Source organism: Aliivibrio sp. A6 (assembly GCF_028765505.1).
GTDB lineage: Bacteria > Pseudomonadota > Gammaproteobacteria > Enterobacterales > Vibrionaceae > Aliivibrio > Aliivibrio finisterrensis_A.
This window is the reverse complement of record NZ_JARACR010000022.1, coordinates 1-57,671: the sequence shown is the minus strand read 5'-3', so window position 1 is coordinate 57,671 and position 57,671 is coordinate 1. Positions and strand designations below refer to the sequence as shown.

Sequence of the window (57,671 nt, the reverse complement as noted above, 5' to 3'; positions counted from 1 at the left end):
TCCAAGGTTGGAAGTATCTCCGGTTGCTATTTTTCGTAGAATACGGCGCATAATTTTACCTGAACGAGTTTTAGGTAATGAATCTGTCCAATGGAGGAAATCTGGCGTGGCTATTGGACCAATTTCTTTTCTTACCCAATCTTTCACTTCTTTATGCAGTTCAGCACTTGGAATTTCACCTGAATTTAGGGTGATGTAGGCATAAATCGCTTGTCCTTTAATGTCATGCGGTACGCCAACAATGGCCGCTTCAGCTATTTTATCAAACGCCACTAATGCGGATTCTACTTCGGCGGTTCCCATTCGATGACCTGAAACATTTAATACGTCATCAACACGTCCTGTGATCCAGTAATAACCATCGTCATCACGTCGTGCGCCATCACTGGTAAAATACATGCCTTTAAAGGTAGAAAAGTAAGTTTGTTCAAAGCGGTCATGATCACCATAGATGGTACGCATCTGTCCCGGCCATGAATCAGTAATAACCAGGTTACCATCGGTCGCACCATCAAGGATGTTTCCCATATTGTCGACTAAAGCAGGTTGCACACCAAAAAATGGGCGAGTTGCTGAACCTGGTTTTAATGCGGTTGCTCCTGGTAGTGGTGAGATTAAAATACCACCGGTTTCTGTTTGCCACCACGTATCAACGATAGGGCAACGAGCATCACCAATCGTGTTGTAATACCACTCCCATGCCTCAGGGTTGATTGGCTCACCAACCGATCCCATGACACGTAATGAGGTTCGCGACGTTCCTTCGACTGCATCATTGCCCTGTGCCATCAATGCTCGAATCGCTGTAGGGGCAGTATAGAGAATATTTACGTTATGCTTATCGACCACTTCACTCATGCGGCTAGTGCTTGGGTAATTAGGTACTCCTTCAAACAAAATCGTTTTTGCACCATTTGCAAGAGGACCATAAATTAAGTAAGTGTGACCGGTGATCCAACCAACATCTGCAGTACACCAGAAAACTTCGCCTTCTTGATAATCAAAAATATATTTAAAGGTCATGGCTGCATAAACAAGGTAGCCACCTGTGGTATGTAATACGCCTTTAGGTTTACCTGTAGATCCAGAAGTATAGAGAATAAATAGAGGATCTTCGGCATTCATGGCTTCTGGCTCACAGTGTGCAGAAGCGACAGCCGTTGCTTCGTGCCACCATACATCACGGTCTTCACTCCACTCAATGTCATTACCTGTACGTTGGAATACAACGACTTTTTCAATGGTGGTTACTTCAGGGTTATTCAATGCATCATCGACATTCTTTTTCAGTGGAACAGTACGACCACCACGAACGCCTTCATCGGCAGTAATAACCACTTTTGCATCGGAATCGACAATTCGTCCAGCCAGTGCTTCTGGTGAAAAACCCCCAAATACTACGGTGTGAACTGCGCCGATACGAGTACAAGCCAGCATAGCAACAGCAGCTTCAGCCACCATTGGCATATAAATACAAACCACATCGCCTTTACGAACGCCTTGGCTTTTTAGTGCATTTGAAAATTTACCAACTTGCTCATGGAGTTCGTTGAAGGTAATTGAGGCGTCATCTTGTGGATCATCACCCTCCCAAATAATCGCGACTTCATTACCGCGAGTAGCTAAGTGACGGTCAATACAGTTTACCGAGACATTTAATTCGCCATCTTCAAACCATTTAATATCGACATGGCCAGTATCAAAAGAGGTGTTTTTCACTTTTGTATAAGGAGTCATCCAATCAAGGATCTGTCCATGCTCACGCCAAAAACCTTCAGGGTTAATAACGGACTGCTGGTACATTTCACGATATTTTTCATCATCTGCGTGGGCATTGTTAGCGATGTCTTGATTGACTGGGTATACGTGAATGTCACTCATGTTGATTCTCCTTGTGAATACAGCAAATATCCAATTTATGACTGGATTTCATTGCAGCACCATCATTGGCTCTGCTTTTTTATTGGTCGGGTTGATATTACTTTCGGTTAGAAATAGGTTTTCAACAATTAGACTTTAGTCAGAGAAAGAAAGGTTTACTGAATTTTCAGAATGACGAGTATTGGTTTTTGAGACGCAGATCAGTAACTGTGTATCAGTGCTTGTTATGGCCTAGCCTTATTGTTGGCAAATCTGGAAAGTCCCCATGAGTTAAGCGCACATAAATTAATGCGGCGGCAATGGCGTCTTCTAATGCATCATGGCGTTTGGCCTGTGGTAGGTCTAAATGTCTAGAAATAGCGTCAATGCTTAGATCGTAATAAGCGTTTGGTAGTAGTCGTTCTAATTTATGATGATAGAGGTGACATACTTCAACTAATGAATTTGATAAAGGATGATTGAAGTGACGTAAACAGGCTCGGTCTAAAATCTTTTTGTCATAGTGAATGTGGTAACCCACAATTGGTCGACAACCAATAAAGTGAATCAGTTGATTAAGCGCCTCTTTTTCTGATAACCCGCTGGTGAGATCGTGATGTCTCAGCTGATGAACCTTAATCGAATCAGAGTTTAAACTTTGTGGTGGTGCTAGTTTTAAGTGAATGGTTTGACTGGTTAATACTCGATTATTTTTGATTTTAATGGCCGCAATAGAAACCAGTTCAGCGTGGTTAGGGTCAAGGCTAGTGGTTTCACAATCAATCGAGACTAATTCATCACCAGAATAGGATGAAAATAGAGAATGATGAGGGTGGTCTTTTAATTTATATCGCCACCATAATCGCTGTAGGGCATTCATCGTTTAATCCCTTATTTGATAATGGTAGCCAAGCCATTCTTTAAATTTTTTCACTACGTGCAAACTATGGCGAAGTAAATCTCTTTCCGTTCTATCGAGCTGTTCAATGTGAATGTAATTAGACACTCTATTTTGGCTGTTTTTTAACTGATGACGAAGTCGCCATTTAAAAAATAATTTTAATGCTTCGGTTAAGTTATCTGCGGTTGAGTGCTCTAAAACTTTGCGTGAGTTTAATTCTTCAATACGTTGAAAAGTATTGGTTTTTTCGATTCCTTGTTCCAAGGAGAGCGCGCGAATACCATGAACAATGGGGAAAATACCCCCTTGTTTAATATCAATCCCTTCTTTTTTATTTTTGACGTTGCCAAACAGAGTTAACGGCACCGTAAATTGCAGTGCTGGGCGAGTAAAAATGCTTAAGGCAAGTTCGTTATCTTTTAACTGATGACTTATGCTCTGCTTTAATGGCGTCAGTAAATCTCGATTACCAGCAACGGCTTGCGCATCAGAAAATATGGCTAAGTTCATCATATTCTCACCATTGTGCTCTGTGCACATTCGTTCAATATAACGCTGCCACTCTTGCTCTGTTTTGACCCAGTGAGGGTTACTGACCATGACATTTCCTTTGCATAAAGGGTAGCCAAGCTGCAATAACGTCTGTGTAAATTGGGTCATTAATTCATTTACTTGGTGCCACTCTAAGCCATTCTTAATGATTAAAGCGTTATCTTGATCGGTTTTTAAGATCTGCTCACCTCGGCCTTCTGAGCCCATAACAATTAAACAGCAGTGATCATGAAGCCCTTTGGGGATGGTTAAACTAAATGCTTTTTCAATGATCTGTTCATTAACCGTAGAAATTAATTCCATGATAAATCGCGTTCGAATGCCGTTATTTAATAAGGTATTAATAAGCTGGGTTTGGCTATTAGCAGCAATGGCAAGCTCTTCAATACTTTGGGCTCTGGCGATGCGAAGTGTTAAGACGTGAGAGTGCGTTGAGAAAAGGCTTAATACCTGAGTCATATCGAGCATACCAACTAATTGCTGATTATCTAATACAGCCACTCTTTTTACGTGGTGGCGAGTCATTAGGGTCATGGCATTAAAAAGGTAGTCGTGTTTTTGTATCGATACGATAGGGTAGGTTGCAATTGGACCTACAGGGTGGTTCGGCTCGTGATTATTCAGAACTAATGCGTGTAATAAGTCGGTGCGGGTTATGATCCCGATCGGCAATGAGTATTTATTTCCTTTATGCCTTGGGTCGTATTGGTTTAGTTCTACAAAAAGGGCATCAATATTATGTTCTTTAAGTAAATGTGTGACCTGTTTTAATGATGTATTCCAATCGACAGAAATGGCGGTTTGAATCGTATCATCATCAATTTTTGTCAGAATAAATTCGGCTAAATTTTGTTGTTGATTTGCTTGAGTGAGAAGCGCTTTACGTTTCGCTAAACTGCCATTGAAATAAGCAGAGAAATCAGCATTTTCGTGATAAATGGAAAGAAACACTTCGGTAGGAATAAGGTGACATAATGTATCTTCAAGGGCGTGATAGCAATGCTTTACTGAGCCTTCGAGTTGGGATCTGACATCAAAAATATCATCATGAGTGTAATGAGCATAGATCTCTCCACTGTCGTTAGATCGCTCTTCAACTACGCCTTTGATAATAATGTATAAGCTTTCTGAGGATTGGCTTTGATGTAAAATAATGTCATTTTCACGAAAGTAAGCAATGTCGACATGACGCGTTAATTGCTCTTTCTGGTTTGCTGTTAGGGTATTAAATGGAGCAATTGAGAAATTGAGTTCACTTGGCATAGCTCCACCCTTTAATTGATGATTTCCCTTATTCTCGCTAGATATGCAATAAGAATGAAGACGACTTTAGTCTAGAGTTTTCATAAAGAGCGTGAAAATTGAAGGTGAAGTCACATTTTAAAAGGTGCAGTTTTTTTCAATTCGTTTTTCCCTTTTTATAAACCCATACAATGCCATAATGAACGTCTCTTTTATTCCCTTTGGACATTGTCATGTTTCGCGTTTCTCCTTTTGCTTGGATCTCTCAATACTTTGGTGGGTTCTTTTTTGCCTATGGTGTTTATTTACCATTTTGGGCGTTGTGGTTTGAAGAACAAGGCGTCTCAGCAGGGGATATTGGTGTATTAATTGGCCTCGGGTTTGCGACGCGTTGTGTGGCGAACTTAGTGATCACGCCACGTTTGCATAAAGTGGAATATTTACTTCCCGCGTTACGAATTCTTACTTTCGCCTCATTAATCGCCCTTGGTTTGTTTTTAATTAATGGAGGGAGTTTCTGGTGGATGGCATTTGTCACCGTGCTCTTTAATTTATCCTGTGGTCCTGCAGTTCCATTGTCTGATGCGATGACAAACTATTACGCGAAGAATAATTTATTAGATTATGGACGTACTCGTTTATGGGGCTCAGTGAGTTTCATCGCGGGCTCTACGGTTGTTGGCTATTTAGTCTCAGGGTTCGGTACTGACATGATCGTGTATACCGCGATTGCTGGGATATTAGCGGCACTGTTTTTAGTGATGCGAAACCCAAACCCAATGCCAGTCTCGGTGTCTGAAGAAGATCAAACTCGTCCACCATTACTTGCACTATTAACCGAAACGCCAGTATTAAAGTTCATTATTTTAGTCTCGCTAATTCAAGGTAGCCACGCAGCATATTACAGTTTTAGTTCTATCTACTGGAAAGAATCAGGCTATCAAGAAAGTACGATTGGTTACTTGTGGAGTCTTGGTGTTGTGGCTGAAGTCATGGTATTTGCGTTTAGTAAGCGACTGTTTGCAGGGTGGAAGGTATCAACACTATTTAAAGTGGCTGCAGTTGGGGTGATGGTTCGTTGGGGGTTAACTGCAGCAACGACAGAACTGTTTGCGTTAGTGTTAGTTCAAGCTTTACACGGGGTGACATTTGCAATGGCTCATTTGGCAGCAATCCAATACATTCAACGCTTCCCTCAAAATAAGATGATCCCTTTGCAAGCATTATACAATGCGATTCCGTTAGGGGCATTTATTGCGCTAATGACGACATTAAGTGGTTGGGGCTATGAAGCGTGGGGAGCCAATATTTTCTGGTTAATGGCAGCAATGGGTTCGTTTGCTTTACTGATTAAATTGGATAAAGTGACCGATAAGTAGGCCTTAATCACATTTGTAGGCTTGAGTAAAAAACAAGCGACAATTATAACGCTAGAATGGTGCTACAGAGTATTTGTACCCTTCTAGCGTTTTTTTATGGCACTAGAGTGGTATCACCAAGGATGAGTGATGACACAAGGATGGATTGTGGTGCCAGTGTCGCTGGCGTATTTAGGATTATTGTTTTTAATTGCTTGGTATGGCGATAGACAAAAAGGGTGGCTAGCGCAATATCGCCCGTGGATTTATAGCCTCTCTATAGCGGTTTACTGCACCTCATGGACCTTTTATGGCACCGTAGGCCAAGCCACTAATAACCCGTGGTCTTTCCTTCCCATTTATCTTGCTCCTATTTTTGTGTTTGTATTTGCATGGCGATTTCTTGCCAGAATTATCTTGATTGCTAAGCGAGAGCATATCACCTCGATAGCTGATTTTATTGCTGCACGATATGGGAAATCTCAAGGATTAGCGGGGGTGATCACGATTATCGCTGTTGTTGGGATACTGCCTTATATTGCATTGCAATTGAGGGGCATCACTATGGGGCTTGATCTTGTTGCGCCTAATTTGGCTCTGGATTTAGGTTATCAAGATGGGCATATTTCTTGGTTTGTTGGCGGTGCCCTTGCTGTATTTACGATTCTTTTTGGTACTCGACATATTGATACGACAGAGCATCATCGTGGTTTGATGATGGCTGTTGCCTTTGAGTCGATAGTGAAATTGGTCGCCTTTCTTGCGGTCGGCGGTTTCATTCTTTATTTGGCTTATTCTGATGCTAATGTTGATTTAATTTCTATTGCCAAAGAAACCTACCAATCCCCCAATCTCATTACGCTTTTATTCCATACGATCTTAACAATGGCGGCGATAATCTGTTTACCGCGCCAGTTTCACACCACGGTTGTAGAGAATGAGCAGGCGCAAGACTTACGAATGGCGCGTTGGGTATTTCCACTCTATCTAATATTAATTGGCCTATTTGTGCTACCTATCTCTTGGGCTGGACAAGCTCTGCTCTCTGGTGGTATTAGTGATAGTTTTGTTATTAGCGTGCCGTTGTCGGTTGGTGCTGAGAATATGGCATTACTGGCTTTTGTTGGTGGAACCTCAGCCGCCAGTGGCATGGTTATCGTATCTACCATTGCACTGGCGATTATGGTATCGAATGATTTAGTTTTACCTTTGCTATTACGTCGAGTAAAAACCACAGGACGATCGTTCGGGCATTTTTCTAAATTATTAGTAACGATTAGACGTGTGCTTATTCTATTACTGTTATTAGCGGCGTGGGGTTTTTACCAAGCACTTGATTCGATTGATTCACTGTCGGTCATTGGCTTATTAGCTTTTGCGGCCATAGCTCAATTTGCACCAGCGTTAATTGGTGGATTGTATTGGCGAAATGCCAACAAAAAAGGCGTGTATGCAGGGTTAATTATCGGCTTTTTAATTTGGGTTGTTACTCTGATGAGCCAAACTCAAATGTTAGCAGGCAGTGCTGAAAATAACGTTTTATTATGGTTAATCACTCCTCCTGAATGGTTGCAGCAGCTAGAGGTGAAAACCTCAGATTGGGGAATGATGCTTAGTTTAGGTCTTAACACCCTATTATTTATTCTTGTTTCATCAATCACTCGGGCATCATTAAGCGAGCGTTTACAAGCGGCTGCATTTGTTGGCGCTCCTTTGCCAGAAAATGAAGATGTCAGTGTTTATCAAACTCGCGTTACGGTGGGGGAATTAGAAATGTTGGCTTCACGGTTTGTTGGTCGCCGACGTGCTCAAAAAGCCTTTCGCCAATTCTCTCAACAGAATGATGAATCCTTATTGCCGCAACAACAGGCAAGCTCTGCACTAATTCGCCATACCGAGCGTGTACTGGCTGGCGTATTTGGCGCTTCTTCTTCTCGTTTGGTTCTTACTTCAGCTTTACAAGGCAGAAATATGCAGTTGGAAGAGGTGGCAACCATCGTTGATGAAGCCTCTGAGTTGTATGATTTTAGCCGTGGTTTATTGCAAGGAGCGATTGAGCACATTAGCCAAGGGATCGCCGTGGTTGATAAGCAGATGAAATTGGTTGCATGGAATCAACGTTACTTGGAGTTATTTACTTTCCCTTCAGGATTAATTCAAGTGGGTAGACCAATAGCTGATGTGATCCGTCACAATGCAGAGCAAGGTTTGTGTGGACCGGGAGATCCTGAAATACACGTTCAGCGACGAGTGGAGCATTTAGAGCGAGGAACTCGTCATGTCTCTTCTCGTATTCGCCCTGATGGTCAGGTTATTGAAGTGCAAGGTAACCCGATGCCCAGTGGTGGATTTGTGATGAGTTTTACAGATATCACTGTATTTAGGCAGGCAGAAAAAGCATTAAAAGAGACCAATGAAACTCTCGAGTCGCGCGTTCACGAACGCACCAAAGAGTTAGAAAAATTAAACCAGCGATTGGTTGGTGCAACCCAAAGCGCCGAATTGGCGTCTCAATCGAAAAGTCGTTTACTTGCCGCTGTTAGCCATGACTTAATGCAGCCTTTAAATGCTGCACGTTTATTTGCCTCTTCATTGAGTGAAGTTGCCCAAGAAGTAGAAACAAAAAAAATATCAGGCCATATTGAAAGAGCGTTAGGCGCCGCTGAAGAGCTGATTGGGGATTTACTCGATATTTCTCGCTTAGAAGCCGGTAAGTTAGAAACACATGTTCAAAGTTTTTCATTAAACAGTCTGTTTTCTAATTTGGAAGCGGAGTTTGGTGCGTTAGCCAAGCAGCAAGGCATTGACTTTACGGTTATTCATTCAAATGTGGTGGTGGAATCCGATCCAAAACTCTTACGCCGAGTCGTGCAAAACTTTTTAACTAATGCGTTTCGATATAATCCTCAAGGTAAAGTGGTACTTGGAGCAAGAAGGGTCAAAGGTCAAATACGTTTGGATGTATGGGACAGTGGAATTGGTATCCCTGAAGAAAAACAACAAGCCATTTTTGATGAGTTTACTCGGGTCGATCAAAGCCGGGCTGACCAAGGCTTAGGTTTAGGTTTAGCCATTGCTCGTGGTATTTCTCATGTGCTTGGACATACAATTTCATTGCGTTCATGGCTTAATCAAGGTTCGGTATTTTCAGTCACACTTGATAGAGGCGTACTGCTTGAGAGTAATGCGCCTACGATAGAGCAAAAGCCTGAATTACCATTGAGTTTAGTTCGAGTGCTATGTGTTGATAATGAACCAGATATTCTTATTGGTATGGAGTCATTGATATCTCGATGGGGCTGTGAAGTAAAAACCGCCACCGATTTAATGAGTAGCCTGCGTTGTCTAGAAGAGGGTTGGGTGCCAGATGTGATCTTCTCTGATTATCGATTGGATAACGACAGAACAGGACTTGAGGTATTACAACAATGCCGTTTACGTTTAGGGAATGCATTTGAAGGGGTGATGATCAGTGCGGATAAAACCGATGATTTATTGGAAAGTATTAAAACGAATGGATTTGGGTTTATTGCAAAACCGGTTAAACCTTTAAAGTTAAGAGCGGTGTTGAATCGTCATGTTAGAAAGTAATCATGGATTAATAAGCGCGATTGTATTGATATAAATAGCTAAAAGTTAAATGAAATAAAAGGGAGTTAGCATTCACTAACTCCCTTTGCTTAGCCAATATCTGACGTTATTTATATACAATTAATGATCGTGTGCTTCACCTGCACCTTTAGGGAAACGAATTGATTCCACAAGGTCCTGCACATCTTTAGGCACTTCTGCTGTCACTTTGTTTACTGCAATTGAAACAATGAAGTTCACACACATACCTAGTGTACCAATCCCTTCAGGGCTGATACCAAACCACCAGTTATCAGGTGTGCTTGCAGCAGGGTTAATGAACTTAAAGTAAACAATATAAGCCGTGGTAAAGGTAACACCAGAAATCATACCGGCAATCGCCCCTTCCTTATTCATCTTCTTATAGAAAATACCCAAGATAATCGCAGGGAAGAAGGACGCTGCTGCTAAGCCGAAGGAGAAGGCAACCACCTGTGCTACAAAGCCCGGTGGGTTTATCCCTAAGTAACCAGCACCAATAATAGCAACCACGGCAGCCAATCTCGCGGCGAGCAGTTCTTGTTTATCGGTCATGTTAGGCTTAAAGCCTTTCTTCAATAAATCATGAGAGATAGACGTCGAGATTACCAGTAGTAGACCTGCAGCCGTTGATAATGCAGCGGCTAAGCCACCCGCAGCTAATAGTGCCACAACCCAGTTTGGTAAACTTGCTAGCTCAGGTGACGCCAGTACGATGATATCTCGGTTGATGTCCATTTCATTACGTTCATCACCAGAGTAAAACATTTTGCCATCGCCATTTTTATCATCCCAACCAACAAGGCCTGTGTCTTCCCAGTTTTTATACCAGCTTGGTGCATCAGCCGCAGTAACCCCTTGGCTATCTGGACCATTAATGGTTTCAATCATATTTACACGAGCAAATGCAGCAACCGCAGGTGCAGTGGTGTATAAGAATGAGATAAACAGTAATGCCCAGCCCGCAGAGATACGTGCATCCTTAACACGAGGTACTGTGAAGAAGCGGATAATTACATGAGGAAGCCCTGCGGTACCCACCATTAGTGCTGCACAGATAAAGAAGACATCAACCATGCTTTTAGAGCCGTCAGTATATGGGGTGAACCCGAGTTCAGTCGTTAATCCATCCAACTTATCTAATAAGTAGACTTCAGATCCAGTAACGGTTGATCCCATACCAATTTGAGGGAATACGTTACCTGTCATCATAATAGAGGTGAAAACCGCAGGAACAAGGAAGGCGAAAATGAGGACACAGAATTGAGCAACCTGCGTATAAGTGATGCCTTTCATGCCACCCAGTACCGCATAGAAAAATACGATCCCCATACCAATAATGATACCGATATTAATATCAACCTCTAGGAATCGTGAGAACACCACGCCAACACCACGCATTTGTCCTGCCACATAAGTGAAAGAAACAAAGATGGCACAGAACACGGCAACCATACGAGCGGTTCGAGAGTAGTAACGTTCACCGATAAAATCTGGCACGGTGAATTTACCAAATTTACGTAGATAAGGAGCAAGACAAAGCGCTAATAGTACATAGCCACCGGTCCAGCCCATAAGATACACAGCACCATCATAACCAACAAAGGAGATGATACCGGCCATTGAAATGAATGACGCCGCAGACATCCAATCTGCCGCGGTTGCCATGCCATTAGCAACAGGGTGAACCCCGCCACCTGCCACATAGAACTCACTGGTTGATCCGGCGCGAGCCCAAATTGCAATTCCGATATAGAGAGCAAAAGTGATACCGACTAATATAAACGTCCAAGTTTGGATACCCATGATAATTCCTCTTAATCTTCTTGTACGTTGTATTTTTTATCTAGCGCATTCATGCGAGCAACATAGATAAAGATCAGTGCGACAAAGGTATAGATAGACCCTTGTTGTGCAAACCAGAACCCCAATTTGAATCCAGCAAATTGAACGGTATTAAGTGCATCAACAAATAATATCCCTGCGCCGTATGAGACTAAGAACCAGATCGCAAGCAGTCCACCCATGATCCCTAGATTTTCCTTCCAATAGGCTTGTGCTTGTTCTTTTGTTTCGAACGCCATAGCCAGCTCCTTTTTTATGTTAATAATATGTAACCAAAAAGAGATTAGCAGTGAGAAGAGAAGAAAGCAGTGCAACTTTAGTCGAGCAGATAAAGAAAAACGCCCAAAATATGAGCGTTTTATGTGAGGTGACTACGGGAATTGATGTGTTAATTTTATGTTAATTAATACCAAGGTCTAAGGTATATTCATAACTAAAAATAGAAGTCTTTAATACCAAGCAGTAAATTGTTAACGGCAACAGCGGCTAAGATTAATCCCATAACGCGGCTAATAATCGCGGCACCAACGTTGCCAATTACCTTATGGATAAACGTTGCACCAAGTAATAAACATAACGTAATGACGAGAACTACAATCATGACTGCTGCTGTAATTGACTGATCTAAAAAAGAATAGCGAGAATTATCGGTTAGCATCACAATGGCCATCATAGCGCCGGGCGAGGCGATTGATGGGATAGCTAAAGGATAAACCGCTAAATCTGCTAGATCTGAATGACTTAGTTCCTCGCTCATCTTCTGTTCTTGATCTGGCTTGCTCTCACCAAAAATCATAGTAAGAGCAAAGATTAATAAGACTAACCCGCCAGCAACCTGAAAGGCAGGCAAAGGAATTTGCATTGCTTCTAAGAGAAGTTGACCAATAACAAGGAAAAATAAAAGTACAGCCGTCGCGATCGCTACCGCTTTAAGAGCTACGACTTTACGTTGTTTAGCGGTTAGGTGTTGAGTTTGTGAAAGATAGACAGGAACGGATCCTATAGGGTCAATGACTGCCCAAAGAACAACAAATTGAGTGATGAGGATACTTATCATGGGTTCTCCCAGAGGTTAGGTTACGCAGAGGGATTAAAATAATGAATGGGCAACCTAACTTATTTTAACGGCTAGAGTGTTATATCAAGGTTAACTTTCCGTTTGTTGCAATAAAATAACCGCTTGAGTGCGATTTTTAACGCCCAATTTTCTAAATATTGCCGTCATGTGCGCTTTTATCGTGGCTTCTGATACGTCTAAATCATAAGCGATTTGTTTATTAAGTAAGCCATCAGATAGCATACCAAGCACTTTGTATTGTTGAGGAGTTAGTGCCGCAATTTTCGTCGCGAGATCATCGCACGCTGCTGAATTTTTTATTGACCCTGCAGGGAAATAGGAATCACCAGCAAGAATTTGATTTAAGGCTGCAATAAGTGATTTCATATCGCTAGATTTAGGAATAAAGCCAAAAGCACCATGACTTTTGACTTGAGAAACAATACTAGGTTCTTCACTGGCTGATACAACAACAATAGGCAGGTCTGGATATTGAGAGCGAAGTTGTATTAATCCAGACATCCCATTGCTACCAGGCATTTTTAAATCCAATAGAAGCAAATCTGGATCGGAGTCTTTTTGTAATACCGTTAATAACCCTTCAAGCGAATCCGCTTCTATTAAATTAGCACCACTGATTGCCATGTGAATGGATTGAAAAAGCGCATTGCGAAATAAGGGGTGATCGTCCGCGATGATAATGGTGTAGTTGTCGTCCATGGCTACAAAATTCCTTATAAGTGATTAAATAAAATTAACATCCCCTTCGGTTTTGAGCAATTTTTAGTCGCTAAAGTCTGCGCTGTCTCTCTAACTCATCTCTTATTTTAAATAAACGGGCATTTTTGATGGGATCTTAATATTTAAAACGAATTAATTTGAAGGGCTAGACAATTAAATGAAACGAAACTAAACTTCTTTCAAATCGAAACTTATTGAGTTTGTTATGTCAAAAAGAAACACGAAACAACGCCGTCATATGATCCTTTCCCTACTAACAGAACAAGGTGAAGTTAGCGTCGAATATCTTTCTGATTTATTTGATATCTCTGAAGTGACCATTAGAAAAGACCTAACAGAATTAGAAAAGAATGGTTTACTGATGCGTAAGTATGGCGGAGCGGTTTTAATGCCATCAAATATTATACAAGAAGACACTTGTGAAGAAGTTTCGAATCGAAAGTTATCTATAGCCACAGCAGCGGTAGAACTGATTAAAGATCATAATCGGATCATTATTGATAGCGGTAGCACAACCGCGGCATTAATTAATCAATTATCGAAACGAAATGGCTTAGTGGTGATGACCAACTCATTACCCGTTGCTAATGCGCTGCAAGAAATTGAAAACGAGCCAACGTTATTAATGACGGGTGGTACATGGGACAGTCATTCTGATTCATTTCAAGGTCAAGTGGCCGAATCGGTTTTAAGATCCTATGATTTTGATCAGCTGTTCATTGGTGCTGATGGGATTGATTTGGAACGCGGAACAACCACATTTAATGAATTAGTGGGTTTAAGCCGCGTGATGTCTGAAGTGGCTCGTGAAGTTATTTTAATGGTGGAATCTGAAAAAATTGGTCGAAAAATCCCTAACGTTGAATTGCCATGGGACAGCATTGATGTGTTGATCACCAATAACGATTTAAGCCAAGAACAGCAACAGAAAATTGAATCACATAATGTACGAGTCATCAGAGCTCAGTGATTTAATTTATATGACACCGTTGATATTTTTTGCTGCCAATCAACGGTTATTTATAACCTAAGAAGCAATAATAGGCTTCTTAAAACCTAGAATTTAAGATTAGAATAATTGGAGTATTGCTATGTGTGGGATCGTAGGTGCTGTTGCACAAAGAGATGTAGCGGAGATTTTAGTTGAAGGATTACGTCGTTTAGAATATCGCGGCTACGATTCTGCAGGGGTTGCGGTTGTTGATGCAGGAGCTGATGCGACTGGAAATAGCTACACACGTTTACGTCGCTTGGGTAAGGTAAAAGAACTGGCTAATGCAGTAGAAGGATCTCATGTCGTTGGCGGTACAGGCATCGCTCATACCCGTTGGGCAACGCATGGTGAGCCTTCTGAAATCAATGCACATCCTCATGTCTCTGGCGATATTACGATTGTTCATAATGGCATTATTGAAAACCATGAAACATTGCGTTCATTATTGCAAGAACGTGGTTATGTTTTTGAATCTCAAACTGATACTGAAGTGATTGCACATTTAGTGGAGTGGGAGTTACGTACTTCAGATTCATTAATTGAAGCAGTACAAAAAACAGCAAAACAATTAGAAGGTGCTTACGGTACTGTGGTTATGGATCGTCGTGATCCAGAGCGTCTTGTGGTTGCTCGTTCTGGTAGTCCAATTGTGATTGGTCGTGGTGTTGGTGAAAATTTCTTGGCTTCTGATCAACTTGCCTTACTCAACGTGACTCGTCGCTTTATGTATCTTGAAGAAGGCGATGTTGCAGAGATTACTCGTCGTGATGTGGTGGTTTTCGATGCCCGCGGTGAACGAGTAGAACGTGAAGTAATAGAATCAAACGCTGAGCACGATGCGGGTGATAAAGGTCAATACCGTCACTTTATGCAAAAGGAAGTGTTTGAACAGCCTAAAGCGCTTATCAACACAATGGAAGGGCGTATTACTCACGATTCAGTGGTAACTGAGAGTATTGGTGTTAACGCGGTTGAGATTTTAAATAAAGTTGAACACGTACAAATTATTGCTTGTGGTACCTCTTACAATGCAGGGATGACGGCTCGTTATTGGTTTGAATCATTGGCGGGTGTGAGTTGTGATGTGGAAATTGCTTCTGAGTTTCGTTACCGTAAATTTGTGACTCGTCCAAATAGTTTATTAATTACCTTATCTCAATCTGGTGAAACGGCTGATACGTTAGCAGCACTTCGTTTAGCTAAAGAACGTGGCTACATGGGCGCAATGACAGTATGTAACGTAGCAGGCTCTTCTCTGGTTCGTGAGTCAGATTTTGCCTTTATGACACGAGCAGGAACTGAAATTGGTGTAGCGTCAACCAAAGCATTTACAACTCAGCTTGCTGCATTGCTTATGTTGGTAACAGCATTAGGTAAACAACAAAATCGTATTTCAAAAGAGAAAGAGAAAGAGATAGTTGAAGCTTTGCATGCATTGCCTGCTCAAATTGAACAAGCGTTATCGTTTGATAAAGAGATTGAAGCGTTAGCACCAGATTTTGCAGACAAACAACACACGCTATTTTTAGGCCGTGGTGAGTTTTACCCAATTGCGGTTGAAGCGTCTTTGAAGCTTAAAGAAATTTCATATATTCATGCTGAAGCGTATGCGGCAGGTGAGTTAAAGCATGGCCCATTAGCGCTTATTGATGCAGAAATGCCAGTAGTGGTGGTTGCACCAACCAATGATTTATTAGAGAAACTAAAATCAAACGTAGAAGAAGTCCGTGCTCGTGGTGGTTTACTTTATGTATTTGCTGATGAACAAGCAGGTTTTGAAGCGGATGAAAGCATGAAGATCATTACCATGCCGCATGTGAGTGATATTACTGCGCCAATTTACTACACCATCCCGATGCAGTTACTTTCGTACCATGTTGCCTTAATTAAAGGGACGGATGTTGATCAGCCTCGTAACTTAGCGAAAGCGGTAACGGTAGAGTAAGTAAATTAACGTCGTGTTGTTAGCACGGCGTTTTAAAGGATTATTTAGGTAAGTTATTGGGTTTTGAATCGTGATAGTAATGTATTCAAATCGTCACTTTTACTATGAAGCTCTTTCGCTTCGATTGTGATGCCAGCAATGCTTTCATCAGCTGATAGTGATAATTGATTAACTTGGGTGACATTACGTTCAATTTCTTTTACCGCTTCGGCTTGCTCCGAAGTCGCACATGCAACTTGTTCTGCTTGCATTGAAACGGTTTCAAATGATTGCATTAAAATTAATAGAGCTTGGGTGATCTGTTCCATTTTATCGGAAGTTTGATCTGCGCTTTTTCGATTTGTTGCCATGTCATTTGCAACACTTTGTGTATTACTCTGAATACCTTCAATAATTTGCTGAATATTGTGGGTCGATTGTTGCGTTTTACTTGCTAAACTTCGTACTTCATCTGCAACAACTGCAAATCCACGTCCAAGCTCACCAGCGCGAGCTGCTTCAATGGCTGCATTCAGCGCCAAAAGGTTAGTCTGATCTGCTATTTCTTGGATTACACGCAATACATCCCCAATCTGTTTTGCATCTACAAGAAGAGCATTTACGCCAGATTCAGAATGAATGAGTGCTGTGTTTAACGTTTGTACTTGCGCATTTGCTCCCTCAGTAAGGGATCGGGCATGCTCAACGTGATTTTTCGCTTCCGAAACATGCTGGCGAGTCATCTCTGCATTTTGTGCAATGTCTTTGACTACATGATCCATTTCTGTCGTTGCTGTCGCAATAACGGCTAGTTCAGAGCGTTGTTCTTCCATATCACGAGAGGCTTTTAATAATGCATTACTCACGCTATGTGTTGTTACAGCAACATCGGTAGACACTAATTTTGATTCATTGATGATATCTTTAATTTTAGCGTTATAACCATTAAACCCATGCGCTAATTGCCCAAGTTCATCGTTAGAGGTAATAGCTAACTGACGCGTTAGATCCCCTTCGCCTTGAGAAAGAGCAACCAGTTCATTAGCAATAGTATTAACATTACGTAGCGAGCGGTTAATGACGAACATAACGGTCATACCCACAATAATGATTACTAAGAAAGAGCCGAGTAATACATTACGCATTAAATTGGATAATTGGTTATCAAGTTGCGATTGAGGAACCAATATAGCTAGATGCCATGATAAGTTGGGATGGGCGACTGAAATATCATGTACAACGGCATAATAAGGCTGCTCTTTTAATGTCAGATTAAGTAAAGCATCAGTTGCTACATTTGAATTATTCAGTTGAGCTATGCCTGGGTTTTCTTGATCTAATAATTGAAGTGTCAGTTCTTTTGAGTCCTTTTCTTTCATATCAGAAAAAAGAATCACTTTACCTTCATCATCAAAAACAAGTAATTCAGCATCATCACCATAGTTAGTTTTACTTAGTAATAACTTTTGTAAGGCTTCTAGCTTGATGTCAGCACCAGCAATATAAGCAAGTTTATTATCTTGATAAACTGGCATATAGATAGAGCCACTCATTTGACCTGAGCGAATATCAATTACGGTTGCGGCCCAAGCCTTGCCTTCACTTACCGATCGCTTCCACCAAGGGCGATCTTGTAAATTGGCTGATGGGTCATAATAACGGCCAGATTTATCAAAATATTCGCTAGTCGCACTTACTGCATAAAAAAGGCTGTATAACTGTGGGTCTTGATGATTCATATCTTCAATAAAAGTATTAACTTGAAGGAAGTCTGAATTAGATTGTGGATCTTCCGTCGTTGTTCGGTTACCAGCAAAGTTCTTTAGTACGGGCACATTCGCGAATGCATCTACTTTTGATTGGAATCGCTCAAAGTATCCTTGCGTGATTAAGCTACGCTCGGTCACGATACTGGTCATTCCCTGAGCTAGCTCGGAACGAGCGATAGATGAAAAATTTTGATACGCCTGCCAACCAGCAATAGAACATGCTAGAGCAATAACACACACAATACCGAGTGCGATTCGATGAGAAAGGGATTTGATTCTTAGCTTGTTCATTATGTAAATTCAATGTTTAAGATATTTCAGCATATTATGTGAATATGGATAATACAAAAAGGTAAATATGTTTATAAAAATAATAAAAAACAAAGCTCTTGTGAAATGTTAATTATATCAAAGGGATGGGTTGTCTATATTTCTTGGATTTTTGCGGAGTACCATGCATTATATTGGTTCTTTTGACCATATTTGGACAAGTTCAGCCTCTGGGAATGTATTTTCAGTTATCCGTATTTGTGGGATAATCATAACTAAATTCACCGTGATAGAAGCTCTCTAAAAAGTATAGAAGAGAAGGTTATTATTAAAAAAGATATTTAGATTAAAGTTTAGCCTTCAAGTATTAAATGTTATACCCCATTGAACTTTATTACTCTTTTTTGAAATAAAAAACGACAGTCTTTGTAGCCTGTCGTTTTTATTTATGCATTTACAAGCGTAAATTTAAATGGAAATTAAATTCCTGCTGGTTTAAAGAAGGCCTTTAAGCGCTTAGTGATCATTAAGCGAGAGACCGTAAACATTCCTGTCACTGTGCATTGGTGTAGGCGGAAAATTGTGTCGTATAAACGGCGAATTAATCGACCTTGTAACACTAATTTTCCTTCTAAGCGTGTCCCCGAAGCAAAAGTACCAACGGCAAAGTGATGACCAACAGCAACCACCATTCCACTGTCTTGGAAGGTAAAATCCGTTAACTCTTTACCTCGTAAATAACGACCTAAGCTTTTAGCTAAATGAACTGCTGTACGGTTAGCGGCTTGAGCTTTTGGTGGAACAAAAGAACCATCTGGCTGTGGAATAGCTGCGCAATCACCAATAGCAAAGATACGAGGATCTTCGGTTGAGCTCAGATTTTGGTTCACGTTAATTTGGTTCATACGGTTGTAGCTTAAGTTCCCAATACCATTTAGCCAATCCGGTGCTTTTACACCCGCAGCCCAAAATTGGATATCAGCACCAAGAAATTTATCAACATCCGTTCGCATACCGTTTGCGCTTACTTCACTAATGCGAGTTTCTAGTAATACATTTACGCCACTTTTTTCTAGCTCTTTTAATACCTTATCAGACATTTTTTGTGGGCTATTAGGTAATACACGATGTGCCGCTTCAATTAAATTAATACTTAAAGATGAAGCGTTATAGCGTTTTAATTTTTTACTTACTCGAGCTAATTCGGCCGCTAACTCAACACCAGTAGCGCCAGCTCCTACAATGTTTATTGTGCTGTTTTTGCCTTCACGTAAGATTTGGCTAATTTGATTCCACGCTTGGCGTGCTTGACCTGCTGAATCTAAAAATAGGCAGTGGTCTTGAGCGCCTAGCGTATTAAAGTCATTACTGATTGCACCAATGGCAACCACAAGATAATCATAGTTTAAGCCTGATTCTGTACCATCAGGACGACGCACTAATAACGTTTGGTTTTCACGGTCGATTCCCGTCATCGCACCTTGATAATGCTGGTAACCGTGATGAGCCCCGTGAGTGAAATAACAGACTGAATCTAAATCACTATCGAAAGTACCTGCTGTGATTTCGTGTAAACGAGGTTTCCAGTAGTGATGTGTTTCAGGCTCAACCAGAATGATTTCATCTTCTTTACGGGTTGATTTAGTTAATAAGGTCGATAGCTCTAGGCCAGCAGCGCCACCGCCTACAACAATGATTCGGGACATAGCATTTTTCTCACAATATTTTGGCTTAAAGAGGAGCTAACTCACTCGAAAATAAGCCAAAGAATAATCTTCATTACAGAGCGCAACAGTGTGTGCTGAGTGTCAATGCGGCTATTATATTTATTTCTTAATTAGTGATAATAGGGTTTAAATGAAAATCACTTTTACGTAATGGTAATAAATGAGCGTGAGTAAATGAATGCTCTTGGAGAGTCATTCATAAGTTTGAACCCGTTTACAATTCTTAATGAAATCGTTTGTTTTTAACCCATTTATTTGTTTTTAATCTGTTTATTGCCAATACTTATCTCAATAGAAATGAGTACCTGAACCATACTCTTCGCCTCTTAAATATGGATGTTTTAGATGCCGTTTTTTATATCTCGATTATCACTTTTAACTTTATTGAGTATCCCTCTCGCTTCTTCTGCGATTGAATTTACTGATCCCATTGATGGAAGCCTCGATATGGGGGAGTGCCTCGCCGAAAACGCTTATGGTTTTCTTCCCATGCCTATTTTAATTACTGAGCCAGCTTTAGGTTATGGCTTTGGTTTTGCTGGTGTGTTTTTACATGAATCTGAGAAGCAAAGAGAAAAGCGTAAACAATTGGCGGCAACTTCTTTGGATGGAGGTGCTCAGCTATTAACTCCTGCAATAACGGTTGCTGGGGGCTTAGCAACAGAAAATGGCACATGGATGGGGTTTGTAGGGCATAGACGAACCTGGAATAAAGATAGCATCCGTTACCTGGGTGGTTTGGCTTATGGTGATATGAATATGACGTTTTATCGCCAAAAGAATAATGCAGGAGCGTTAGAGCCCATTGTTGGAAATAGCGGTGTAGAATTTGGTATGCGTGGCGGTGGTGGTATGCAACAGCTTCAGTTTCGTATTGATGATTCACCGCTTTTTTTGGGTATTGTACAAAAGTACTTTCAACCGGAGTTGAGTATCAATAGCCACCCGAATGCAGATGAAATTTTAAATCGATTAGGAAATACGACTCCGACAGGATCAGGGGTTGGTTTGTTAATGGAGTACGATACAAAGAATAATTTTTTGAATCCAACGAAAGGGGTGAACTATACCGTCGAATATCTCTGGTTTAGAGATGGTATTGGAAGCGATTATGATTTTGATACGTTAAACATTAAAGGCCACCATTATTGGACACTGACATCGCAATGGTCTCTAGCGATGAGAGGGTATTATAAATCACTGTATACCGACGAAAGCCTTCTTCCTCCACCAGCGTATCCTGATATTTAACTGCGTGGTATAGCAAGAAATAGATACCAAGGTGAGCAGACGTTATCGCTTGAAGGGCAAGTTAACTACCAATGGAATATTCGTTGGTCGAGTAATGTTTTTGCTGGTTTAGGGTATGCATCATCACATCATAATTCTTTATTTAAAGAGGATGAACAATACGCTTATGGGATTGGATTTCGTTATCTAATCGCTCGTCGCTATGGTATGAAAACAGGGATCGATTTAGCGTTTAGTGAAGAAGATACTGCACTTTATTTCCAAGTTGGTATGGGAATATAACCTTCATTATGCACACTAAGTGAACCACTGCGCGGTTAGCTAGTTGTACTCTTGATTGACGTTAACTCGATTAGAAAATTAATTATTGATATTGTTATCAGTATTTATTTTTGTGACTATACTTGTATAGCAATAAATAATACGCAAGAGAGGTCAATATGAAAAAATTAGCCATAATTGCAAGCACATTAGTCATGAGTTCAACTGTGTTTGCAGGTATTCATACACTTACTACTAATTCTACGATTAAGTCGGAAGGGTATCAGAGTGAAGCGCAAGCGTTAGATGCTGGATATAGCATCATGGATGAACTAAATTCAGAATCTCCTTATACGTTAAGCCAAAATATACAAACAACAAATGACTATCTACTAAAAAATAGTACTAAAATAAGAGACATGGAAGTTGAAGTTGAAAAATATTCAAGAACTCGCGGTGAAGTTGAATATCGAGTTATTGTCGATGTGGATTATGAGTATAAAGTTAGAAAAGACCGCAGAGATTAAGCTTATTTTTTAGCAGGTTATATAAAGTCAGTAATGAATGTTACTGACTTTTTCATACTATATTTTTAATTTTAATATGAATCTTTTATGACATTTTGTCTTTTATCCTTGATCTTTGCATCTTTCTATTTATAATATATGGAAATGCGTATATCCATATTTAAGGTTGAATATGTTACCTCATCAATTTTTTAAACTGCTGTCAGATGAAACACGAATGCGTTGTTTATTGCTTATTGCTCGTGAAGGTCGCTTGTGTGTAAACCAATTAACGGAAGCACTAGAAGAGAGTCAACCAAAGATCTCTCGTCATTTAGCTCAACTACGCCAATCCGGCGTATTGGTTGATACCCGTGAAGGTCAATGGGTGTATTACCAAGTCAGCTCTGATTTACCGGGTTGGCTAAACAAAATTATAGTAGGTTTGAAGCAATCCAATTGTTTACAGGCTGAGTATCAAAAAGACACTGATAAATTAAACGCAATGAAAGCATGTTGCTAAATTAAGGATTAAGACGATGACAATTAAAGTAGGAATTAACGGTTTTGGCCGCATTGGACGTTTGGCACTAAGAGCCGCATTTGATTGGCCTGAATTGGAGTTTGTACAAATTAATGATGTGGCGGGTGATACCCATACATTGGCACATTTACTTGAATTTGACTCAATTCAGGGGCGTTGGAACCATGAAGTGACTACCGATGGCAGCACTATGATCATTGGTGGCCAAAAGCTTAAAACAACGCAAGAAAAAGAGATCGATGCGGTTGATTGGTCTGGTTGTGATGTTGTTATTGAAGCAACTGGCGTGCATCGTTCACGTTCATTTTTAGATAAATACTTAGCACAAGGTGTTAAGCGTGTAGTTGTGTCTGCTCCAGTTAAAGAAGACGGTGTTGCGAATATTGTGGTTGGTGTGAATGATGATATTTTTGATCCAGCGGTCCACCAAATTGTGACTGCGGCATCTTGTACTACCAACTGCCTCGCTCCAATTGTTAAAGTTATCAATAAGGAGTTGGGTATCGAAAATGCAGCATTTACCACTATTCATGATTTGACCAACACACAAACCATTTTAGATGCTCCTCATAAAGATCTTCGCCGTGCTCGTGCGTGTGGCATGAGCTTGATCCCAACAACAACGGGCTCTGCTAAAGCGATTGTAGAAATCTTCCCTGAGCTTAAAAATAAAATTGATGGTCATGCGGTACGCGTTCCTTTAGCGAATGCCTCACTGACTGACATTATCTTTGAAGTAAAAAGAGATACCACGGCTGAAGAAGTAAATCAGTTATTAAAGGATGCGGCACAGGGTGATCTAAAAGGTATTTTAGGTTACGAGGAGCGCCCACTCGTATCGATTGATTACAAAGGCGACCAACGCTCAACGATTGTAGATGCACTATCTACTATGCTTGTGGGCAAGCGCATGGTGAAGATTTACGCTTGGTATGATAACGAAATGGGCTACGCAACGCGTACTGCTGAGTTAGTTCGTAACGTTGGTCTAGCTTAATAGTAATGACATTGGTTTAAGGAATTTTAAATGACACATCCTATTTGGGAATTACCGGTTACAGGCACTCATGGCGCATTAATTTTGACACCGTGTCCGGGAACAAAAGGGGTCGATTTAATCGCCTCATTAGAGCAATTAAAAGCGCAAGGTGTTGAAGCAGTAGCAACAGCATTAAGCCAAGATGAATTAACAGAAAAAGGCGTAGGATCTCTTGGTGAAGAAGTACAACGCCTAAGCATGAAATGGTTTTATTTACCAATTGAAGATGATTGCGCCCCGGGTGATGAGTTTGCTGCACAATGGAAATCAGCGACTCCTGAGCTGCAACAAGTATTGGAAAATAATGGCAAGGTAGCAATGCATTGTATGGGTGGGTCTGGCCGAACTGGTTTGCTGGCTGGGCATTTGTTATTGGATTTAGGTTGGGATCTAGACGTGATTAAGCAACAAGTACAAGCACTACGTCCGGGCGCATTCACAAAACCTGTGCAAATTGAATACATTGATGCCATTGCTAGCAAATAATCAATTTTAGATAAGGCCTCAGAAAGTGATTATCTTCTGGGGCTTTTTTATTTGAACGGATGATTTTTATGTTTTCACAATTAAGCCACAGTGTACGCCAGTATATGATAGTGACGTTCAACTACTGGAACTTCACCATTACTGATGGTGCATTACGCATGTTAGTGGTGCTTTATTTTCATGATCTGGGATACAGCACATTAGCTATTGCTTCGCTCTTTTTGTTTTATGAATTTTTTGGTGTGGTGACTAATTTAGTTGGGGGTTGGCTTGGTGCAAGGCTTGGATTAAATAAAACCATGAACGTTGGTCTATTGATGCAGGTTGGGGCGTTATTAATGCTTGCCCTGCCAAGCAGTTGGCTCACCATTCCTTGGGTGATGGCCGCTCAAGCATTCTCGGGTATCGCTAAAGATCTGAATAAAATGAGTGCCAAAAGTGCGATAAAAACCCTTGTTCCAAGCGATCAAGAAGGAGCGCTTTATAAGTGGGTTGCCATATTGACAGGATCTAAAAATGCCCTTAAAGGAGCAGGCTTCTTTTTAGGTGGTTTACTGCTAACGATAATTGGTTTTCAGTTTGCTGTTATTGCAATGGCGAGTGTGCTGTTTGTGGTATTTGTTGGTAGTGTTCTTTTGCTTGATGGTGACATGGGGAAAGCAAAATCAAAGCCTAAATTTACTCAATTGTTTTCAAAATCAGAACAAATTAATACGCTTTCGGCCGCTCGCCTATTTCTGTTTGGGGCTCGAGATGTATGGTTTGTTGTCGCTTTACCCATTTACCTTGGCAGTGTGTTTAATTGGGAGCATTCATTGGTCGGTGGCTTTTTAGCGTTATGGGTAATTGCGTATGGTTTTGTACAAGGCTTTGCTCCTAAAATTACCGGTAAAGCGGAAGGGAAAGTACCTGATGGCCGAGCTGCAATGTGGTGGGTGAGTTTATTAGCCTTGGTGACAGGGATTATTGCTTATAGTGTTCAGATGGGGTGGCAACCTGAATATGTCATCGTGATTGGCTTGTTGATTTTCGGTGGTATTTTTGCTGTTAACTCATCACTTCACTCTTATTTAATTGTGAGTTATGCCAAAGGTGATGGGGTATCGATGGATGTCGGTTTCTACTATATGGCTAATGCGATGGGGCGTTTAGTGGGTACCATTTTATCTGGCTGGGTATTCCAAGTTGCAGGCTTTGCTGCATGTTTGTGGGTGTCGTTTGGATTTTTGTTATTGGCTGCGTTGATATCGATTAAGTTGCCTAAGAGATAAAAGATTAACAAAAAGAAAGCTGTTAAAATGGACTTTCTTTTTGTAACTCTGAACAAATATCGACAATGGCAAGTGAGAGGCCTGAGCGAATCATTTGCTTTTGTCTATCGATTTGCATGTTATAGAACATAAGATCGGTATCGTCATTAAGTGGTGTTATTTCTAGTTGGATCATCCCCATTCTTTTTACAAGGTGAAGAGCATTGATTGTAGTAATTACTTGTGGATCTGTAAATTGAAGTTCGTTCATTTCTAAGTTCAATTTATTACGTAGTTGTATGAGTCCTTCAATATCATGATAAGTATTATTTGGTAATACACCTAAACCAAATAGGAGCTTAATTCTTACGCTTAAATCACCTAATGGACCTGAATCTTGAAGTAATGGACCAATAACAGATTGAACTGCAAAATCATCTTTACGAAAAATACGTTGGATTAAACCGTCGATAGACTCATTAAGAATATCGACAGCTATAATGAAAAAACCACGCACAGAAGGTGCATCGTTTAGTCGTTCAATGATGTTAGATTCATTTATTACTTCTGTCATAAAATAGCCATAAAAAGAAGAGAGGCATTACACCTCTCTAATTATTTTTTATTAATTTAATGTATTAAAGATCGCTTCAATCTTTTTCGCTTCTGAACTGTTTTCATTTAATCCAGTATAATACGCAAGTGTTGCTTTTAAACCTGATTCACATAGACGAGTTTGTAATTCTACCGCTTGTGGATCGGTGCTATTTACGTATTTAAATGCGGCGGCAATACCTTTTAATAGTGTTTTGTTCTCAGTGCCATATTCTATTGTACCTAATAAGGGTTTGATTAAGCGATCATTTTCACCTAATTTACGAATTGGTTGACGTGCAACGCGATCAATCTCATCTCGTAAGTATGGATTCGCAAAGCGGCCTAGAATTTTCTCAATATAAGCAGCGTGTAATTCTTTATCAAAACCGTAACGACGAATAAGTACTTCACCACTTTCCTCCATTGCTGTTTTTACTTCAGCTCTAATTTCAGGGTCTTGAATGGCATCTCGTACTGTTTCATGCCCCTTTAACGCACCAAGATAAGCGGTGATACAGTGACCTGTATTTAAGGTGAAAAGCTTACGTTCAACAAATGCCATTAAGTTGTCTGTTTTTTCCATTCCTGCAATTTCAGGAGCGCCACCTTTGAACTGCTGCTCATCAACAATCCATTCGCTAAAGCTTTCAACAGTTACTTCTAATAAGTCATCATTAGCTGATTCAGAAGGTGGAACAATACGGTCTACTGCTGAATCGACAAAACCAACCAACTCATTACAACGAGCATGATAAGACTCATCAAGATGTGAATACACCTCATTTTTAAGATGAGTTGTACCACGAACCATGTTCTCACAAGCGATGATATTTAAGGGTGATTCATTGTTTGCATCGAAACGTCTTGCTAAACCTTTTGCGATGGTTTTAGCGATAATATCCAATACGTTAGGACCGACTGCTGTGGTTACTAAATCTGTTTTTACAATGCGGTCAATAACGTCATCGCTGGTAGAGTTAACCGCAGTTACGTGCGTAACGGTCTCGATTTGGCATTCTGAACCAACAACCTTAACCTTGTATGATTGGTCATGTGAAAGTTGATCAACTAATGGAGCATCAACGTCTGCAAATGTAACAGCGACGTTTGAATCAGAAAGAACTTTACCAATAAAACCACGACCGATATTGCCTGCGCCAAAATGTACTGCTTTCATAATAATTACCTTCAATTTGATATTAGGAGATAGATCAACCCTATAGGGGGAGGGCGGATCTATGTTTTCTATGTGATCGTTATGCTGCTTGTTCGCCTGAAAGAATGTCTAAAATCTCACTAACGCTGTTAGTAGATGTTAGTTTTTCAATGGCACCAGGTTCATCAAGCGCATTGGTAATTGAGGTAATTACTTGTATGTGCTCGTCATTTTTTGCTGCGATACCGATAACCAATTTAGCTATGTCATCTTCATCTTCAGTGAATTGAACTCCTGATGGATATTGACAGATGACGATGCCTGTTTTGATTACACGGTCTTTGGCTTCTATTGTTCCATGTGGTACGGCAATAGACTCACCAAGATAGGTTGGTACTAGTTTTTCACGGTCAAACATCGCCGCTACATATTCTGGTTCGGCGTAGCCTAGTGCGACTAGCTGTTCACCGGCATATTGAATGGCTTCTTCTTTTGTTTCAAACTTTAATCCAAGGTGGATATTTTTTTCTTCTATTTTAAATGGTTGTGCATTTTGTGGTTCAAAAAACTCATCATTTGCAGCCACTGGAGAGACTTGTGGCATTTCATCATCATTCGCTGCTTCTGGGTAAGTTGATGCCATGATACGTGTAACTAAATCGTTATAAATATGGCTATCTAAGAAATTGGTTAATGAAATATGTTCTGCGTTTTCTGCGTGCTTACGTGCACGGTCCGTTAAATCTTTATGAGTAATCACAATATCGACATCCGTAGGTAAGTTATTGATAGCACAGTTTGTTACGCTGATATTTAGGCCTGCTCCCTGAACTTTTTTACGAAGAAGTCCAGCTCCCATGGCACTTGATCCCATGCCGGCGTCACACGCAACGATGATTTTTTGGATATTAGTTAATTTAGGTGAATTACTTTTCTCAGCAGTAATGCCAGAAGTCTTGCCTTTTGAGCTTGATTTCATATCACGCATTGCTGCAGTTGCGTCATCTAATGACGTACCGTCGTCTTCATCTGATGTTGTCTGCATTTTCATTAGTAGTGCAGCCACAGTAAATGAAACCGCTGTTGCAGATAAGATTGAACAGATAACGCCAACAGCTGATGCCTTCGGTGTTAATAATAAAATAGCAAAGATAGATCCTGGAGATGCTGGAGCAACCATGCCTGCATTAAATAGAGTAAGAACAAACACACCTGTCATTCCCCCCGCAATAGCAGCAAGAATTAAGCGTGGATTCATTAAAATATATGGGAAGTAAATTTCGTGGATACCACCAAAGAAATGAATGACAGATGCACCACCGGCGGTTTGTTTTGCCGATCCTTTACCAAAGAACATATAAGCCAGAAGAATTCCTAAACCTGGGCCTGGGTTTGCTTCAATTAAGAAGAAAATAGATTGGCCAACATCGTTTGCTTGTTGGATACCAAGAGGAGAGAAGATACCGTGATTAATCGCGTTATTTAGGAATAGAATTTTTGCGGGTTCAACAAAAATAGAAGTCAGCGGAAGAAGGCCTGCTTCTACTAGGAAATTTACGCCCCCCGCAAGACCGGCTGATAATACTTTAACAAAAGGGCCAATAAAGTAGAAAGCAACAATCGCACACAGCATACCAATAATGCCTGCAGAGAAGTTGTTTACTAGCATTTCAAAGCCACTTTTTATTTTACCATCGACTTTTTGGTCGAACAGTTTAATCGCTAAGCCACCCATCGGACCAACCATCATGGCACCCATGAACATTGGAATATCCGTACCGGCAATAACACCCATTGTTGTAATGGCACCAACGATAGCACCACGCTCGCCGCCAACTAATTTACCACCGGTATAACCGATTAGCAGCGGAAGTAGATACGTAATCATCGGACCAACAAGTTTCGCTAACGCTTCGTTAGGGATCCAACCTGTTGGGATAAATAAAGCAGTGATAAAGCCCCATGCGATAAACGCACCAATGTTAGGCATTACCATGTTTGATAAAAAACGACCAAAATTTTGTATCTTGATCTTTGCATCTGGTGATATCATAAGTGATTCCCCGTTTGAGGTTTTATTAAATTTTTTAAAAATGGCTCGCCAAAGCCATTGGTTAATTTCTAAGTACAGATGTAATTTACCATAGATTTTTTAATAGAACCGATAACGGGAAATTCGTGATTCTCTCCACAAAACCTCAGCAACTAATCCAAATAAAGTAGACCTTCATAACGTTATTGATATGAAATTTTACAACAAATAATTAAAATCAACATTGTCAACAATAATATATCGCGCAACGTCACACTTATTGATATTCATAAAGAAGGTAAAAGGTGATTTACGTCACTCTTTGTGAATTTATATTTAAATAATAAAATCCCAATAAGAACTAGATCTCACTTTCACATTTCTTTCACGATTCGAATTAAATGGCTTCATTGTTAATACCTTAAAGTGAAATTTTATTACAAATACAATTACCCCTTAAGGGGTGGGGGTATTAAGGTCTATCTTGGTTAATCGTGGGTGTCGTTTACCAAAAGCAAAGAATTAGGTTTTAAAAAGACTGTGAATGTTCTGAATAAAAGAAGGAGGTAGGAAAATAAAAGCGGATGAATTTACTAACTAGGGGATATGAGACGATGTGGTTAATCAAATTAAAAAAAAGGAGAACATTATGTTCTCCTTTTTTTATTTAATTGAAGTCAAAAATTACACGTGAGTGATGTTTTCTGCTTCTAATTCTTTAAAGTACTTAACTGTTTTCACTTTCAGCTCTTGTTGTGATGCATCATCACAAACGATTACCGATTTAGGGTGAAGTTGAAGCGCAGAAACTGTCCATAGGTGGTTTACTGAACCTTCAACAGCAGCTTGTAGTGCAAGAGCTTTATTGTGGCCAGTAATTAGGATCATGATCTCAGCAGAATCAAGCAGAGTACCAACACCGATTGTTAACGCGTACTTAGGTACTTGGTTGATATCGCCATCGAAGAAACGAGAGTTAGCAATACGAGTATCTTCAGTCAGTGTTTTGATACGAGTACGAGATGCTAGAGAAGAAGCAGGCTCGTTGAATGCAATGTGACCGTCGTTACCAACACCACCCATGAATAAGTTAATACGACCGTAAGACTTAATTTTGTCTTCGTAACGTTGGCATTCTTCTTCGTGGTTATCAGTGTTACCGTTTAGAAGGTTAATGTTTTCTTCTTGAATATCTACATGGTTGAAGAAGTTTTCAAACATGAAAGTACGGTAAGATTCAGGGTGGTTAGAATCAAGACCGATGTACTCATCCATGTTGAATGTTACTACGTTCTTAAAGCTTACTTTACCAGCTTTATGCAGTTCGATTAGCTTTTTGTAAGTATTAAGAGGAGTACCACCAGTTGGAAGGCCAAGAACGAATGGACGATCTGCTGTTGGGTTAAACTCATTGATGCGGTTAACAATGTGCTGTGCTGACCATGCGCCTACTTGTTCTGCTTGGTTTAATGGAATAAGTCTCATCATATACCTCAAAAAATTAATGTAATAGTTTGCTTAATTGCGTTAATTCGCATTGTAAAATAAGTATCTTCTTAATGCTAATGATTTTGGTCAATAAAGGAACTAAATTATTTAACCGAGCTCACACTTTGCTGCAAATGGTTCATAAATGGCTCTGCTTTCATAAATCCTGTTAATCGAGCATTCGATAAATAATCCCCATTTGCATTCCAAAAATCGATGGTTGGTAATCCAAGAACTTTTAGCTGTTGTAATAGGGCAATATCTTCTGGACTGTTTTTGGTTACGTCAGCTTGCAACAAGATAAATTGACCTAAGAGCGGCTCTACCTTTTCATTATGGAAGGTGTATTTTTCAAATTCTTTACACGCGACACACCAGTCAGCATAAAAGTCTAGCATGACGGATTTTCCTTGGGCTTTTGCCGCCTCAAGTTCTCGATTCAAATCTTCTAAATTAGCGATTTTTTTAAACGTGACAGTTTGAGTGGTGGTGTTTATTTCAGTATGTGCCTTACCTGAAATAGCATCAATTACAGGGATTGCTGAGCCAACAATACCTAAGATAGCGATGATCCCAGCGACACTCGTTTTCCAAGATTGGGGCATGGTTGCTTTAACATGATAAAGCCAACCAAATGCTGCAACACCTAACGCAGACCAAACAAATGGAGTTACGTTATGTGGAAGGATTCGCTCTAATAAGAACACTGGAACGGCAAGTAAAATAAAACCAAACAGTGTTTTTACATGCGTCATCCATACACCGGCTTTTGGTAGCAGTTTATTACCAAATACAGCGGCTAGAATTAGTGGGATCCCCATACCAATAGCCAAAGCGTACAGAGCGACAGCACCAGTAAGTAAATCACCACTTTTGGCAACATAAAGTAATGCACCCGAAAGAGGAGCTGTCGTACATGGCGAACACACTAAACCTGAAATTGCACCCATGGCAAATACGCCACCTAAGTTCCCGCCTTTTTGCTGGTTACTGATGTCATTTAATTTTGTTTGTAAGTTGCTTGGCAGTTGAATGGTGTAAGCACCAAACATTGATAGGGCAAGCAGAACAAACATGATGCTCAAACCAATCAATACATAAGGATGTTGTAGTGCCGCCTGGAATTGAAGGCCTGCCGAAGCAACCACTAACCCAAGTAAAGTATAAGTTAACGCCATGCCTTGAACGTAAACAAAAGAGAGCTTGAAGGCTTTGCCATGAGACAGTTTACCGCCACCTAAAACAATGCCCGTTAAGATAGGGTACATAGGCAATACACAAGGCGTAAACGCAAGACCAATGCCGAGCGCTAAGAATAAAAATGGAGTCCACCAAGCATCACCTAAGTTGTCAGCCAGCTCTTGCTGTTGAGTTTGAGATACTTCTTTTTGCTCTGAATTTGATGATGTTTTCTTTTCTACGCCAACTGGCGCGTTATCATTTTTGGCTACAGCATGCGTATTTGCCGTTTCATCTTGATATGAACTTAGCCCTGTTAATGCAGATAGTGGAATTTTGCGGATCTCTGGTGGATAACAGAATCCGGCTTTCGCACAACCTTGGTATCGAACAGTTAACTCGGCATTATCACTAACCGAAATAAGAGGAACCGTGATCGTAAGTGGTTCAGTGTAGATGTTTACATCACCAAAAAATTCATCGGTATAAGGCGTGCCTTCTTCCATCACTAAATCAGCAATCTTTGCGCCATTAGCCGTTACCGAAATACGTTGTTGGTATAGGTAATAATCAGGCATCACTTGCCAGTCTAAATAGACTCTATCTCCTTGCTGCATGAAATTAAACGGGAAGGCTTCATTTACGGTCACAAAAGAAGAGGTTTGCTTACCCTGTAATTTCGTCAGATCAAAAGACGCGACAGCTTGAGGGACAAAGGAGGTAAATAGAATAAAAAATGATAAAAGGGCAGCTCGAAAACGGAGTAAGTTCGTCATGTGAAAGTCTTTATTAAAATAGATACGGGTATGACTATCGAAATGGTCAAGAGTTCGACAAGTATAGTATCAATTGCATTAATGATCTGCTCCTTTCTCTTTGGAGAGCTGCGTAATTATTTTTTATTTGTCACGGTTTCGAGATCCCTACGACACACTTTTTATTGAACAGAAACTATGCTTGTTACGATGATTAATTATTAGGGTGAATTACCAGAGGGTATAGCGATGAAATACAAACATATTCTTGTGGCGCTGGATCTTTCAGAAGAGAGTCATGTGTTGATTGATAGAGCCGTTTCTATGGCGGAGCTATTAGGTTCCAAAGTGTCTTTTATTCATATTGATGGTACTCATGGTGAGATTTATCCTGAGCTCATTGATATAGAAGCAGAGCCTGAGCGTAAACCATTAAATGAACCTTCAAATAAGTGGCTTAATGATTTTCAGCAGTATACTCAGTTTCCAATTGAGAGCTTTTGGGTGGGAACGGGAGATCTTAGCCATAAAGTCGATAAAGCAGTAAAAGCGAATGAAATCGATTTATTGATTTGCGGACATCATCATGATTTCTTAAGTAAAATCATTTCTTATTCTCGACCGCTAATTCACCACTCTCCTATTGATATATTGGTCGTGCCGATTACGTCATAAGCTAGAAATAAAAAAATGGCAGCTAAATTAGCTGCCATTTTGAGGGATATTATTGCAATTCACCTATTAAAGAATAATACCACCGAATACAAAACCTAGTGCAACTGAAGTCGTAATCGTAGCAACACCCGGAATGAAGAATGGGTGGTTAAATACAAGATTACCAATACGTGTTGAACCTGTGTCATCCATTTCAACCGCAGCAAGTAGCGTTGGGTAAGTTGGAAGAACGAACAGTGCACTTACCGCAGCAAATGACGCAACTGCCGTAATTGGAGCAACACCAATCGCAAGGGCAGCAGGCATTAGAGCCGTTGTTGTTGCACCTTGAGAGTAAAGAAGCATTGAAGCAAAGAATAAAACAATCGCTAGCATCCACGGGTATTGTGCAAGGATCTCAGCTGAGAACTCTTTGATTTCACCAATGTGAGAAGAGACAAACGTATCACCAAGCCATGCAACACCAAGAACACACACACAAGCACTCATACCTGATTTGAATGTCGCAGCATTAGCAATTTTAGACGCATCAATTTTAGTGAACGTCACAATAGCAGCAGCGGCGGTTAGCATTAATGCCATGATAGCTTCGTTACGACCAATGGTTGGGTGTTCAATCAGGCCAACACTGCCACTGATCATCGTTGCATAAGCAACAACCGCAACGATAGCAACACAGAAGATATAAACAGATGCTTTTGCTGTTGGTAAAATTTCACGCTTACCTTCGCCATTCATCTTAATTAGGCCTTTTGCAAGACGTTCTTGATAAACAGCATCATCTTTTAGCTCACAGCCTAGGAAGTTAGCAACGAATGCACCAACCATACACGCTAGGAACGTTGATGGAATACATACAGCTAATAGCGTTAGATAATCCACACCTAGAGGCTCAAGGATACCAGAGAAGAAAACAACCGCCGCCGAGATTGGAGACGCAGTGATTGCAATTTGAGAAGCAACAACAGCGATAGAAAGTGGGCGAGAAGGACGAACACCTTGTTCTTTAGCAACTTCTGCAATAACAGGAAGTGTTGAGAATGCAGTGTGGCCTGTACCTGCTAGCATCGTCATGAAATAAGTCACGATTGGTGCGTAGAAAGTAATGCGTTTTGGATTTTTACGTAAGAATTTTTCTGCTAGGTCAACCAACCAATCCATACCACCAGCCACTTGCATAGCAGCAATCGCAGTGATAACAGACATGATGATTAAAATAACGTCGATAGGGATAGAACCTGCGTCTAGTCCTAAGATCATGGTAAGAACAAGTACGCCCGCACCACCCGCAAAACCGATACCGATACCGCCAATACGTGCACCTAAATAGATGAACAGTAGTACGACGAGAAGCTGTACAGCAATCATAGATAACTCCAGTGTTAAAATTTAAAATAATTATTCAGATTTTTATTGAACAGCTATATACAGCAAACCAATAAAAGTATGAATGATTACTTAGTTTTTTTTGATTAAAAATTAGGACGATAAAAAAAGCGAGCTTCAGTGAGCTCGCTATTTTAGGTGTTACGGATTAATCGTAACGTTTTGCTTTGTATTCAGGATGCATCAGGTTCTCTACAGAGAAGATGTCATCTAATTGTTCTTCTGTTAGAAGACCACGCTCAAGAACTACATCACGAACGTTTTTACCTGTTTCAGCACAAATCTTACCAACAATGTCACCTTCGTGGTGGCCAATGAATGGGTTTAGATAAGTAACGATACCGATAGAGTTAAATACGTGAGCTTCACATACTTCTTTGTTCACAGTGATGCCATCGATACATTTGTCACGTAGGTTCACACAGGCATTTTTCAAGATGTCGATAGATTCGAACAGTGCTTGGCCAATTACTGGTTCCATTACGTTTAATTGCAGTTGGCCCGCTTCAGCAGCGAAAGTCACTGTAATATCGTTACCAATTACTTTGAAACATACTTGGTTAACTACTTCTGGGATTACTGGGTTAACTTTTGCAGGCATGATTGAAGAACCAGCTTGAAGCTCTGGAAGGTTCAATTCATTTAGACCAGCACGAGGACCAGAAGAAAGAAGACGTAAGTCATTACAAATTTTAGACATTTTAACCGCAGTACGTTTTAGCGCACCGTGGATCATTACGTAAGCACCACAGTCAGATGTTGCTTCGATTAGGTCTTCAGCAGCAACACATGGTAGACCTGTTACTTCTGCTAGATGACGAACTGCCGCTTCTTGGTAACCAGTCGCTGCGTTTAAGCCAGTACCGATTGCCGTAGCGCCGATGTTTACTTCTAAAAGAAGTTGCGCTGTGTAGTTAAGGTTTTTCACTTCTTCCTGAAGTAAAACACCCCAAGCGTGGAACTCTTGACCAACTGTCATTGGAACCGCATCTTGAAGTTGAGTACGACCCATCTTCAGAATGTTACGGAATTCTTGATCTTTAAGATCGAATGCACCTTTTAGGTATTCAATCGCTTCGATCAGTTTCATCATGCTGTTGTATACAGCAATACGGAAACCTGTAGGGTATGCACAGTTAGTTGATTGAGAACGGTTAACGTGATCATTAGGGTTAATGATGTCGTATTCGCCTTTCTCTTTACCCATTAGTTCAAGAGCAACGTTAGCAATAACTTCGTTAGCATTCATGTTAACTGAAGTACCAGCACCGCCTTGGTAAACATCTGATGGGAATTGATCCATACACTTGCCAGTTTCAAGAATTAAATCACATGCTTTGATGATGTACTCACCAACTTGTGAAGGGATAGCACCTAATTCTTTGTTAGCTAAAGCGGCTGCTTTTTTAGTGTAGATCATGCCACGAACAAACTCAGGAACATCAGAAATAGTTACATTTGAAATGTTGAAGTTTTCCATAGCGCGAAGAGTGTGAATACCGTAGTAAGCCTCTGAAGGAACGTGACGTTCACCTAGCAAATCTTCTTCAATACGAGTTGCAGTATTCGTTTTTTCTAAATCAAGCATCTGAGTCATAGTAAGCCTTTAAGGTTCTATATTTTAATTATTGGATTCTGTCCAAGTGATCATGTCTGCGAGTAGAGTCCGTTCGTCAGAGGGTGATCAATATCGTACCTGATGCCTTGTTTTAACGTCATCATACACCTCTTTAGTGGTAAAAGTGTTAAGTTGATCACTTTTTAAGTCTAGTTTTTGCAAAATATTTCAAATTGAGATAATGCTCTCATTAGTTGTTAATATATTTACTTTATAGGTTATATAACTGCTAATCGAGTTAATGAATTTGATGGCTGTTTACACTCTTTTACAGAAGATTTTCTTGAAAAATGAGGGGATGTGCCGCATCTATCATAATAGAGAGAGAAAAAGTGGTTCGCAGAGAATGCCTGCTACACTAAATGAAGCGAAAAGTGAAAGTTCGTATCAAATCTAATCGAGGTATATTGTGTTTCCTATTTTATTATTATTGTTTATTTTTGTTCCCATTATTGAAATTGCGCTGTTTGTGCAAGTCGGGGGCATGTTAGGGATGTGGCCAACACTTGGGTTAGTATTGATCACCGCTTTTGTTGGTGCGTCATTAGTCCGTAGCCAAGGCATTCAGACTCTAATGTCAGTGCAATCAAAATTACAACAAGGTGAATTACCTGCACAGCAAATAGTAGAAGGTGTCATGCTTGCCGTTGCTGGTGTGTTATTGCTTGTCCCTGGTTTTATGACTGATGCATTAGGTATGCTGGTATTGCTTCCAGCACCGAGAGCGTATTTAGCTAAACAGTTAATGAGCCGTGTAAAAGTAAATGGCATGGGAGCATCACAGGGTGGTTTTCATGCAGGGTTTGGTGGTGGCTTTGATCAAAATGGTCCGTTTAATCAAGGTAACCCATTTGATCGCACAAATCAGAACGATCAGCAAGGCGATGTATTTGAAGGTGAGTTTCAACGTAAAGAAGACGATCCAAATAAAACCTTAAAATAGTCCTCTCGCTATAGAACTAAATAAAAAAGCCGCGTTATGAACAGACATAACGCGGTTTTTTTTATATTTTGAATCTAATGATTAACGCCTTAACCAAGAGCGTGGGTTTTGTGCCTTACTGTTACGGCGGATCTCAAAGTAAAGTGAAGCTCTGTCTTGACCGCCACTGTCACCAACAACCGCAATCGTCTCTCCTGCTTGCACCTTATCGCCTTCTTTCTTCATTAAGCTTTGGTTGTAGCCATAAAGTGTCATATCACCTTTACCGTGATCGATTAACACCATTAAGCCATAGCCTCGTAACCAATCAGCAAAAACGACCTTACCAGAATCAACGGCTTTTACAGGTGTACCGTATTCACTGGCTAGCACCATGCCTTTCCAAGTGAGCTGCCCTGTTTGTTTTGTTCCAAAACTATGAAGTGTTTTGGCGTTGCTAATAGGCCAAGGTAAACGCCCTTTTTGACGAGCAATACCATCCATAGGTACATTGTTACTTGCTTTCGCTTTTGCGATGGCAACTTTTAAGCGTTTTTCATTTTGCTGCAGTTCATTTAAATAACCATTTTCATTTGAAATGCGTTTTTTGATACTGGAAACGGTTTTCTTACGTTTGTTTTGTGATGTTTGCAGTGTGGTTTTTTCTTGTTTGTATTGAGCTAATAACTCACTTTGTCGTTGTTGCTGTTTAAGAAGAGAAACCTCTTTCTCTTTCAACTGCATCGTTGTGAATTCTAACTGAGAAATCGCACCCACTTGGGCTTCAGAAATACGTTGAGCGTATTGTGTCATGCGATCGATTTTAGTGACGTCATCGCCACTGAGCACATTAGAAAGTTGATTATTACGACTTATTAAGTAGTAATTGACGAGTAAGTCTTTTAATACTTCAGTTTGTCCAATTTGTTGTTGAGTAAGCTCTGATTGTTGCTGTTTTAATTCGGTTATCGAGCGTTTTACCGCTGCGAGTTCTCGCTCTGCATTGCGCGCTTTTTTGGAGGCGTTAGCAATGGATAGTTCGTACTTTTTAAGGCTAGATTGAAGACTTGATAGCTCTTTCTTCTGTTTACTTAATACCGAGCTCTGACGAGATATTTCTTGTTTCATTCCTTTTAATTCAGCGTCATTCGCATGAGCGATAAGAGGAAGTGCAAATGTCAGGCACACGATCGCGGTCGTAACAAATTTACGACTAGGAATAGGCTTATTAAAAAAGGATATGTTCATCGCTGCATTATTTCAGATAGAGTGAGTTCTGACTAGATAGAGTTTTTATTTGGTCTCAATTGTAAAACCAATATCACAGCATTTTTGTTGTTCTTATCAGTTTTTTTATCCTCGCTAGTCTCCGAACAAACCCTAGGGTATACTTTCGACTTCATTTTAGAGCCCATGGTAACTGACATTGTCTAATGGCATGTGGTTATCCAAAAATCAGAGATAAAGAATATGGAAACGTCAATCATCGATTTTGTAACCAATAACATGATTTTAGCTGTTGTGTGGATTGGTATTGTTGTTGCGTTGATTCAAAACGTAGTAAAACAGAAAACCGCTGGCTACCAAGAAGTGGATCCTTCACAAGCAACAACACTGATGAACCGCGAAGATGCGATTGTGCTAGATATTCGCTCTAAAGATGAGTTTAAATCAGGCCATATTACGGGTGCTCGTCACATTTTACCAAGTGATATTAAAGCCGGTAACCTAGCTGGTCTTGAAAACTCAAAAACAACCCCAATTATTGTGGTATGTAAAACAGGCCAAACCGCTCAAGCATCAGCAAATGATCTGCATAAAGAAGGTTTTGAGCAAGTTAAATTGCTTAAGAATGGCCTAATCTCTTGGAATGAAGCTAACCTACCGTTAGTAAAAGGCAAAAAGTAATTGCCCATTTCATAAGCAACTGATTCATTTTGATGTGATATCTGGCCCATTTTTTAGATATCACGAATGCAGAGTAATATCACAGCGTTATTCTGCATTCATACATACATATATAGAAAGGACTTTCCCATGGCTGAAGCAGCACAACAAGAGCAACAAAACTTTGCAATTCAACGTATCTTCCTAAAAGACGTATCTTTTGAGGCTCCTAACTCTCCAACTATGTTCCAAAAAGAGTGGAATCCAGATGTTAAACTGGACCTTGATACTCAAAGCCGTGAACTAGGCGAAGGTGTTTACGAAGTCGTTCTACGTTTAACTGTTACGGTTAAGAACGAAGAAGAAACTGCATTCCTTTGTGAAGTACAACAAGGTGGTATCTTTACTGCTGGCCAAATGGAAGAAGCTCAACTAGCACATTGCCTAGGTGCATTCTGCCCGAACATTCTGTTCCCATATGCTCGTGAAACGATCTCTAGCCTAGTGGTTAAAGGTACGTTCCCACAATTGAACCTTGCACCAGTTAACTTTGACGCATTGTTCATGAATTACCTACAAAACCAAGCTCAAGAAAACGCAGCTGCGCCTTCTGAAGCTTAATAATGAATAGCCTTGCGCTATTGATTAATTTGTAGAGAATAAATGCACTTTTTTATCTAAGATAGTTTCTATACTGAATATAGAAATTAAATTTTGATAAAAAGTGCATTTTGCTTTTATTACTCTAGTATCCTTTGATACTTGTTTTGGATGGTCACAATGACAACACAAACCGATTACTCTGATATTTCCATGACCGTACTTGGTGCAGGCTCATACGGAACTTCTCTTGCTATCTCTCTTGCTCGTAATGGTGCAAAAGTGATTTTATGGGGTCATGAAGAATCACATATGGCTCGCCTTGAAGCCGATCGTGCTAATGAAGAGTTTTTGCCGGGTGTTGCTTTCCCACCGTCATTAATCATGTCTACGGATCTTGAAAAATCAGTGCAAGCAAGTCGCGATTTACTGGTTGTAGTTCCAAGTCATGTTTTTGGTTTGGTACTAGGTAATGTAAAACCATTCTTACGTGATGATTCTCGTATATGTTGGGCGACAAAAGGACTAGAGCCTGAAACAGGTCGTTTATTAAAAGAAGTGGCAGTAGAAGCGTTAGGTGAATCTCATTCACTGGCTGTGCTTTCTGGACCTACTTTTGCTAAAGAACTTGCATCTGGTATGCCAACGGCGATTGCTGTTGCGTCTCCTGACCAAGAGTTTGTTAAAGATTTACAAGAAAAAATCCACTGCTCAAAGACATTCCGTGTTTATGCCAATAACGATTTTACTGGAATGCAATTAGGCGGAGCGGTGAAGAACGTAATCGCTATTGGTGCGGGTATGTCTGATGGTATTGGCTTTGGTGCTAATGCTCGTACTGCATTAATTACCCGTGGTTTGGCTGAAATGACTCGTTTAGGCGTGGCTTTAGGCGCAGAAGCTGAAACCTTTGTGGGGATGGCTGGCTTAGGTGATTTAGTGTTAACGTGTACCGATAACCAATCTCGTAACCGTCGTTTTGGTTTGGCTTTAGGTCAAGGCGGTGACGTAGATAGCGCTCAAGCAGAAATTGGTCAAGTGGTTGAAGGGTATCGCAATACCAAAGAAGTATGGCTACTTGCTGATCGTATGGGTGTTGAAATGCCTATAGTTGAGCAAATTTATCAAGTATTGTATCAAGGAAAAGATGCAAGAGTTGCTGCGCAGGACTTATTAGCGCGAGATAAGAAATCAGAATCGTAATTCAAGGATGGTATGAAAATGAAAGAATGTAAAAAACACCAAGTATGGGAGTGCATTGTTCGAGAAGCGCGTGAGCAGTCAGAACAAGAACCTATGCTTGCAAGCTTTTATCATGCCACCATCATAAAACATGAAAACCTTGCTGCAGCATTAAGTTATATTTTAGCGAATAAGTTGGCGACAGCCTCTATGCCTGCAATGGCAGTTCGTGAAGTGGTAGAGGAAGCATTTGCTTCTGATCCTTCTCTTACCGATGCGGCTGCGTGCGATATTTGCGCGACTGTGACTCGAGATCCTGCGGTTTCTATGTACTCAATGCCTTTATTGTATTTAAAAGGCTATCATGCATTGCAAGGGTACCGTGTATCGAACTGGCTTTGGAAGCAAGGTCGTGTTGCATTAGCGACGTATCTGCAAAATGAAATTTCTGTTGCTTGTCAGGTGGATGTGCATCCTGCGGCGACCATTGGTAAAGGGATCATGTTTGACCATGCGACGGGCATCGTCATTGGTGAAACGGCCGTGGTTGAGAATGATGTTTCTATTCTGCAAGATGTGACACTCGGTGGTACGGGTAAAGAGTGTGGCGATCGTCACCCTAAGATCCGTGAAGGCGTTATGATCGGTGCGGGTGCGAAGATTTTAGGTAATATTGAAGTGGGTGTTGGTGCTAAGATTGGTTCGTGCTCTGTGGTTCTGCAAGCCGTCCCTCCACATACTACGGTTGCCGGTGTTCCTGCTAAAATTGTTGGGCGCCCTAGCTCTGAAATGCCATCGCTCGATATGGACCAACAGTTTAATGGTAAGTCACAAACGTTTATGTCTGGTGATGGAATTTAATATATCCCATTCCTTATGCGTATAAAAATAGCCACTATTGAGTGGCTATTTTTGTATTTGAGCTATGAGCTATGAGCTTTGGAATTATAACCCGCCTTCAAATCCCATTTGACGCCACGCTTCAAATACGATGATAGCAACAGAGTTTGATAAGTTTAAACTGCGGCTGTCTGGCATCATAGGAATTCGAACACGTTGTTCCATTGGTAAGCCATCAATTAAATCAGCGGGCAATCCACGAGTCTCTGGGCCGAATAACAACACATCTCCCTTTTGATAGCTTGGAGTGGTGTGATGGCCTGTCGTTTTGGTTGTGCAGGCAAAGATACGGTGTTCACCTTCACTTTCATTTTCTAAATAATCAAGAAAGGCAGCGTAATCTTTATGGCGTTTTACATGGGTTAATTCATGATAATCTAACCCTGCTCGGCGAAGTTTTTTCTCTTCTAAATCGAATCCTAATGGTTCAATTAAATGCAGGTTTGCACCACAGTTAGCAGACAGGCGAATGATGTTACCCGTATTTGGGGCGATTTCAGGTTCGTACAACGCAATATCAAACATAGTGAACTCTTGAATAACGGAAAGTAAACTCAGTATATCTAATTGATAGGTATCGGGGTAGGGAATACGAGTAACAACATGGCTTACTTTGAGATAAGCCATGTTGCGACAAGTCATTATTGTTCGATAGGTAGTGTAATGGTCATGCGCAATCCGCCAAGAGGGCTTTTACTCGCAATGATGGTGCCGCTGTGCTGGTGAATAGCACTTTCGGTAATCGCCAGACCAAGACCTGTTCCGCCACTGCTTCGATCTCGAGCGGTAGATACTCGATAGAAGGGTTTGAAGATATCCTTGAGTTCATCTTCTGGTACACCATCACCATTGTCATCAACGGTGATGGTGAGAATGTTGCCATTATCATTGATATTCACAGTGACCACATCATTACCGTACTTAATAGCATTGCGTATTACGTTTTCAACCGCACTCATTAATAGATTAGGGTTACCAAAAATAGGCGTTTCTTTTAAATCAGAATAAGTCAGTATTTTATTTGAATGCTCAGCCTCAAATTTGGCATCTTCTAAAATATCAAACCATAATGAGTAAGCGTCAGTTTTCTCTCGTTCTTGATGGCTGTTTACTTGTATTCGAGAGAGTTCTAATAGCTCAGAAATCATCTGCTCTAAGCGATCCGCTTCCATATCAATACGAGATAACTCTGCGCTTTCACCTTGCTTACGAGTGGCAAGGGCTGTTGCCATTCTTAAACGAGTTAAGGGAGAGCGTAGTTCATGAGAAATATCAGATAATAAGCGCTGTTGGCCTGAGATCATGGTGTTGAGTGACCCGACCATCTGATTAAAGCTTTGCCCTGTTTTTCTAAATTCTTTTGGCCCTTTTTCTAATGCTTCATCTTTTTCAAATTGACCCTTAGCAACCCGCTCTGCTGCTTTTTGTAAACGTCTTGCAGGTTGACTTAACGCCCAAGCAAGCCAAAGTAAAAAAGGCGTACTAACGAGCATGGTCACTAGTAATAATTGCCCTGGTTTATCTAATATTCTAAGAATAAATGGGGGGGGCTTTTTCCAATATCGTCCCACATACATGTACACGGTTTCATGGGCGATGACGATATCAAAAGGCCCCGCCATCATGGTTCTACCATACAGTTTTTGTTGAGGAAGATCAGGATCATCAGAAAGTGTTAAAAAGTTAAGTAACGCTTTTTTTCTTCCTCGTAGCTCTTTAGGTTTATCTAAAATTTCGCCAGTAGGGGTTGTGAAAAATAGATCGAGGTTTTCATCGTGTTGATGTGCTTTATGGCTAATCTCTTTTAAGGTCTTTTTTAAATTGTCGCGCTCAGAGTATTTCCCTGTAATGTAGGCAGCAATTTGAGTCATTTTAGTAAGATGTTCAGTTGCGATATTATGGCGAGATCGTGGATCAAAATTAGGGCCAATAACAACCCCAATTAAAACCAATAATAAGGTAAACCAAAATATGGCAAAGATACGGCCATATAAGCTGGATAAAAGAGGGAAGCGTGTATTTACTTTAAACACCACTCATTCCTCAACAAACAAATAACCACGACCACGTAAGGTTTTAATGCGTGGCTTTCCTTCTGAGAGTGGTGGTAATTTTTTACGTAAGTTTGAAACGTGCATATCAATAGCGCGATCAAAGGGTGCTAGGCGTTTACCAAGCACTTCTAGGCTGAGTTCTTCTTTAGAGATGATCTCTCCTGGTTTTTGAATAAATTGAGACAATAACCCAAACTCAGTACCGGTTAAGTCCAGTAATTCACCATGATTATAGGCTTCTTGTTTGCCTATAAATATCTCAATGCCTTGATATTTAATGCTGCTGCTGTTGGTCTCTTTGGTTTTATTTTGTGTACGACGTAAAATAGCGCGAATACGAGCCAGTAGTTCTCTATCACTAAAAGGTTTTGGTAGGTAATCATCGGCACCAAGTTCTAAACCAATAACACGATCAATTTCTTCTCCTTTTGCTGTAAGCATTAATACCGGAGTTTCATTGGTCTCTCGTAATTTACGAAGCATGTCCATGCCATTCATTTTTGGCATCATGATATCAAGTAGGATCAAGTCTAAATCATTAGTGATCGCTTCAAGGCCTTCAATGCCATTATTTGCTTCCGTAACCTGATAACCTTCTAAACTTAGGATGTCTTTTAGTAGCGCGGTTAGCTCAATATCGTCATCAACTAATAAAATCTTTGCCATTTTTATTCACCTACATAAATAGTTTCTGAGTGTAGTATCGCCAAATAAATGAAGGAATACCAACCTTCAAAATAACCTTTACGTTGCTTTACGCACAAAATACACTCATTTACGTTGACTGAGCTATTCTTACTCCATACCAAGCAGCAGCAAGCTGATTTTTGATTGAAACCCATTTTCTGTAACGGAGATAACACAATGAACATGATGAAAAAAATGATTTTAGGCGCAGTTGTTCTTCCTCTTTCTTTTGCTTCTGCATCGGCATTTGCTTTTGGTGGTGGCCATCACGAAGGTGGAATGAAAGGCGGTGAAGGCATGCACGGTGGTAAGTGTATGATGAAAGCAAATAAGAAGGCGTTTAAAGATTTAGATCTTACTGATGCACAAGAAGATAAATTTGATGAAATGCGTGACGCTCGTAAAGCTGAAATGAAAGCGAAGAAAGGCCAAAAACGTCAGCCAACGGCTGAAATGAAAGCCGATCATGAAGCGATGCAAAACTTAATGTTAGCGGATAATTTTGATGAGCAGGCAGTACGTGATTTAGCTGAAAAAATGTCACAGCGTCAAATCGATCGCCGTGTTGAAATGATGAAAAAACGTCATGAAATGATGAATATTCTAACGCCAGAGCAAAAAGCAGAATTTAAAGCAAATCAAGATAAGTACATTGCTGATTGCGCTAAATAAACGCAATTATCTCTAGAAAATGAAAACGGGCCTTTATGATAAATAAAGGCCCGTTTTTTGTTTAGACCTGTTTTGTTGTAAATATATTAATAAATGGAATAACTATCTTGAGCGTAACCCTTTATACTAAAGTTTGATTTTTAGGTAGATGGATTAAACATGACTCAACGATACGCGTCTTTAGTGACTACGGCTGCATGGCTTGCAACCATTGTTGCGACAATTTTAATGCTATTTAAATTAGGAACTTGGTGGGTGACAGGTTCAGTCAGTTTATTGGCTTCGTTAGTTGACTCTTTACTTGATATGGGCGCATCTATCACTAACCTTTTAGTCGTCCGTTACGCATTACAACCTGCTGATGAGGAGCACCGTTTTGGGCATGGTAAGGCGGAGTCGCTAGCGGCGTTAGCTCAGGCAATGTTTATTTCTGGTTCTGCTTGCTTCTTATTATTGAATGGGGTTGAGCGTTTTTTCCGTCCTCAAGATGTTATTGCTCCTGAGTTAGGGGTGTATGTCAGTGGGTTTGCTATTGTGTTAACTCTTGGCCTTGTTATGTTCCAGCAATGGGTAGTTAAACAGACGGGAAGTCAGGCTATTGCTGCGGATTCATTACATTACAAAACCGATTTATTCATGAATGCCGCTATTATGTTAGCACTTGCATTAAGTTGGTATGGTTGGCATCAAGCTGATGCTATTTTTGCCTTAGTCATTGGTGTGTATATTTTAATTAGCGCATTTAAAATGGCGTATGAGGCGATTCAACTATTACTTGATAGACAGCTGCCACAAGAAGAGTTGGATCAGATAAGAGAGGCGTGTTGTCGAGTCGAAGGGGTTAAAGGCATTCATGATTTACGAACGCGTTTAGCCGGCCCAACCCGATTTATTCAACTGCATTTAGAGTTGCCAGATCATATGCCATTAGTTGAAGCACATCGTATAGCGGATAAAGTTGAAGACGAACTTTTAACAGTATTTCCACATTCTGATATTATAATTCATCAAGACCCACTTTCAGTTGTGCTAGACTCAGACAGAGAGCAGAGTCAGTTTAGTTAGTGAGTACGTAGTATTATTAGCAATAATTGTTTTTTCGTAACAGAAAAATGAAACAGTCGTGATTGATTCTGATGTGAATCAACGAACTTTTTCAGTAAACTGGTAATACTCTTACATAAGAAAAAAAATTACAGATTATTAATGGTGAGTAGATTAGGGAGTTTACTTGCTGTATTAGAAATTGAAATTGAAATTCCCAACCATATTAGAGGGTAACCATGGTCAAGAAGATTGGTGTTTTAACAAGTGGTGGCGATGCGCCGGGTATGAATGCGGCAGTTCGTGGTGTTGTTCGTACAGCATTGACGGAAGGCCTAGAAGTATTTGGTATTCATGATGGCTACTTAGGTCTTGTTGAAGATCGTATCGAGAAATTAGAGCGCCATAGCGTATCTGATATGATCAACCGCGGCGGTACATTTTTAGGTTCAGCACGTTTTCCTGAGTTTAAAGAAGTTGCTGTTCGTGAAAAAGCGATCGAGAACCTTAAAAAACACGATATCGATGCATTAATTGTTATCGGTGGTGACGGTTCTTACATGGGCGCTAAGAAGCTAACTGAGATGGGTTACCCATGTATCGGTCTGCCTGGCACAATCGATAATGATATCGCGGGTACTGACTACACTATTGGTTACCTAACGGCGTTAAACACAGTTATTGATGCGATTGACCGCTTACGTGATACGTCTTCTTCTCACCAACGTATCTCTATTGTAGAAGTTATGGGCCGTCACTGTGGTGATTTAACATTAATGGCTGCAATTGCTGGTGGTTGTGAATACGTTATTACTCCAGAAACTGGTCTAAATAAAGACGCGTTAATTCAGAACATTCAAGATGGCATTGCGAAAGGCAAAAAGCACGCAATCATCGCTATCACTGAGTTAATGACTGATGTTAATAGTTTAGCAAAAGAAATCGAAGCTGAAACAGGTCGTGAAACTCGTGCAACTGTTCTTGGTCACATTCAGCGTGGCGGCCAACCTGGCGCATTTGACCGTATCCTAGCGTCTCGTATGGGTAACTTCGGTGTTAAATTGTTGATTGATGGTCACGGTGGTCGTTGTGTTGGTATTCAGAATGAGCAACTAGTTCATCACGATATCATCGATGCAATTGAAAACATGCGTCGCCCAGAAAAAATTGAGCTATACAAAGTAGCTGAAGAGTTATTCTAATTTAGAATTAAACGTTAGAGATAAAAAACCGAAGCATTCGCTTCGGTTTTTTTATATCTGAATACTTATGATTCAAAGGAATTATGTTAATGGAATTACTCTAAATATAAATCGAGAGGTGTTTTACTTTTTCTACCACCAATTTCTCTGGCAAGTGTCGGAACAAGATAACCAGAAACATTTTCAATTAACTCCCCCATTAATTGCTTTGCTTTTTCATCAGAAACAAAGAAATGAGCAGCACCTTGCACCTTATCTAATACATGAAGGTAATAGGGTAAAATGCCCGCATCAAATAATGCCTCACTTAAATCAGTCAGTGCCTCTGTTGTATCATTCACATCTTTAAGTAATACACTTTGATTTAATAGCGTGACGTTTGATTGTTTTAATTGAGTCATTTTATTTACTAACTCAAAGTTAATTTCGTTAGCATGGTTAATATGAGTCACTAGAATGATTTGTAAGCGTGTTTGTTTAAATAGCTGACACAACGTATCAGTAATACGGTTTGGTATTACTACCGGTAAGCGAGAGTGGATACGAAGGCGCTTGATGTGCGGAATCGCTTCAATATGTTCAATTAACCATGTCAGTTCATGATCTTTTGCCATTAAAGGATCACCACCAGAAAAAATGACTTCATTTACTTCAGGATGATTTGCAATGTAATCGATGGACTCTTGCCAAATAGCCTTACTGCCTTTGTTATCTTGATATGGGAAATGACGGCGGAAGCAATAACGACAATTCACGGCACAACCTCCCTTTACAATCAACAGAACTCGGTTTTTGTATTTATGCAGTAAACCCGGTTGTTCGTTGTCTTGTTCCTCTAAAGGATCGTTCGAATATCCTTCATGTACCTCGAATTCTTGATCTAAAGGCAATACTTGGCGTAATAAAGGATCAAAAGGGTTGCCAAATTCCATTCTATCGACAAAACTTGTCGGCACACGTAACGCAAATAACTTTTTCGCTTCTAGACCTTTCTCCCATGAAGAGCTATCAATACCTAGTGTTGAGAGTAACTGATGAGGGTCAGAGATCGCATTAGCTAGTTCTTTGAGCCAGTTTTGCTCAACAGGAGCGTCATTTCGGGTTATTATGTGTGACATTATTTATAACTCAACGATGTTAAGAGGAAATCATGGCGTCAGTAAGTACCAATGAATTCAAAGGCGGTTTGAAATTTATGCTAGATAATGAGCCATGCTCAATTATCGAGAACGAATATGTGAAACCTGGTAAAGGCCAAGCATTCAACCGTGTAAAACTTCGTAAATTGCTTTCTGGTAAGACACTAGAAAAAACATTTAAATCAGGTGAAAGCTTTGAGCTTGCTGATGTAGTCGATGTAGATCTAGACTACCTATACAGCGACGGTGAATTCTACCACTTCATGAATAGCGTAAGCTTTGAGCAAATCGCCGCTGATGTTAAATCAGTAGGTGACGCTGCTAAATGGTTAGTAGAAAACGACACTTGTACACTGACTCTTTGGAATGATAATCCAATTACAGTAACACCGCCAAATTTTGTTGAGATCGAAGTAACTGAAACCGACCCTGGTCTGAAAGGTGATACTCAAGGTACTGGTGGTAAACCAGCAACGCTTTCTACTGGTGCAGTAGTTCGTGTTCCACTATTCATCGCTATCGGCGAAGTAGTTAAAGTTGATACGCGTACTGGCGAATATGTTGGTCGTGTGAAGTAATTTCGATTTATATCGAGAATAGCTTTATATAAGAGGTCACTTCGGTGGCCTTTTTTATTATCTATACTATTAGATAATTAATGGGAATGGGTATCGTAGATACAAAAAAGGTTGGCATCAAGCCAACCTTTTTTTGTATCTAAATGATGATTAGATCATGAAGATAAACACAACAGATAATACAGTTGCTAGAGCAGCCGCTGCGTAACATGCGATTTTACCCGCAGTACCTGTGTGGAATTTTAGGTCGTGCATACCATGATGTAAACGGTGCATCGCATGCCACATAGGCATAGAGATAGAACCGATAACAAATAATGCACCAATGATGCTAGTAACAAAACCAGCAACACGTAGGTAGTTCATTGATTCAGGACCAATCACACCTAGTGGAACTAAAATACCAAGAACTAAGATAGTTACTGGTGTTAGCATTGCAAACCAAGTACCACCGGCACCGAATAAGCCCCACCATACTGGTTCGTCAGAACGCTTTGGATTAAGATTTACCACAATAATTCTCCTTAAACGATAACCAATACAAGTAGTGTGATTGCAGCAACTGCTGCCCATTGTGCAAGAACAACGACTTTCTTATCCAGTGTTTTACCACCAAGACGAATAGGCATTACTTGCGGCATCATGCTAAAGAATGTTTGAGCATGGAATAAGCTACCCGCTAAAGCAACAATGTTCAGAGCAACCACAATAGGGTTTGCCATGAAATCTAACCAAGAAGCCCAAGCAAGTGGACCTTTCACTAAACTACCTAAGCCAACAAGCAGACAGATAGTAAAGAAAATTAGCGGTAAAATTGTTGCTTCACGAACCATGTAGAAGCGGTAGAAAGGGTGATCTTTCCACCAAGTACGTGTCATTTCGCGAACGTAAGGTTTACGGTTGCTCATCCTTATGCCTCCTGTGGTTTAAGCATTGCGATAACAAAGTCTTGAGACGATGCGATCTTACCTTGGTTAACTGCTGCTGCAGGGTCAACGTGTTTTGGACATACTTCAGAACAGTAACCTACAAACGTACAACCCCATGCGCCGTTGTCGCCATTGATTAGCTTCATACGCTCAGCAGAACCGTTATCACGGCTATCAAGATTGTAACGGTGTGCCAGTGTTAGTGCTGCAGGACCGATGAATTCAGGGTTTAGACCGAATTGAGGACACGCTGCATAACATAGACCACAGTTGATACAACCAGCGAACTGCTTGTATTTTGCCATTTGCTCAGGAGTCTGAGTGTTAGGACCTTGATCTGGAGTACGGTCGTTACCAAGAATATAAGGCTTGATTGCTTCTAGACGTTCGATGAACGGCGTCATATCAACAATTAAGTCTTTCTCGATAGGGAAGTTTGCTAATGGTTCTAGTGTTAAACCATTTGGGTAATCACGTAAGAACGCTTTACAAGCAAGCTTAGGTACGTTGTTTACCATCATGCCACAAGAGCCACAGATCGCCATACGACAAGACCAACGGTAAGATAGGTTTTTGTCTAGGTTATCTTTGATGTAACCAATTGCATCAAGAACAGAAGTTGTGTCATCACAAGGTACGTCGAACGCTTGTAGATAAGGTTTCTCATCTACCATAGGGTCGTAACGCATAATGCTTACTTTTTGAACTCTCTTACCAGCTGTCATTATGCTTGCTCCTCTGCGATCTTAGCTGCTTCAGCTTCTGCCGCTGCTGCTTTTTCTGCTGCTTCACCGTATAGGCGAGCTTTTGGTTGAGATTTGGTGATAGTTACATCGCTGTATTTAATTGTCGGCGCTGCATCTTTGTTGTAATACGCTAATGAGTGTTTTAGGAAGTTCACATCATCACGTTCTGTACAACCTTCATCTAGACGTTGGTGTGCACCACGAGACTCTTTACGTAGAATCGCAGAGTGAGCCATTGTTTCAGCAACTTCAAGGCCGTAACCTACTTCAATAGCGTATAATAGGTCAGTGTTGAACACTTTGCCTTTATCTTTGATGCTGATGTTTTTATAACGTTTTTTCAGTTCAGCCAGTTTCTCAATCGTATCTTGCATCTCGTGCTCTTTACGATAGATACCACAACCCGCTTCCATTGAATGGCCCATTTCCGTACGGATATCAGACCAGTTTTCATCGCCTTCTTGAGCTAGTAATGCATCAATACGGCCTTGTACTTCTTCAATTTGTGCTTTGATAGCATCGTCATTCCAAGTTGTGAATTCAGCAGCACGCTCAGCGGCTTTTTCACCTGCAAGGCGACCAAATACAACTAACTCAGCAAGTGAGTTTGAACCCAGACGGTTTGCACCGTGAAGACCAACAGAAGAACATTCACCAACAGCAAATAGACCTTTGATGTTTGTTTCGTTGTTCTTATCCGTTTCAATACCACCCATGGTGTAGTGAACAGTAGGACGAATTGGAATTGGCTCTTTTGCTGGATCAACGTTAACGTAGGCTTTTGAAAGCTCACAGATAAACGGTAGACGTTCATTTAGGTACTCTTCACCTAGGTGACGAAGATCCAAATGCACTACATCACCAAGAGGGTGTTTGATAGTGTTGCCTTTTTGTTGTTCGTGCCAGAACGCTTGAGAAACTTTGTCACGAGGACCCAGCTCCATGTACTTGTTCTTAGGCTCACCAACAGGAGTCTCAGGACCCATGCCGTAATCTTGTAGATAACGGTAACCATTTTTGTTTACGATGATACCGCCTTCACCACGACAACCTTCAGTCATCAGGATGCCTGTGCCAGGTAGGCCCGTTGGGTGGTATTGAACAAATTCCATATCACGCAGTGGAACACCGTGACGGAATGCCATAGCCATACCATCACCAGTAACGATACCGCCATTGGTATTACAGTGGTAAACACGACCTGCGCCACCCGTTGCAAGAACAACAGATTTTGCTTTAATACAAATAAGTTCGCCTTCAGCCATATGAATAGCAATCAGACCTTGAACTTGACCATCTTCAACTAAAATATCAACAACAAAGTACTCATCAAAACGGTTGATTTGAGGGTATTTCATTGAAGTTTGGAATAGGGTGTGAAGCATATGGAAGCCAGTCTTATCGGCAGCAAACCATGTACGCTCAACTTTCATACCACCAAAACGACGAACGTTTACTTCGCCATTTTCTTTACGGCTCCAAGGACAACCCCATTGTTCTAATTGAGTCATCTCGCGGTATGCATTTTTTACAAAGTATTCAACAACATCCTGTTCACACAGCCAATCACCACCGCCAACAGTATCGTTGAAGTGATTGTCTAGTGTATCTTCTTCCTTGGTCACGGCTGCTGACCCACCTTCCGCGGCAACAGTGTGCGAACGCATTGGGTAAACTTTTGAGATTAGAGCAATTTCTAGCTCTGGGTTCGCTTCTGCTGCTGCAATGGCAGTACGTAGACCTGCACCGCCCGCGCCGATCACTGCAATATCTGTGGTTATCGTTTTCACAGTTATTCTCCGGGATAAAAGATAAAAAATTAAATTAACCACCTAAATGTGATTAATTATGAGAATCTAGCCTGCTCGTGTGACAAATAAAGAGCAAATAAAACTTAAAAATTCTGATGCCTATTCTATGTGAGCTTTTGTAATAAAAATTGATATGGATAAAGTTTTGTCGTGCAAGTACCACTAATGGGGTGGTTTGTTGTAAATAATGTGATCTCCGTCAACTAGTTAAAGCTGTTAATATTCGCTGCTATTTGTAGTTAAGTTGTTGCTTTGTAAGTGATAATGATTCTTATCGGTCTCGTATCCCCTTGATGGGTAAGGGTATTTATAAAGTTAAAAAATAGGTAACCTTAAAGTGGGTTATCAGGTATCATTTTGGATAAGTTTTTCTAATGTATAAGATTATGACTAGTCAAAATTGGATGCCAAGTGCATCAATTGAGCAATTACAGCAACGTGCTGAGATTATGACTTCTATTCGTTTGTTCTTTTCTGAGCGAAAAGTGATGGAAGTAGATACCCCTGCAATGAGTCATGCCACTGTTACAGATGTGCATCTTCATACCTTTCAAACTGATTTTGTTGGACCTGGCTATGCCGATGGCGCGCATTTGTATTTTATGACTAGCCCTGAATTTCATATGAAGCGATTATTAGCGGCTGGCAGTGGTGCGATTTACCAAATTAATAAAGCATTTCGTAATGAAGAAGCCGGGCGTTTCCATAACCCTGAATTTACGATGTTGGAATGGTATCGCCCAAGCTTTGATCATCATCAGCTAATGGATGAAATGAATGAGCTTCTGATGTTGGTGTTAAAGTGTCATGATTCAGAGCGTATGACATATCAGGAAGCCTTTATTAAAGTGCTTGGTATTTGCCCTTTAGAATCATCTATGGATGAATTAAGAGCGGTTGCCGCTCCTCTAGGCTTATCAGATATTGCGGATATTGAAGAAGATAGAGATACATTACTGCAGCTGCTATTTAGCATGGGGGTTGAAGAGAAAATAGGCTTAGAGGTTCCTGCTTTTGTTTATGACTTCCCAGCCTCTCAAGCTGCACTTGCTAAGATTAATCCTACGGATCAGAGAGTGGCTGAACGTTTTGAGGTGTACTTTAAAGGCATTGAACTAGCGAATGGTTTCCATGAATTGGATAATGCAAAAGAACAACTTGCTCGTTTTGAAGAAGACAATGCGAAACGTAAATCGATGGGATTAATTGAACAACCCATTGACTATCATTTGATTGCGGCACTAGAAGCAGGCCTTCCTGATTGTGCTGGTGTTGCTCTAGGTATCGATCGTCTTATTATGTTGGCTATGGGAGAAAAGCACATCGATCAAGTGATGGCTTTTCCTTTTGATAGAGCCTAGTTATTTTTACGTTCAATTAGCTAACGATTAATCCAGTACCAATGACCGCTAAAAAAGCACCTAACCAAGCAAAACGGTTTGGTGCTTTTTTTGTGTATAGCCACAATAAAGGTAAGATCATGATTGGTGTGGTTGAAGAAAGCAGGGCTACCATACCTACATTGCCTTTTTGTAGAGCATATAAAATTAACGTCATACCGACAGTCATAGCAAGAAACCCATTCAATGCGACAATACCTAAAATACGTGCATTAATTGGCGTAATTGGTCGTGCCAGAGGGAAATTAGTCATTCTTAGTAAACTATGAGCACCAAATGCTGACGCCATTCGAATCGCTGATGCAGCAATCGGATCAGCACTGGTTAACATCACCGGTTTTGCTATTACCCCTCCAAGCGCTTGGCAAAAAGCAGCAAGTAACCCTAGAAATATGGCTATCCAAATATTGCCTTTGACTTCATCCCATGTCCCTTGATTGTCTGTTTTTTTACCAAAGAAAATCGCAATTGAGACGCCAGAGAAAACTGAAATAGCACCAACTAGCTCCCAACCTTGTAAGGTTTCATTAAATAGCCAGTAACCAAGGATAGCTGAAAATAGAGCATGGCATGAGAAGAGTAACCCAGCTTGTCTAGGTCCCATGCGATTGAAGCAGGCAAATAAGGCCGTATCTCCAATGAAAATGCCTATCAAACCAGAAAGCATCATTGGATAAAGGTGAGAAGAATCAATAGAGAGCCAGCCGCCTGTAAACCAAGCGAGAGTGGAGAGCATTATTGTTACGCAGCCCATACGCCAGCGGCTATAAGCGAATGCACCAAGGTGGCGAGCAGGAGCGACAGATATCATACTTGATAGTGCCCATAAACAAGCGGCACCAAGCGCTAACCATTCATATCCCATTGTCATTCCATTGATTATTACTAGTCATGAGTTTTAGATTATCTGAACTTAAAAAAATAGCGAACACAAGGTTCGCTATTTTTGCTTTATTTTAAGTAAATTACTTATTTTGCAATATGTGCAAATGGAGTGCCCATACGAGTTGGAACGCCATTTTCCATTGATGCATCAAACTTAATTGAGTTAGGTGCAAATAAGTTAATAACTGTTGAACCTAATTTAAAGCGACCCATCTCTTCACCTTTCTTAAAGCAAATCATATCGTCGCCAGAAAGTGGGTAATGCCATGTTTTAACTGCAGGACCTGTCGGTGGTGTTACCGTCTCTGCCCATGTTGTTTCAATGCTACCAACGATGGTTGCACCAACAAGAACTTGAGCCATAGGGCCAAACTCAGTATCAAAAATACACACTACACGCTCATTACGAGCAAATAGATTTGGTACGTTTTCTGCGGTTAATGGGTTTACAGAGAAAAGATCACCAGGAACGTAAATCATTTTACGTAGTGTTGCATCACAAGGCATGTGAACACGGTGGTAGTCACTTGGTGATAAATACAGAGTTGCAAATTCGCCACCCATAAATTCTTCAGCAAGATCAGCGTCGCCACCTAATAGCTCTTGAGCTGAATATACATGACCTTTAGCTTGAACTAATTGACCATCTGTAATTGGGCCAAATTGACTTACACACGCGTCCGCTGGATGAGAAATAACGCTTGCGTCTTCATCAATTGGGCGAGCGCCATCTTCTAATTCACGAACAAAGAAGTTATTGAACGTAGAGTACGCTTTAGGATCTGGGTTTTTAGCTTCGTTCATGTCAACTTTGTATTGTTTAATGAACCACTTAATTACCGCTGTTGTTAACCAACCCATTTTTGCTGATGCTAATTTGCCAGCCAAACGAGTAAGTGCATGTTTTGGGGTTAAATATTGTAACCCAATTTTTAAATTATCTGACACGTTATTTGCCTACTAGTGATCACTTAATGTGGATATTACCACATCTTTACTTTGTTTATTAATCGGCTTTTTTGCCGCGAGAGAATTGGCGATTGGCTTTGTTCTCAGACATACTTTCAATAATTCGATGGTAGCTTTCGAAGCGCAGTTTGGAAATTTTTCCGTTAGCTACCGCTTCTTGAAGAATACAGCCTGGATCATCTTTATGTTTACAGTCTCTAAACTTACAGCCACCAATAAAGCCTTTGAACTCAACGAAAGACGCTGTGACTTCTTCTTTCTCTAGGTGCCATAAGCCAAATTCACGAACCCCAGGAGAATCGATAAGATCACCACCATGAGGGAAATGATATAAACGAGCTGCGGTTGTTGTGTGTTGGCCAAGACCTGAGTTTTCAGAAACTGCGCCTTCAATGATTTCAAGTTCAGGCATTAATGCATTCACTAAGCTTGATTTACCAACGCCTGACTGACCAACAAAGATATTAATATGATCGCGTAGCTCAGCTTCAAGTTCTTCTACGCCATAGCCTGATTCTTTACTTACGTATTTTACTTTATAGCCAATATCTTCATATAGACTAAGAAGTTGCTTAACATCAGTAAATTCTTTTTCAGAAAGTAAATCGACTTTGTTTAGTACGATTAGCGGCTTTATATGCAATGTTTCTGACGCAATAAGGTAACGGTCAATAATGTTTAATGACAGTTCAGGAAGAATAGAAGAAACAATGACCATTTGGTCAACATTTGCTGCAACGGGTTTAATACCGTCATAATAATCTGGACGAGTGAGTATTGATGTGCGTGGCTTAACGGCTTCAACAACACCAGAGATCCCTGCAAGTACTTCGGTACCTGGACGCCAAATAACACGATCGCCTGAGACTAAGCTTTCAATACCTCGACGTAAATTACAACGATGTATCTCTTTGCTTTCTGGATCTTCGATATCCGCATGTTGACCAAAGCGAGTAATTACTAACCCTTCTTTAGCTGCTTCTAACGAGGATTCATCCCACTCGATAGTGGTTTTTATTTTTTCTATACGTTTGCTTTGATTAGAACGTACTCGGCGTACTTGGCCTTTAGTTAGCTTTTTTTTCTTTGCCACGAAATTATTTCACTTGTAAGGTTGGCTTTCAGTTTTATGTTGAAAGATAAATCGGCCCGAGTATCATACCCTTTTTAGTTACAAAATAGGCAATTCTCTATGGCAATTAATGATCAAAACCTGATTTGGGTTGATTTGGAGATGACAGGGCTGGATCCTGAAACACATAAAATCATCGAAATCGCATCCATTGTAACTGATGCTCAGCTAAATATTTTAGCAGAAGGGCCTGTTATTGCTATTCATCAGCCAGAAGAAGAATTGGCTAAGATGGATGACTGGTGCACAAATACACATACTAACAGTGGATTAGTCGCTCGTGTAGAAGCAAGTAAATATAATGAAGCGGCAGCGATTGAAGAGACGATTGCTTTCCTTGAACAATGGGTACCAAAAGGTGTGTCACCAATTTGTGGTAACAGTATCGGACAAGATCGTCGTTTCTTATACAAACATATGCCTAAGCTGGAAGAGTATTTTCATTACCGTTATGTGGATGTAAGTACAATTAAAGAGTTAACTCGCCGTTGGAAGCCTGAAGTATTAGACGGTTTTGAAAAGTCAGGTACTCATTTAGCATTGGATGATATTAGAGAGTCGATCGCTGAATTGAAGTATTATCGTCAAAATATTTTTACAATTTAATTTCATCTGATGAATTGTTGAGCTAAAAATGATGGATTTTAAAGAAAACTCGCGTTTTTTTTAAAATCCGCTTGCATCATCACATTTTACTCGTATAATTCGCAGCCTCTGAACGAGGAGCTACTCCTTATCAGAATGCGACACTAGCTCAGCTGGTAGAGCGCAACCTTGCCAAGGTTGAGGTCACGAGTTCGAACCTCGTGTGTCGCTCCAATTTAAATCTTCTTGTTCAACTTTTTGAATGATAAGATAAA

49 protein-coding genes, 1 tRNA gene and 1 pseudogene (1 of these 51 running past the window's edge) are annotated in these 57,671 nt (G+C 40.4%); 23 read left to right on the top strand and 28 right to left on the bottom strand.

What is annotated here, in order from left to right; translation table 11 throughout:
• The 3 genes from acs to PVK70_RS13355 form a co-directional block, all read right to left on the bottom strand.
• Window positions 1-1,881, bottom strand: partial view of an acetate--CoA ligase gene (gene acs, locus PVK70_RS13365; RefSeq protein WP_130048520.1) — the 5' portion only. Its footprint begins 69 nt before the window's first position; 1,881 of the gene's 1,950 nt are visible here — the first part of the coding sequence; its start codon is at window positions 1,879-1,881; its stop codon lies off the left edge, out of view.
• 214 nt (window positions 1,882-2,095) lie between these two features.
• The gene (locus tag PVK70_RS13360; protein ID WP_130048521.1) at window positions 2,096-2,740 is read right to left on the bottom strand and encodes a 3'-5' exonuclease; all 645 of its coding nucleotides are present in this window, start codon (window positions 2,738-2,740) and stop codon (window positions 2,096-2,098) included.
• A gap of 3 nt (window positions 2,741-2,743) precedes the next feature.
• The gene (locus tag PVK70_RS13355; protein WP_130048522.1) at window positions 2,744-4,576 is read right to left on the bottom strand and encodes a DUF294 nucleotidyltransferase-like domain-containing protein; all 1,833 of its coding nucleotides are present in this window, start codon (window positions 4,574-4,576) and stop codon (window positions 2,744-2,746) included.
• A 212-nt stretch (window positions 4,577-4,788) separates the two neighbouring features.
• Here PVK70_RS13355 and PVK70_RS13350 point away from each other — a divergent pair, with 212 nt between their 5' ends.
• Window positions 4,789-5,934, top strand: coding sequence for a 3-phenylpropionate MFS transporter (locus tag PVK70_RS13350; RefSeq protein ID WP_130048523.1), 1,146 nt, complete (start codon window positions 4,789-4,791; stop codon window positions 5,932-5,934).
• 129 nt (window positions 5,935-6,063) lie between these two features.
• Window positions 6,064-9,504 (top strand): PAS domain-containing hybrid sensor histidine kinase/response regulator, encoded by a 3,441-nt coding sequence (locus tag PVK70_RS13345; RefSeq protein WP_130048524.1) that lies wholly within the window; start codon window positions 6,064-6,066, stop codon window positions 9,502-9,504.
• Between the two features lie 120 nt (window positions 9,505-9,624).
• On the opposite strand, the gene PVK70_RS13340 is transcribed toward PVK70_RS13345, so the two are convergent.
• From PVK70_RS13340 to PVK70_RS13325, 4 genes are all read right to left on the bottom strand, one after another.
• Window positions 9,625-11,328 carry a sodium:solute symporter family protein gene (locus tag PVK70_RS13340; RefSeq protein ID WP_130048525.1) on the bottom strand — a complete coding sequence of 568 codons (1,704 nt, stop codon included), beginning with the start codon at window positions 11,326-11,328 and terminating at the stop codon, window positions 9,625-9,627.
• An 11-nt stretch (window positions 11,329-11,339) separates the two neighbouring features.
• A complete protein-coding gene (locus PVK70_RS13335) occupies window positions 11,340-11,606 on the bottom strand; it encodes a DUF4212 domain-containing protein (RefSeq protein WP_130043815.1) in 267 nt (88 codons plus the stop codon).
• Between the two features lie 194 nt (window positions 11,607-11,800).
• A complete protein-coding gene (locus PVK70_RS13330) occupies window positions 11,801-12,424 on the bottom strand; it encodes a MarC family protein (protein ID WP_130048526.1) in 624 nt (207 codons plus the stop codon).
• Window positions 12,425-12,514: 90 nt separating this feature from the next.
• The gene (locus PVK70_RS13325; protein ID WP_130048527.1) at window positions 12,515-13,144 is read right to left on the bottom strand and encodes a response regulator; all 630 of its coding nucleotides are present in this window, start codon (window positions 13,142-13,144) and stop codon (window positions 12,515-12,517) included.
• 226 nt (window positions 13,145-13,370) lie between these two features.
• On the opposite strand from PVK70_RS13325, the gene PVK70_RS13320 reads away from it, so the two are divergent.
• Together PVK70_RS13320 and glmS are read left to right on the top strand one after the other, a co-directional pair.
• Window positions 13,371-14,135, top strand: coding sequence for a DeoR/GlpR family DNA-binding transcription regulator (locus PVK70_RS13320; RefSeq protein WP_130048528.1), 765 nt, complete (start codon window positions 13,371-13,373; stop codon window positions 14,133-14,135).
• 121 nt (window positions 14,136-14,256) lie between these two features.
• Complete coding sequence (gene glmS, locus PVK70_RS13315) at window positions 14,257-16,104, top strand: glutamine--fructose-6-phosphate transaminase (isomerizing) (RefSeq protein WP_130048529.1); 1,848 nt, start codon at window positions 14,257-14,259, stop codon at window positions 16,102-16,104.
• A 53-nt stretch (window positions 16,105-16,157) separates the two neighbouring features.
• Here glmS and PVK70_RS13310 read toward each other — a convergent pair whose 3' ends face one another.
• Together PVK70_RS13310 and PVK70_RS13305 are read right to left on the bottom strand one after the other, a co-directional pair.
• A complete protein-coding gene (locus PVK70_RS13310; RefSeq protein WP_130048530.1) occupies window positions 16,158-18,143 on the bottom strand; it encodes a methyl-accepting chemotaxis protein in 1,986 nt (661 codons plus the stop codon).
• Between the two features lie 458 nt (window positions 18,144-18,601).
• Entirely contained in the window at window positions 18,602-19,828 is a 1,227-nt protein-coding gene (locus PVK70_RS13305; protein WP_130048531.1) for an NAD(P)/FAD-dependent oxidoreductase, read from the bottom strand.
• 366 nt (window positions 19,829-20,194) lie between these two features.
• Between PVK70_RS13305 and PVK70_RS13300 the strand changes: the two are divergent.
• From PVK70_RS13300 to arsJ, 6 genes and pseudogenes are all read left to right on the top strand, one after another.
• Window positions 20,195-21,382 (top strand): annotated as a pseudogene (locus tag PVK70_RS13300) (BamA/TamA family outer membrane protein).
• 158 nt (window positions 21,383-21,540) lie between these two features.
• Complete coding sequence (locus PVK70_RS13295; protein WP_130048532.1) at window positions 21,541-21,888, top strand: DUF3316 domain-containing protein; 348 nt, start codon at window positions 21,541-21,543, stop codon at window positions 21,886-21,888.
• Between the two features lie 172 nt (window positions 21,889-22,060).
• The gene (locus PVK70_RS13290; RefSeq protein ID WP_130048533.1) at window positions 22,061-22,390 is read left to right on the top strand and encodes a metalloregulator ArsR/SmtB family transcription factor; all 330 of its coding nucleotides are present in this window, start codon (window positions 22,061-22,063) and stop codon (window positions 22,388-22,390) included.
• A 16-nt stretch (window positions 22,391-22,406) separates the two neighbouring features.
• Window positions 22,407-23,408 (top strand): ArsJ-associated glyceraldehyde-3-phosphate dehydrogenase, encoded by a 1,002-nt coding sequence (locus PVK70_RS13285; protein WP_130048534.1) that lies wholly within the window; start codon window positions 22,407-22,409, stop codon window positions 23,406-23,408.
• 30 nt (window positions 23,409-23,438) lie between these two features.
• Complete coding sequence (locus PVK70_RS13280) at window positions 23,439-23,936, top strand: phosphatase domain-containing putative toxin (protein WP_130048535.1); 498 nt, start codon at window positions 23,439-23,441, stop codon at window positions 23,934-23,936.
• A 68-nt stretch (window positions 23,937-24,004) separates the two neighbouring features.
• The gene (gene arsJ, locus PVK70_RS13275) at window positions 24,005-25,207 is read left to right on the top strand and encodes an organoarsenical effux MFS transporter ArsJ (protein ID WP_130048536.1); all 1,203 of its coding nucleotides are present in this window, start codon (window positions 24,005-24,007) and stop codon (window positions 25,205-25,207) included.
• A 22-nt stretch (window positions 25,208-25,229) separates the two neighbouring features.
• Here the strand turns inward: arsJ and PVK70_RS13270 are convergent, their stop codons facing one another.
• From PVK70_RS13270 to PVK70_RS13250, 5 genes are all read right to left on the bottom strand, one after another.
• The gene (locus tag PVK70_RS13270; protein WP_130048537.1) at window positions 25,230-25,760 is read right to left on the bottom strand and encodes an MltR family transcriptional regulator; all 531 of its coding nucleotides are present in this window, start codon (window positions 25,758-25,760) and stop codon (window positions 25,230-25,232) included.
• A gap of 51 nt (window positions 25,761-25,811) precedes the next feature.
• On the bottom strand, window positions 25,812-26,960 hold the full coding sequence (locus tag PVK70_RS13265; RefSeq protein ID WP_165367199.1) for a mannitol-1-phosphate 5-dehydrogenase: 1,149 nt from the start codon (window positions 26,958-26,960) through the stop codon (window positions 25,812-25,814).
• A 79-nt stretch (window positions 26,961-27,039) separates the two neighbouring features.
• Window positions 27,040-28,992 carry a PTS mannitol transporter subunit IICBA gene (locus tag PVK70_RS13260; RefSeq protein WP_130048538.1) on the bottom strand — a complete coding sequence of 651 codons (1,953 nt, stop codon included), beginning with the start codon at window positions 28,990-28,992 and terminating at the stop codon, window positions 27,040-27,042.
• A gap of 663 nt (window positions 28,993-29,655) precedes the next feature.
• Window positions 29,656-30,456, bottom strand: coding sequence for a glucosamine-6-phosphate deaminase (gene nagB, locus PVK70_RS13255; protein ID WP_130048557.1), 801 nt, complete (start codon window positions 30,454-30,456; stop codon window positions 29,656-29,658).
• Between the two features lie 107 nt (window positions 30,457-30,563).
• Window positions 30,564-32,414: a protein-disulfide reductase DsbD gene (locus PVK70_RS13250; RefSeq protein WP_130048539.1), complete on the bottom strand. Its 1,851-nt coding sequence runs from the start codon at window positions 32,412-32,414 to the stop codon at window positions 30,564-30,566.
• Between the two features lie 228 nt (window positions 32,415-32,642).
• Here PVK70_RS13250 and PVK70_RS13245 point away from each other — a divergent pair, with 228 nt between their 5' ends.
• A complete protein-coding gene (locus PVK70_RS13245) occupies window positions 32,643-33,068 on the top strand; it encodes a universal stress protein (protein ID WP_130048540.1) in 426 nt (141 codons plus the stop codon).
• 66 nt (window positions 33,069-33,134) lie between these two features.
• Here PVK70_RS13245 and PVK70_RS13240 read toward each other — a convergent pair whose 3' ends face one another.
• On the bottom strand, window positions 33,135-34,436 hold the full coding sequence (locus PVK70_RS13240; RefSeq protein ID WP_130048541.1) for an anaerobic C4-dicarboxylate transporter: 1,302 nt from the start codon (window positions 34,434-34,436) through the stop codon (window positions 33,135-33,137).
• A gap of 166 nt (window positions 34,437-34,602) precedes the next feature.
• A complete protein-coding gene (aspA, locus tag PVK70_RS13235) occupies window positions 34,603-36,051 on the bottom strand; it encodes an aspartate ammonia-lyase (protein WP_130048542.1) in 1,449 nt (482 codons plus the stop codon).
• Window positions 36,052-36,481: 430 nt separating this feature from the next.
• Here aspA and PVK70_RS13230 point away from each other — a divergent pair, with 430 nt between their 5' ends.
• Window positions 36,482-37,015 (top strand): FxsA family protein, encoded by a 534-nt coding sequence (locus PVK70_RS13230; RefSeq protein ID WP_130043835.1) that lies wholly within the window; start codon window positions 36,482-36,484, stop codon window positions 37,013-37,015.
• 81 nt (window positions 37,016-37,096) lie between these two features.
• Here PVK70_RS13230 and PVK70_RS13225 read toward each other — a convergent pair whose 3' ends face one another.
• A complete protein-coding gene (locus PVK70_RS13225) occupies window positions 37,097-38,242 on the bottom strand; it encodes a murein hydrolase activator EnvC family protein (RefSeq protein WP_130048543.1) in 1,146 nt (381 codons plus the stop codon).
• 222 nt (window positions 38,243-38,464) lie between these two features.
• Between PVK70_RS13225 and PVK70_RS13220 the strand changes: the two genes are divergently transcribed.
• From PVK70_RS13220 to cysE, 4 genes are all read left to right on the top strand, one after another.
• Entirely contained in the window at window positions 38,465-38,902 is a 438-nt protein-coding gene (locus PVK70_RS13220; protein ID WP_130043837.1) for a rhodanese-like domain-containing protein, read from the top strand.
• A 129-nt stretch (window positions 38,903-39,031) separates the two neighbouring features.
• Entirely contained in the window at window positions 39,032-39,502 is a 471-nt protein-coding gene (gene secB / locus PVK70_RS13215; RefSeq protein ID WP_130043838.1) for a protein-export chaperone SecB, read from the top strand.
• A gap of 150 nt (window positions 39,503-39,652) precedes the next feature.
• Window positions 39,653-40,684, top strand: a complete 1,032-nt coding sequence (gene gpsA, locus PVK70_RS13210) for an NAD(P)H-dependent glycerol-3-phosphate dehydrogenase (protein WP_130048544.1) — start codon at window positions 39,653-39,655, stop codon at window positions 40,682-40,684.
• Window positions 40,685-40,702: 18 nt separating this feature from the next.
• Entirely contained in the window at window positions 40,703-41,524 is an 822-nt protein-coding gene (cysE, locus tag PVK70_RS13205; RefSeq protein ID WP_130048558.1) for a serine O-acetyltransferase, read from the top strand.
• 84 nt (window positions 41,525-41,608) lie between these two features.
• Here cysE and PVK70_RS13200 read toward each other — a convergent pair whose 3' ends face one another.
• The 3 genes from PVK70_RS13200 to PVK70_RS13190 form a co-directional block, all read right to left on the bottom strand.
• Window positions 41,609-42,088, bottom strand: coding sequence for a tRNA (cytidine(34)-2'-O)-methyltransferase (locus PVK70_RS13200; RefSeq protein ID WP_130043997.1), 480 nt, complete (start codon window positions 42,086-42,088; stop codon window positions 41,609-41,611).
• Between the two features lie 116 nt (window positions 42,089-42,204).
• Window positions 42,205-43,596 carry an envelope stress sensor histidine kinase CpxA gene (gene cpxA, locus PVK70_RS13195; RefSeq protein WP_130048545.1) on the bottom strand — a complete coding sequence of 464 codons (1,392 nt, stop codon included), beginning with the start codon at window positions 43,594-43,596 and terminating at the stop codon, window positions 42,205-42,207.
• A 3-nt stretch (window positions 43,597-43,599) separates the two neighbouring features.
• Complete coding sequence (locus tag PVK70_RS13190; RefSeq protein ID WP_130048546.1) at window positions 43,600-44,283, bottom strand: response regulator; 684 nt, start codon at window positions 44,281-44,283, stop codon at window positions 43,600-43,602.
• A 198-nt stretch (window positions 44,284-44,481) separates the two neighbouring features.
• Between PVK70_RS13190 and PVK70_RS13185 the strand changes: the two genes are divergently transcribed.
• From PVK70_RS13185 to pfkA, 3 genes are all read left to right on the top strand, one after another.
• Window positions 44,482-44,976: a CpxP family protein gene (locus tag PVK70_RS13185; protein ID WP_130048547.1), complete on the top strand. Its 495-nt coding sequence runs from the start codon at window positions 44,482-44,484 to the stop codon at window positions 44,974-44,976.
• Between the two features lie 159 nt (window positions 44,977-45,135).
• Entirely contained in the window at window positions 45,136-46,041 is a 906-nt protein-coding gene (gene fieF / locus PVK70_RS13180; RefSeq protein WP_130048548.1) for a CDF family cation-efflux transporter FieF, read from the top strand.
• Between the two features lie 218 nt (window positions 46,042-46,259).
• The gene (gene pfkA, locus PVK70_RS13175) at window positions 46,260-47,222 is read left to right on the top strand and encodes a 6-phosphofructokinase (protein WP_130048549.1); all 963 of its coding nucleotides are present in this window, start codon (window positions 46,260-46,262) and stop codon (window positions 47,220-47,222) included.
• Window positions 47,223-47,317: 95 nt separating this feature from the next.
• Here the strand turns inward: pfkA and epmB are convergent, their stop codons facing one another.
• Complete coding sequence (gene epmB / locus PVK70_RS13170) at window positions 47,318-48,340, bottom strand: EF-P beta-lysylation protein EpmB (RefSeq protein ID WP_130048550.1); 1,023 nt, start codon at window positions 48,338-48,340, stop codon at window positions 47,318-47,320.
• 32 nt (window positions 48,341-48,372) lie between these two features.
• Between epmB and efp the strand changes: the two genes are divergently transcribed.
• The gene (efp, locus tag PVK70_RS13165; RefSeq protein ID WP_130048551.1) at window positions 48,373-48,939 is read left to right on the top strand and encodes an elongation factor P; all 567 of its coding nucleotides are present in this window, start codon (window positions 48,373-48,375) and stop codon (window positions 48,937-48,939) included.
• 150 nt (window positions 48,940-49,089) lie between these two features.
• Here efp and frdD read toward each other — a convergent pair whose 3' ends face one another.
• Genes frdD through frdA form a run of 4 tightly spaced genes read right to left on the bottom strand, consistent with a single transcriptional unit; the run spans window position 49,090 to window position 52,404 of the window.
• Entirely contained in the window at window positions 49,090-49,452 is a 363-nt protein-coding gene (gene frdD, locus PVK70_RS13160) for a fumarate reductase subunit FrdD (protein WP_165367201.1), read from the bottom strand.
• 11 nt (window positions 49,453-49,463) lie between these two features.
• Window positions 49,464-49,847 (bottom strand): fumarate reductase subunit FrdC, encoded by a 384-nt coding sequence (frdC, locus tag PVK70_RS13155; RefSeq protein ID WP_012551226.1) that lies wholly within the window; start codon window positions 49,845-49,847, stop codon window positions 49,464-49,466.
• A gap of 2 nt (window positions 49,848-49,849) precedes the next feature.
• Window positions 49,850-50,593, bottom strand: a complete 744-nt coding sequence (locus PVK70_RS13150; protein ID WP_130043849.1) for a succinate dehydrogenase/fumarate reductase iron-sulfur subunit — start codon at window positions 50,591-50,593, stop codon at window positions 49,850-49,852.
• Complete coding sequence (gene frdA / locus PVK70_RS13145; protein WP_130043850.1) at window positions 50,593-52,404, bottom strand: fumarate reductase (quinol) flavoprotein subunit; 1,812 nt, start codon at window positions 52,402-52,404, stop codon at window positions 50,593-50,595. Before frdA ends, PVK70_RS13150 begins: the two co-directional genes overlap by 1 nt.
• A 407-nt stretch (window positions 52,405-52,811) precedes the next feature.
• Between frdA and epmA the strand changes: the two genes are divergently transcribed.
• A complete protein-coding gene (epmA, locus tag PVK70_RS13140; protein ID WP_207216414.1) occupies window positions 52,812-53,786 on the top strand; it encodes an elongation factor P--(R)-beta-lysine ligase in 975 nt (324 codons plus the stop codon).
• Between the two features lie 16 nt (window positions 53,787-53,802).
• Here epmA and PVK70_RS13135 read toward each other — a convergent pair whose 3' ends face one another.
• From PVK70_RS13135 to rsgA, 3 genes are all read right to left on the bottom strand, one after another.
• Window positions 53,803-54,690, bottom strand: coding sequence for a DMT family transporter (locus PVK70_RS13135; protein ID WP_130048554.1), 888 nt, complete (start codon window positions 54,688-54,690; stop codon window positions 53,803-53,805).
• A gap of 104 nt (window positions 54,691-54,794) precedes the next feature.
• Window positions 54,795-55,658, bottom strand: a complete 864-nt coding sequence (asd, locus tag PVK70_RS13130) for an archaetidylserine decarboxylase (protein ID WP_130048555.1) — start codon at window positions 55,656-55,658, stop codon at window positions 54,795-54,797.
• Between the two features lie 58 nt (window positions 55,659-55,716).
• Window positions 55,717-56,772: a small ribosomal subunit biogenesis GTPase RsgA gene (rsgA, locus tag PVK70_RS13125; protein WP_130043855.1), complete on the bottom strand. Its 1,056-nt coding sequence runs from the start codon at window positions 56,770-56,772 to the stop codon at window positions 55,717-55,719.
• 99 nt (window positions 56,773-56,871) lie between these two features.
• Here rsgA and orn point away from each other — a divergent pair, with 99 nt between their 5' ends.
• On the top strand, window positions 56,872-57,417 hold the full coding sequence (orn, locus tag PVK70_RS13120; RefSeq protein ID WP_130043856.1) for an oligoribonuclease: 546 nt from the start codon (window positions 56,872-56,874) through the stop codon (window positions 57,415-57,417).
• A 137-nt stretch (window positions 57,418-57,554) separates the two neighbouring features.
• Window positions 57,555-57,630: transfer RNA gene (locus tag PVK70_RS13115), tRNA-Gly, on the top strand.
• The last annotated feature ends 41 nt before the right edge of the window (window positions 57,631-57,671 follow it).

Coding starts and splice junctions, on each gene's coding strand:
- aspA (WP_130048542.1), bottom strand. CDS start 36,051: ATGACTCAGATGCTTGATTTAGAAAAAACGAATACTGCAACTCGTATT.
- PVK70_RS13335 (WP_130043815.1), bottom strand. CDS start 11,606: ATGGCGTTCGAAACAAAAGAACAAGCACAAGCCTATTGGAAGGAAAAT.
- PVK70_RS13240 (WP_130048541.1), bottom strand. CDS start 34,436: ATGATTGCTGTACAGCTTCTCGTCGTACTACTGTTCATCTATTTAGGT.
- nagB (WP_130048557.1), bottom strand. CDS start 30,456: ATGAGACTTATTCCATTAAACCAAGCAGAACAAGTAGGCGCATGGTCA.
- PVK70_RS13330 (WP_130048526.1), bottom strand. CDS start 12,424: ATGATAAGTATCCTCATCACTCAATTTGTTGTTCTTTGGGCAGTCATT.
- PVK70_RS13250 (WP_130048539.1), bottom strand. CDS start 32,414: ATGACGAACTTACTCCGTTTTCGAGCTGCCCTTTTATCATTTTTTATT.
- epmA (WP_207216414.1), top strand. CDS start 52,812: ATGACTAGTCAAAATTGGATGCCAAGTGCATCAATTGAGCAATTACAG.
- PVK70_RS13340 (WP_130048525.1), bottom strand. CDS start 11,328: ATGGGTATCCAAACTTGGACGTTTATATTAGTCGGTATCACTTTTGCT.
- PVK70_RS13295 (WP_130048532.1), top strand. CDS start 21,541: ATGAAAAAATTAGCCATAATTGCAAGCACATTAGTCATGAGTTCAACT.
- PVK70_RS13285 (WP_130048534.1), top strand. CDS start 22,407: ATGACAATTAAAGTAGGAATTAACGGTTTTGGCCGCATTGGACGTTTG.
- efp (WP_130048551.1), top strand. CDS start 48,373: ATGGCGTCAGTAAGTACCAATGAATTCAAAGGCGGTTTGAAATTTATG.
- PVK70_RS13260 (WP_130048538.1), bottom strand. CDS start 28,992: ATGATATCACCAGATGCAAAGATCAAGATACAAAATTTTGGTCGTTTT.
- PVK70_RS13220 (WP_130043837.1), top strand. CDS start 38,465: ATGGAAACGTCAATCATCGATTTTGTAACCAATAACATGATTTTAGCT.
- arsJ (WP_130048536.1), top strand. CDS start 24,005: ATGTTTTCACAATTAAGCCACAGTGTACGCCAGTATATGATAGTGACG.
- PVK70_RS13355 (WP_130048522.1), bottom strand. CDS start 4,576: ATGCCAAGTGAACTCAATTTCTCAATTGCTCCATTTAATACCCTAACA.
- PVK70_RS13305 (WP_130048531.1), bottom strand. CDS start 19,828: ATGTCCCGAATCATTGTTGTAGGCGGTGGCGCTGCTGGCCTAGAGCTA.
- secB (WP_130043838.1), top strand. CDS start 39,032: ATGGCTGAAGCAGCACAACAAGAGCAACAAAACTTTGCAATTCAACGT.
- PVK70_RS13345 (WP_130048524.1), top strand. CDS start 6,064: ATGACACAAGGATGGATTGTGGTGCCAGTGTCGCTGGCGTATTTAGGA.
- fieF (WP_130048548.1), top strand. CDS start 45,136: ATGACTCAACGATACGCGTCTTTAGTGACTACGGCTGCATGGCTTGCA.
- PVK70_RS13265 (WP_165367199.1), bottom strand. CDS start 26,960: ATGAAAGCAGTACATTTTGGCGCAGGCAATATCGGTCGTGGTTTTATT.
- PVK70_RS13150 (WP_130043849.1), bottom strand. CDS start 50,593: ATGACAGCTGGTAAGAGAGTTCAAAAAGTAAGCATTATGCGTTACGAC.
- PVK70_RS13185 (WP_130048547.1), top strand. CDS start 44,482: ATGAACATGATGAAAAAAATGATTTTAGGCGCAGTTGTTCTTCCTCTT.
- frdC (WP_012551226.1), bottom strand. CDS start 49,847: ATGAGCAACCGTAAACCTTACGTTCGCGAAATGACACGTACTTGGTGG.
- PVK70_RS13360 (WP_130048521.1), bottom strand. CDS start 2,740: ATGAATGCCCTACAGCGATTATGGTGGCGATATAAATTAAAAGACCAC.
- PVK70_RS13135 (WP_130048554.1), bottom strand. CDS start 54,690: ATGGGATATGAATGGTTAGCGCTTGGTGCCGCTTGTTTATGGGCACTA.
- PVK70_RS13290 (WP_130048533.1), top strand. CDS start 22,061: ATGTTACCTCATCAATTTTTTAAACTGCTGTCAGATGAAACACGAATG.
- glmS (WP_130048529.1), top strand. CDS start 14,257: ATGTGTGGGATCGTAGGTGCTGTTGCACAAAGAGATGTAGCGGAGATT.
- PVK70_RS13225 (WP_130048543.1), bottom strand. CDS start 38,242: ATGAACATATCCTTTTTTAATAAGCCTATTCCTAGTCGTAAATTTGTT.
- epmB (WP_130048550.1), bottom strand. CDS start 48,340: ATGTCACACATAATAACCCGAAATGACGCTCCTGTTGAGCAAAACTGG.
- PVK70_RS13280 (WP_130048535.1), top strand. CDS start 23,439: ATGACACATCCTATTTGGGAATTACCGGTTACAGGCACTCATGGCGCA.
- PVK70_RS13270 (WP_130048537.1), bottom strand. CDS start 25,760: ATGACAGAAGTAATAAATGAATCTAACATCATTGAACGACTAAACGAT.
- gpsA (WP_130048544.1), top strand. CDS start 39,653: ATGGTCACAATGACAACACAAACCGATTACTCTGATATTTCCATGACC.
- orn (WP_130043856.1), top strand. CDS start 56,872: ATGGCAATTAATGATCAAAACCTGATTTGGGTTGATTTGGAGATGACA.
- PVK70_RS13190 (WP_130048546.1), bottom strand. CDS start 44,283: ATGGCAAAGATTTTATTAGTTGATGACGATATTGAGCTAACCGCGCTA.
- PVK70_RS13200 (WP_130043997.1), bottom strand. CDS start 42,088: ATGTTTGATATTGCGTTGTACGAACCTGAAATCGCCCCAAATACGGGT.
- PVK70_RS13350 (WP_130048523.1), top strand. CDS start 4,789: ATGTTTCGCGTTTCTCCTTTTGCTTGGATCTCTCAATACTTTGGTGGG.
- PVK70_RS13320 (WP_130048528.1), top strand. CDS start 13,371: ATGTCAAAAAGAAACACGAAACAACGCCGTCATATGATCCTTTCCCTA.
- PVK70_RS13245 (WP_130048540.1), top strand. CDS start 32,643: ATGAAATACAAACATATTCTTGTGGCGCTGGATCTTTCAGAAGAGAGT.
- PVK70_RS13325 (WP_130048527.1), bottom strand. CDS start 13,144: ATGGACGACAACTACACCATTATCATCGCGGACGATCACCCCTTATTT.
- pfkA (WP_130048549.1), top strand. CDS start 46,260: ATGGTCAAGAAGATTGGTGTTTTAACAAGTGGTGGCGATGCGCCGGGT.
- PVK70_RS13310 (WP_130048530.1), bottom strand. CDS start 18,143: ATGAACAAGCTAAGAATCAAATCCCTTTCTCATCGAATCGCACTCGGT.
- cysE (WP_130048558.1), top strand. CDS start 40,703: ATGAAAGAATGTAAAAAACACCAAGTATGGGAGTGCATTGTTCGAGAA.